This window comes from Bradyrhizobium sp. R2.2-H (assembly GCF_004346455.1).
Classification (GTDB): Bacteria; Pseudomonadota; Alphaproteobacteria; order Rhizobiales; family Xanthobacteraceae; genus Bradyrhizobium; species Bradyrhizobium diversitatis.
In genome coordinates this window covers 1-55,121 of the sequence record NZ_SMBR01000020.1, presented here as the reverse complement: position 1 = coordinate 55,121, position 55,121 = coordinate 1, and the positions used below count along the sequence as shown (strand labels likewise).

54 protein-coding genes and 2 pseudogenes (1 of these 56 running past the window's edge) are annotated in these 55,121 nt (G+C 65.0%); 31 read left to right on the top strand and 25 right to left on the bottom strand.

The features are described from left to right. From trmD to EDE08_RS34765, 4 genes are all read left to right on the top strand, one after another. Window positions 1-735, top strand: the 3' portion of a protein-coding gene (trmD, locus tag EDE08_RS34780; protein WP_131874177.1) for a tRNA (guanosine(37)-N1)-methyltransferase TrmD. Its footprint begins 21 nt before the window's first position; the window shows 735 of its 756 coding nt (coding positions 22-756); the start codon falls outside the window, past its left edge; the stop codon is at window positions 733-735. A 110-nt stretch (window positions 736-845) separates the two neighbouring features. Then, the gene (gene rplS, locus EDE08_RS34775) at window positions 846-1,226 is read left to right on the top strand and encodes a 50S ribosomal protein L19 (RefSeq protein WP_011083318.1); all 381 of its coding nucleotides are present in this window, start codon (window positions 846-848) and stop codon (window positions 1,224-1,226) included. A gap of 460 nt (window positions 1,227-1,686) precedes the next feature. After that, window positions 1,687-3,093, top strand: coding sequence for a 3-isopropylmalate dehydratase large subunit (leuC, locus tag EDE08_RS34770; RefSeq protein WP_131874179.1), 1,407 nt, complete (start codon window positions 1,687-1,689; stop codon window positions 3,091-3,093). A gap of 93 nt (window positions 3,094-3,186) precedes the next feature. Continuing rightward, window positions 3,187-3,396 (top strand): hypothetical protein, encoded by a 210-nt coding sequence (locus EDE08_RS34765; RefSeq protein WP_131874180.1) that lies wholly within the window; start codon window positions 3,187-3,189, stop codon window positions 3,394-3,396. 161 nt (window positions 3,397-3,557) lie between these two features. Here the strand turns inward: EDE08_RS34765 and EDE08_RS34760 are convergent, their stop codons facing one another. Continuing rightward, window positions 3,558-4,154 (bottom strand): hypothetical protein, encoded by a 597-nt coding sequence (locus tag EDE08_RS34760; RefSeq protein ID WP_131874182.1) that lies wholly within the window; start codon window positions 4,152-4,154, stop codon window positions 3,558-3,560. A 177-nt stretch (window positions 4,155-4,331) separates the two neighbouring features. On the opposite strand from EDE08_RS34760, the gene EDE08_RS34755 reads away from it, so the two are divergent. Continuing rightward, window positions 4,332-4,628 carry a DUF1330 domain-containing protein gene (locus EDE08_RS34755; protein WP_165936340.1) on the top strand — a complete coding sequence of 99 codons (297 nt, stop codon included), beginning with the start codon at window positions 4,332-4,334 and terminating at the stop codon, window positions 4,626-4,628. A gap of 9 nt (window positions 4,629-4,637) precedes the next feature. Here EDE08_RS34755 and EDE08_RS34750 read toward each other — a convergent pair whose 3' ends face one another. Further along, on the bottom strand, window positions 4,638-4,901 hold the full coding sequence (locus EDE08_RS34750; protein WP_131874186.1) for a hypothetical protein: 264 nt from the start codon (window positions 4,899-4,901) through the stop codon (window positions 4,638-4,640). 52 nt (window positions 4,902-4,953) lie between these two features. Continuing rightward, window positions 4,954-5,235 (bottom strand): hypothetical protein, encoded by a 282-nt coding sequence (locus tag EDE08_RS34745; RefSeq protein ID WP_165936342.1) that lies wholly within the window; start codon window positions 5,233-5,235, stop codon window positions 4,954-4,956. A 252-nt stretch (window positions 5,236-5,487) separates the two neighbouring features. Here EDE08_RS34745 and EDE08_RS34740 point away from each other — a divergent pair, with 252 nt between their 5' ends. The 5 genes from EDE08_RS34740 (at window position 5,488) to EDE08_RS34720 (ending at window position 9,273) form a co-directional block, all read left to right on the top strand. Further along, on the top strand, window positions 5,488-5,886 hold the full coding sequence (locus EDE08_RS34740) for a metallopeptidase family protein (RefSeq protein ID WP_131874188.1): 399 nt from the start codon (window positions 5,488-5,490) through the stop codon (window positions 5,884-5,886). Between the two features lie 236 nt (window positions 5,887-6,122). Next, window positions 6,123-6,728: a 3-isopropylmalate dehydratase small subunit gene (gene leuD, locus EDE08_RS34735; RefSeq protein WP_061880161.1), complete on the top strand. Its 606-nt coding sequence runs from the start codon at window positions 6,123-6,125 to the stop codon at window positions 6,726-6,728. 141 nt (window positions 6,729-6,869) lie between these two features. After that, the gene (locus EDE08_RS34730; protein ID WP_131874190.1) at window positions 6,870-7,655 is read left to right on the top strand and encodes a glycosyltransferase family 32 protein; all 786 of its coding nucleotides are present in this window, start codon (window positions 6,870-6,872) and stop codon (window positions 7,653-7,655) included. A 228-nt stretch (window positions 7,656-7,883) separates the two neighbouring features. Beyond that, complete coding sequence (locus tag EDE08_RS34725; protein WP_131874192.1) at window positions 7,884-8,303, top strand: DUF6455 family protein; 420 nt, start codon at window positions 7,884-7,886, stop codon at window positions 8,301-8,303. 148 nt (window positions 8,304-8,451) lie between these two features. Then, on the top strand, window positions 8,452-9,273 hold the full coding sequence (locus EDE08_RS34720) for an LssY C-terminal domain-containing protein (RefSeq protein WP_131874194.1): 822 nt from the start codon (window positions 8,452-8,454) through the stop codon (window positions 9,271-9,273). 61 nt (window positions 9,274-9,334) lie between these two features. Here the strand turns inward: EDE08_RS34720 and EDE08_RS34715 are convergent, their stop codons facing one another. Beyond that, entirely contained in the window at window positions 9,335-10,816 is a 1,482-nt protein-coding gene (locus tag EDE08_RS34715; RefSeq protein WP_131874196.1) for a tetratricopeptide repeat protein, read from the bottom strand. A 179-nt stretch (window positions 10,817-10,995) separates the two neighbouring features. Further along, window positions 10,996-11,877: an HpcH/HpaI aldolase/citrate lyase family protein gene (locus tag EDE08_RS34710; protein ID WP_131874198.1), complete on the bottom strand. Its 882-nt coding sequence runs from the start codon at window positions 11,875-11,877 to the stop codon at window positions 10,996-10,998. A gap of 103 nt (window positions 11,878-11,980) precedes the next feature. On the opposite strand from EDE08_RS34710, the gene EDE08_RS34705 reads away from it, so the two are divergent. After that, window positions 11,981-12,625 carry a carbonic anhydrase gene (locus EDE08_RS34705; protein WP_131874200.1) on the top strand — a complete coding sequence of 215 codons (645 nt, stop codon included), beginning with the start codon at window positions 11,981-11,983 and terminating at the stop codon, window positions 12,623-12,625. A 246-nt stretch (window positions 12,626-12,871) separates the two neighbouring features. On the opposite strand, the gene EDE08_RS34700 is transcribed toward EDE08_RS34705, so the two are convergent. After that, window positions 12,872-13,906, bottom strand: a complete 1,035-nt coding sequence (locus EDE08_RS34700) for an aspartate-semialdehyde dehydrogenase (protein WP_131874202.1) — start codon at window positions 13,904-13,906, stop codon at window positions 12,872-12,874. A 116-nt stretch (window positions 13,907-14,022) separates the two neighbouring features. On the opposite strand from EDE08_RS34700, the gene EDE08_RS34695 reads away from it, so the two are divergent. Further along, complete coding sequence (locus EDE08_RS34695; protein WP_131874204.1) at window positions 14,023-14,817, top strand: hypothetical protein; 795 nt, start codon at window positions 14,023-14,025, stop codon at window positions 14,815-14,817. Between the two features lie 157 nt (window positions 14,818-14,974). Further along, window positions 14,975-15,361, top strand: a complete 387-nt coding sequence (locus EDE08_RS34690; RefSeq protein WP_207913182.1) for a hypothetical protein — start codon at window positions 14,975-14,977, stop codon at window positions 15,359-15,361. Window positions 15,362-15,433: 72 nt separating this feature from the next. Here the strand turns inward: EDE08_RS34690 and EDE08_RS34685 are convergent, their stop codons facing one another. Beyond that, window positions 15,434-16,069, bottom strand: coding sequence for a DapH/DapD/GlmU-related protein (locus EDE08_RS34685; RefSeq protein WP_131874208.1), 636 nt, complete (start codon window positions 16,067-16,069; stop codon window positions 15,434-15,436). 156 nt (window positions 16,070-16,225) lie between these two features. After that, window positions 16,226-17,338 (bottom strand): 3-isopropylmalate dehydrogenase, encoded by a 1,113-nt coding sequence (gene leuB / locus EDE08_RS34680; RefSeq protein ID WP_061880152.1) that lies wholly within the window; start codon window positions 17,336-17,338, stop codon window positions 16,226-16,228. A gap of 243 nt (window positions 17,339-17,581) precedes the next feature. On the opposite strand from leuB, the gene EDE08_RS34675 reads away from it, so the two are divergent. Then, on the top strand, window positions 17,582-18,778 hold the full coding sequence (locus EDE08_RS34675) for a YbfB/YjiJ family MFS transporter (protein ID WP_131874210.1): 1,197 nt from the start codon (window positions 17,582-17,584) through the stop codon (window positions 18,776-18,778). A gap of 126 nt (window positions 18,779-18,904) precedes the next feature. On the opposite strand, the gene EDE08_RS34670 is transcribed toward EDE08_RS34675, so the two are convergent. The 4 genes from EDE08_RS34670 to EDE08_RS34655 all read right to left on the bottom strand — a co-directional run bounded on the left by EDE08_RS34670 (window position 18,905) and on the right by EDE08_RS34655 (window position 22,283). Further along, on the bottom strand, window positions 18,905-19,687 hold the full coding sequence (locus EDE08_RS34670) for a molybdopterin-binding protein (protein WP_131874212.1): 783 nt from the start codon (window positions 19,685-19,687) through the stop codon (window positions 18,905-18,907). A 72-nt stretch (window positions 19,688-19,759) separates the two neighbouring features. Then, window positions 19,760-20,389: a cytochrome b/b6 domain-containing protein gene (locus EDE08_RS34665; protein WP_131874214.1), complete on the bottom strand. Its 630-nt coding sequence runs from the start codon at window positions 20,387-20,389 to the stop codon at window positions 19,760-19,762. 180 nt (window positions 20,390-20,569) lie between these two features. Next, window positions 20,570-21,124 (bottom strand): fasciclin domain-containing protein, encoded by a 555-nt coding sequence (locus tag EDE08_RS34660; protein ID WP_028179646.1) that lies wholly within the window; start codon window positions 21,122-21,124, stop codon window positions 20,570-20,572. A 397-nt stretch (window positions 21,125-21,521) separates the two neighbouring features. Beyond that, window positions 21,522-22,283: an SDR family oxidoreductase gene (locus tag EDE08_RS34655; RefSeq protein ID WP_131874216.1), complete on the bottom strand. Its 762-nt coding sequence runs from the start codon at window positions 22,281-22,283 to the stop codon at window positions 21,522-21,524. Window positions 22,284-22,369: 86 nt separating this feature from the next. On the opposite strand from EDE08_RS34655, the gene EDE08_RS34650 reads away from it, so the two are divergent. After that, window positions 22,370-23,899, top strand: coding sequence for a malonate--CoA ligase (locus tag EDE08_RS34650; protein ID WP_131874218.1), 1,530 nt, complete (start codon window positions 22,370-22,372; stop codon window positions 23,897-23,899). Window positions 23,900-24,158: 259 nt separating this feature from the next. Here EDE08_RS34650 and EDE08_RS34645 read toward each other — a convergent pair whose 3' ends face one another. Next, on the bottom strand, window positions 24,159-25,019 hold the full coding sequence (locus EDE08_RS34645) for a sulfite exporter TauE/SafE family protein (RefSeq protein ID WP_165936343.1): 861 nt from the start codon (window positions 25,017-25,019) through the stop codon (window positions 24,159-24,161). Between the two features lie 198 nt (window positions 25,020-25,217). Here EDE08_RS34645 and EDE08_RS34640 point away from each other — a divergent pair, with 198 nt between their 5' ends. The 5 genes from EDE08_RS34640 to EDE08_RS34620 all read left to right on the top strand — a co-directional run bounded on the left by EDE08_RS34640 (window position 25,218) and on the right by EDE08_RS34620 (window position 29,085). After that, on the top strand, window positions 25,218-25,478 hold the full coding sequence (locus EDE08_RS34640; protein ID WP_131874221.1) for a hypothetical protein: 261 nt from the start codon (window positions 25,218-25,220) through the stop codon (window positions 25,476-25,478). 67 nt (window positions 25,479-25,545) lie between these two features. Next, window positions 25,546-25,944: a succinate dehydrogenase, cytochrome b556 subunit gene (sdhC, locus tag EDE08_RS34635; RefSeq protein ID WP_061880145.1), complete on the top strand. Its 399-nt coding sequence runs from the start codon at window positions 25,546-25,548 to the stop codon at window positions 25,942-25,944. A 38-nt stretch (window positions 25,945-25,982) separates the two neighbouring features. Continuing rightward, window positions 25,983-26,357: a succinate dehydrogenase, hydrophobic membrane anchor protein gene (sdhD, locus tag EDE08_RS34630; RefSeq protein ID WP_194393993.1), complete on the top strand. Its 375-nt coding sequence runs from the start codon at window positions 25,983-25,985 to the stop codon at window positions 26,355-26,357. 3 nt (window positions 26,358-26,360) lie between these two features. Continuing rightward, the gene (gene sdhA / locus EDE08_RS34625) at window positions 26,361-28,196 is read left to right on the top strand and encodes a succinate dehydrogenase flavoprotein subunit (RefSeq protein ID WP_131874225.1); all 1,836 of its coding nucleotides are present in this window, start codon (window positions 26,361-26,363) and stop codon (window positions 28,194-28,196) included. A 106-nt stretch (window positions 28,197-28,302) separates the two neighbouring features. Further along, window positions 28,303-29,085, top strand: coding sequence for a succinate dehydrogenase iron-sulfur subunit (locus tag EDE08_RS34620; RefSeq protein ID WP_027573040.1), 783 nt, complete (start codon window positions 28,303-28,305; stop codon window positions 29,083-29,085). 137 nt (window positions 29,086-29,222) lie between these two features. Here the strand turns inward: EDE08_RS34620 and EDE08_RS34615 are convergent, their stop codons facing one another. Next, the gene (locus tag EDE08_RS34615; protein WP_131874226.1) at window positions 29,223-30,386 is read right to left on the bottom strand and encodes a GAF domain-containing protein; all 1,164 of its coding nucleotides are present in this window, start codon (window positions 30,384-30,386) and stop codon (window positions 29,223-29,225) included. A gap of 423 nt (window positions 30,387-30,809) precedes the next feature. Here EDE08_RS34615 and EDE08_RS34610 point away from each other — a divergent pair, with 423 nt between their 5' ends. The 6 genes and pseudogenes from EDE08_RS34610 (at window position 30,810) to EDE08_RS34585 (ending at window position 38,132) form a co-directional block, all read left to right on the top strand. Beyond that, window positions 30,810-32,423, top strand: coding sequence for a GMC family oxidoreductase (locus EDE08_RS34610; RefSeq protein ID WP_131874227.1), 1,614 nt, complete (start codon window positions 30,810-30,812; stop codon window positions 32,421-32,423). Window positions 32,424-32,672: 249 nt separating this feature from the next. Further along, entirely contained in the window at window positions 32,673-34,826 is a 2,154-nt protein-coding gene (locus tag EDE08_RS34605) for a hybrid sensor histidine kinase/response regulator family protein (RefSeq protein ID WP_131874229.1), read from the top strand. A 3-nt stretch (window positions 34,827-34,829) separates the two neighbouring features. Continuing rightward, window positions 34,830-35,042: pseudogene (locus tag EDE08_RS34600) on the top strand (FkbM family methyltransferase); the annotation flags it as partial. Between the two features lie 24 nt (window positions 35,043-35,066). After that, a complete protein-coding gene (locus tag EDE08_RS34595) occupies window positions 35,067-35,453 on the top strand; it encodes a VOC family protein (protein WP_061880138.1) in 387 nt (128 codons plus the stop codon). Window positions 35,454-35,536: 83 nt separating this feature from the next. Further along, the gene (locus EDE08_RS39310) at window positions 35,537-35,776 is read left to right on the top strand and encodes a hypothetical protein (RefSeq protein WP_165936344.1); all 240 of its coding nucleotides are present in this window, start codon (window positions 35,537-35,539) and stop codon (window positions 35,774-35,776) included. Between the two features lie 187 nt (window positions 35,777-35,963). Continuing rightward, complete coding sequence (locus EDE08_RS34585; RefSeq protein WP_131874234.1) at window positions 35,964-38,132, top strand: OmpA family protein; 2,169 nt, start codon at window positions 35,964-35,966, stop codon at window positions 38,130-38,132. A 59-nt stretch (window positions 38,133-38,191) separates the two neighbouring features. Here EDE08_RS34585 and EDE08_RS34580 read toward each other — a convergent pair whose 3' ends face one another. Next, a complete protein-coding gene (locus tag EDE08_RS34580; RefSeq protein ID WP_131874236.1) occupies window positions 38,192-39,148 on the bottom strand; it encodes a homocysteine S-methyltransferase family protein in 957 nt (318 codons plus the stop codon). Between the two features lie 231 nt (window positions 39,149-39,379). Between EDE08_RS34580 and EDE08_RS34575 the strand changes: the two genes are divergently transcribed. Then, entirely contained in the window at window positions 39,380-40,000 is a 621-nt protein-coding gene (locus EDE08_RS34575) for a TetR/AcrR family transcriptional regulator (protein ID WP_131874238.1), read from the top strand. A 9-nt stretch (window positions 40,001-40,009) separates the two neighbouring features. Here the strand turns inward: EDE08_RS34575 and EDE08_RS34570 are convergent, their stop codons facing one another. The 7 genes from EDE08_RS34570 to EDE08_RS34540 all read right to left on the bottom strand — a co-directional run bounded on the left by EDE08_RS34570 (window position 40,010) and on the right by EDE08_RS34540 (window position 48,030). After that, the gene (locus EDE08_RS34570) at window positions 40,010-41,767 is read right to left on the bottom strand and encodes an alkaline phosphatase (protein WP_131874240.1); all 1,758 of its coding nucleotides are present in this window, start codon (window positions 41,765-41,767) and stop codon (window positions 40,010-40,012) included. A gap of 298 nt (window positions 41,768-42,065) precedes the next feature. Then, window positions 42,066-43,403, bottom strand: a complete 1,338-nt coding sequence (argG, locus tag EDE08_RS34565; protein ID WP_131874242.1) for an argininosuccinate synthase — start codon at window positions 43,401-43,403, stop codon at window positions 42,066-42,068. A 94-nt stretch (window positions 43,404-43,497) separates the two neighbouring features. Continuing rightward, the gene (locus tag EDE08_RS34560; RefSeq protein WP_131874243.1) at window positions 43,498-44,274 is read right to left on the bottom strand and encodes a phosphatase PAP2 family protein; all 777 of its coding nucleotides are present in this window, start codon (window positions 44,272-44,274) and stop codon (window positions 43,498-43,500) included. Between the two features lie 83 nt (window positions 44,275-44,357). Beyond that, window positions 44,358-44,852: a hypothetical protein gene (locus EDE08_RS34555; protein ID WP_131874245.1), complete on the bottom strand. Its 495-nt coding sequence runs from the start codon at window positions 44,850-44,852 to the stop codon at window positions 44,358-44,360. A 163-nt stretch (window positions 44,853-45,015) separates the two neighbouring features. Beyond that, window positions 45,016-46,218, bottom strand: a complete 1,203-nt coding sequence (gene rlmN / locus EDE08_RS34550) for a dual-specificity RNA methyltransferase RlmN (protein WP_131874247.1) — start codon at window positions 46,216-46,218, stop codon at window positions 45,016-45,018. A 180-nt stretch (window positions 46,219-46,398) separates the two neighbouring features. Next, the gene (locus tag EDE08_RS34545; protein WP_131874249.1) at window positions 46,399-47,076 is read right to left on the bottom strand and encodes an invasion associated locus B family protein; all 678 of its coding nucleotides are present in this window, start codon (window positions 47,074-47,076) and stop codon (window positions 46,399-46,401) included. A gap of 117 nt (window positions 47,077-47,193) precedes the next feature. Continuing rightward, the gene (locus EDE08_RS34540) at window positions 47,194-48,030 is read right to left on the bottom strand and encodes an SDR family oxidoreductase (RefSeq protein WP_131874251.1); all 837 of its coding nucleotides are present in this window, start codon (window positions 48,028-48,030) and stop codon (window positions 47,194-47,196) included. Window positions 48,031-48,251: 221 nt separating this feature from the next. On the opposite strand from EDE08_RS34540, the gene EDE08_RS34535 reads away from it, so the two are divergent. After that, window positions 48,252-49,226 carry an NADPH:quinone oxidoreductase family protein gene (locus EDE08_RS34535; RefSeq protein ID WP_061880125.1) on the top strand — a complete coding sequence of 325 codons (975 nt, stop codon included), beginning with the start codon at window positions 48,252-48,254 and terminating at the stop codon, window positions 49,224-49,226. Window positions 49,227-49,456: 230 nt separating this feature from the next. Here the strand turns inward: EDE08_RS34535 and EDE08_RS34530 are convergent, their stop codons facing one another. Both EDE08_RS34530 and EDE08_RS34525 read right to left on the bottom strand, forming a co-directional pair. Further along, a complete protein-coding gene (locus EDE08_RS34530; protein ID WP_131874253.1) occupies window positions 49,457-49,840 on the bottom strand; it encodes a YkvA family protein in 384 nt (127 codons plus the stop codon). Window positions 49,841-49,950: 110 nt separating this feature from the next. After that, a complete protein-coding gene (locus tag EDE08_RS34525; protein WP_131874254.1) occupies window positions 49,951-50,241 on the bottom strand; it encodes a 4a-hydroxytetrahydrobiopterin dehydratase in 291 nt (96 codons plus the stop codon). A gap of 155 nt (window positions 50,242-50,396) precedes the next feature. On the opposite strand from EDE08_RS34525, the gene EDE08_RS34520 reads away from it, so the two are divergent. Further along, window positions 50,397-51,842 (top strand): TAXI family TRAP transporter solute-binding subunit, encoded by a 1,446-nt coding sequence (locus tag EDE08_RS34520; RefSeq protein ID WP_131874256.1) that lies wholly within the window; start codon window positions 50,397-50,399, stop codon window positions 51,840-51,842. Between the two features lie 163 nt (window positions 51,843-52,005). Then, a pseudogene (locus EDE08_RS34515) lies at window positions 52,006-53,546 on the top strand (alkaline phosphatase D family protein). A 104-nt stretch (window positions 53,547-53,650) separates the two neighbouring features. Here EDE08_RS34515 and EDE08_RS34510 read toward each other — a convergent pair. Continuing rightward, the gene (locus tag EDE08_RS34510) at window positions 53,651-54,034 is read right to left on the bottom strand and encodes a response regulator (RefSeq protein WP_131874258.1); all 384 of its coding nucleotides are present in this window, start codon (window positions 54,032-54,034) and stop codon (window positions 53,651-53,653) included. A gap of 180 nt (window positions 54,035-54,214) precedes the next feature. Between EDE08_RS34510 and EDE08_RS34505 the strand changes: the two genes are divergently transcribed. Further along, entirely contained in the window at window positions 54,215-54,979 is a 765-nt protein-coding gene (locus tag EDE08_RS34505) for a Crp/Fnr family transcriptional regulator (protein WP_131874260.1), read from the top strand. Window positions 54,980-55,121: the final 142 nt, after the last annotated feature.

Here is a 55,121-nt window from a genome sequence, read left to right as displayed (position 1 = left end):
CGCGCGACCGTGCTGACGCTGTTTCCGGAGATGTTTCCGGGGCCGCTCGGCGTGAGCCTGGCCGGGCGTGCGCTGGCCGCCGGACTCTGGCAGCTCGAGGCGCGCGACATCCGCGCCTCCGCTACCGACCGCCACCGCAGCGTCGACGACACCCCGGCCGGCGGCGGCCCGGGCATGGTGCTGCGCGCGGATGTTCTGGCTGCCGCCATCGACGCGGCCGGGAGCCGCCCTGAGCGACCCCGCCTGCTCATGAGCCCGCGGGGTCGGCCACTGACTCAAGCCCGTGTCGTCGAACTCGCCAAGGGCCCCGGCCCCCTGATCGTCTGCGGGCGGTTCGAGGGGGTGGACCAGCGGGTGATCGACGGACGGAGCCTCGAGGAGATCTCGATCGGCGACTACGTCCTGTCTGGGGGTGAGATCGCGGCCCTGGCCCTGATCGACGCCTGTGTCCGGCTCCTGCCGGGCGTGATGGGCAAGGAGGCCTCGGGAACCGAAGAGAGCTTTTCGGACGGGCTGCTCGAATACCCCCAATACACCCGCCCGCAGCTGTTCGAGGGGGTCCCGATCCCGGAAATCCTGACGTCGGGCGACCATGCCAAGGTTGCAGGCTGGCGGCGGGCGCAATCGGAGGCTCTGACGGCGGACCGGCGGCCGGATTTGTGGGCGCAAGTGCCGACCCCCGTCCCGAATCGGGCCGGGCGCCAAAAAACGCCAAAAAGCACGACAGACGGGTGACAAACGCTCCGGCTTGCCTTATAGGAGCGGCCACATCCGCAATGGCTGGATAGACGAATTTCGCGCAGCCCCCGTTTGAAAAGGCTGGGCGCGCCGATGGAGATTTACCCATGAACCTGATCAAGCAGCTCGAGCAAGAGCAATTCGACAAGCTGTCCGCCGGCAAGGACATTCCGGAATTCGGCCCCGGCGACACCGTGATCGTCAACGTGAAGGTCGTCGAAGGCGACCGCACCCGCGTGCAGGCCTATGAAGGCGTCTGCATCGGCCGTTCCGGCGGTGGCCTCAACGAGAGCTTCACCGTCCGCAAGATCTCCTATGGCGAGGGTGTGGAGCGCGTGTTCCCGGTGATGTCGCCGATGATCGACTCGATCAAGGTGGTGCGCCGCGGCAAGGTGCGTCGCGCCAAGCTCTATTACCTCCGCAATCTCCGCGGCAAGTCGGCCCGCATCGTCGAGAAGCAGGACCGCCAGGCCGCCGTCGGCGAGTAAGCTTCGCCCCACCGGGCAAATTCCAAAGCGCGGGGCCCGGCTCCGCGCTTTTTTGTTTCAGAGCGACGCGCACGCTGTCCCTCACCCTGAGGAGCGCGAAACGCGCGTCTCGAAGGGCGAGGCCACCGGCCGGGCCTGCATCCTTCGAGACGCGCGCAAGGGCGCGCTCCTCAGGATGAAGGGGCATACACGGTGCGCGTGCCATGCACTTGAAACCTCTCGCGCTTCCAATTCGGCCTGCTATATATTCTTGGAATGTTTCCAGATCTGACCAGCTTCGCCCCCGTCCAGCGCATCGTCATCGACGATCGCTCGCGGCTGCCTGGCCGGTTCTTCGGACGCTTCGCGACCTCGGCAACGTCAGAGCTTACGCGCGCAGCCTGAAAGGCTGCGTGACGATTCGTTGCCCGCGCGGCCTGCCGCGCTCATCGCTGACACACATTCTTCGGAGCTCAAGCTCATGTCCAAGCCGACCACCCTGTACGACAAAATCTGGAACGACCACCTGGTGCACGAAGCCGACGACGGCACCTGCCTGCTCTACATCGACCGCCACCTGGTGCACGAGGTGACCTCGCCGCAGGCGTTCGAAGGCCTGCGCGCCACGGGACGCAAGGTGCACGCGCCCGAGAAGACGCTGGCCGTCGTCGATCACAACGTGCCGACCACCGATCGCACCAAGCCGAACCCCGACCCTGAGAGCATCGAGCAGATCAAGGCACTGGCCGAGAACGCCAAGGAATTCGGCGTCGAATATTACAACGAGTTCGACAGGCGCCAGGGCATCGTCCACGTCATCGGCCCCGAGCAGGGATTTACGCTGCCCGGCACCACCATCGTCTGCGGTGACAGCCACACCTCGACGCATGGCGCGTTCGGTGCGCTCGCGCACGGCATCGGCACGAGCGAGGTTGAGCACGTGCTGGCGACGCAGACGCTGATCCAGAAGAAGGCGAAGAACATGCGCGTCACCGTCGACGGCAAATTGCCTGACGGCGTGACCGGCAAGGACATCATCCTCGCCATCATCGGCGAGATCGGCACCGCCGGCGGCACCGGCTACGTGCTGGAATACGCGGGCGAAGCGATCCGTGCGCTCTCGATGGAAGGCCGCATGACGGTCTGCAACATGTCGATCGAAGGCGGCGCACGCGCCGGCCTGGTGGCGCCGGACCAGAAGGCGTTCGACTTCCTGCGCGGCCGGCCGAAGGCCCCGAAGGGCGCGGACTGGGATGCGGCGATGCGCTATTGGGAGACACTGCGTTCCGACGAGGGCGCGCATCTCGACCACGAACTGCGTCTCGATGCCGCCAAGCTGCCGCCGATCGTGACCTGGGGCACCTCGCCTGAAGACGTCATCTCCGTGACCGGCATCGTGCCCGACCCTGATAAGATCGCGGACGAGGCCAAGCGCATCTCCAAGCACCGCGCGCTCAAGTACATGGGCCTGACGGCGGGCACCAAGATCACCGACATCAAGCTCGACCGCGTCTTCATCGGCTCCTGCACCAACGGCCGCATCGAGGACCTGCGCGCGGCGGCGAAGATTGCCGAAGGCAAGACTGTGTCAGCGAACGTCAACGCCATGGTCGTGCCGGGTTCCGGCATCGTGAAGGAGCAGGCGGAAGCTGAGGGCCTGGACAAGATCTTCATCAAGGCCGGCTTCGAATGGCGCGAGCCGGGCTGCTCGATGTGCCTCGCCATGAATCCGGACAAGCTGAAGCCGGAAGAGCGCTGCGCCTCGACCTCGAACCGCAACTTCGAGGGCCGCCAGGGCTTCAAGGGCCGCACGCATCTGGTCTCGCCGGCGATGGCGGCGGCTGCGGCGATCGCCGGTCACTTCGTCGATGTCAGGGACTGGCGGTAAGCTGGTTCCTGCAATTGTAGCGATCGCGGCAAACCGCCGTTAATCCGCCTTGCCCACATTGTGTCCTCGCGACGATTCGCGAGGACACGCCTCATGACCAACAAGCCGGAATATGTCGATCTGATCAGTGAGGCGACGCGCCAGCACCGCCGGCGCGCAACGCCGCTGCGCATCGTCGCCAAGCCCGAGATCGAAGAGACCTCGAAGCTCAGCCGCTGGCCGCCGGCGATGTTCAGGCAGTGGAAGGTCGAGAATTTGATGCGGTGGAAGTCGGCGTCGTGGAAGCTGAAGGATTGGCTTTAACCAGCCTCTCCGTCATGCCCGGGCTCGTCCCGGGCATCCACGAACTCTCTGCGCAAGCCCCAAGAACGTGGATGGCCGGGACATAGGCAAGCGGAAGCGACGCCGTCCTTCGGACGGCTATGCCCGGCCATGACGAATGCAGAGCCAGCAATCCACTCACGTCACCAATAGCGGTACGGATACTGCCAGCGCGGCCAGTGGCAGACGCGGCGCGGGCCGTAATAGGTCCAGATGATCCGGCAGCGGCGCGGATAGTTGTAGTAGGGATAATACCCGCCAACGTAATAGGGCCGGCGGAAGTGTCGATAGCCGTAGTGCGGGCGATGATGGCCCCAGTGACGGTGGTAGCCGCCATATCCGCCATGCCGAAAGCCGCCATAGCGATAGCCGCCGCCGACATGACGGTGATGAAAGGCCGGCCCGGCGCGGAAGCCACCGATATGTCCGCCGCGGAAGCCGCCGACATGGCCGCCGCGGAAACCGCCACCATGGAAACCGCCGATATGTCGCCCGCCGCCATGGAATCCGCCTCCGCGGAAACCGCCGCCGTGAAAACCACGTCCACCGTGCCCGCCGCCGTGGCGAACCTGCGTGACGAGATCGTCGGCTGCGGCCTTCGTTGCGGGTGACGTCGCCGGATTGATCAAGGTGAGCGCTTCAGCGCGACGCGCGGTGCCGGCCGACAGCATCAGCGTCGCGGCGGCCGCAAGCCCGAGCAAGCGCATCGGGCTCGTCCCGAGGCCGAACATTCTCAGCATGGAATCCTCCCTGAATCTGGACAGCAGAGCTGCGGCGCGACGTCTCGGCCGCGCCATGGCTGTTCAATAACGGTCGCTCCCTCGGGTAAACTGAGGAGAGCGAGGTGAACGCGCCATGAATGAACGACGCTGGGTCCCGCGATGCGACGCAGTGCCGCGACGGGAGGGGTTTTGCGGATGACTGTCTACGCCATTGCACAATTGAAGATGACGGACCGCGCGGCCTATGACCGCTATCAGGCGCGATTCTTCGACGTGTTCAAGAAGTACAACGGACGGCTGCTCGCCGCCGACGAACATCCGCGCGTGCTCGAAGGCGCATGGCCGCATGACAAGCTTGTCATGATGTCGTTTCCCGACGAGGCCGCGTTCCTCGCCTTCTCGAACTCGCCCGAGTACGAGGACATCTCGCGTGATCGCAAAGCCGGCGCGCAGGCCACCGTGCTGCTGGTCAGGGGATTTGCGCCCGGCTAGAGCGGCGCCTCACCAGAAGGGCCCGTAGCTGAACACGAAAGGTGCGGGCACGCCGTAAGGATAAGGACGGTAGTAGACGGGCCGCGCGTAATAGCGTGGATCAGGGCGCGCAGCAGGCCGCACGATGTCACGGGTTCGCGCGTGTCGTCGTGCATCGAAAACCGCGATCCCCGCCGAGGCCTCCGGTATCGTCACCCTTTGCGCAGCGGAAGCCGCGCGAGGCAGGCCGGCGGCAAGCGCGACGGCAGCGGCCAATGCGATCCATCTCGCCATCACGACCCTCACGAGGCCACCGCGCTGTCCGCTGGCGCGGGCATTGAACTGGTCAGCCCCGGCGCCAGTAGCAGCTCACACGCGGCACGATCACGGTGCCGCTCGGCCGGTACTCCTGCACATAGGTGGCGTTGCACACCCGGACTGCGTCGGGACCCGGATTGTAGCGGGGATAGACACCGTCCGGGCTGTAATAGGGAGTGACGCGCAACCGCGCCGGGGGCCGCTTGCGTGGCGGAGGAACGTCGTCGGGCGGAGCCGCCTGGGCGAGGCGAATCCCGGGACTGGCGGTCTGGGCTTCCGCGCCGACGCAAACTAGCGAAAACAACCCCATGCACAGTAGAGTCAGCGCTGTTTTCGCTCGCATTTTTCCGCCCACCTGAAACGTCCCATCGACGGCCCCACGCTCCCCGTTTTGGCGGCGCCCGTCAACCTCGCCGCGCTTATAAAGCCAGATGCATCGCCGCGGAACCCGCGCCAGAGCCCGTCCCGATGGAATCGGAACGGGCTCCAGATTCTTACTTTGACGCGTTCTGTTCACGCGAACCGGTATCCACTTCGCTCGAAAACGCTTTAGAACGGACCCATGTGGACGGAATTGAAAGCGCCCTCGCTGGCCGAGATGGAAGCGATGGCTCACGAGGTGTTCGAGCGCCTGCCGGCGGAATTTCGCAAGCTCTGCGAAGGCGTGATCGTCCGCGTCGACGACTTCCCGACCGAGGAGGTCCTGGACGAGATGGAATGCGAGAGCGAGTTCGACCTGCTCGGCCTGTTCCAGGGCGTCGGCCTGCCCCAGCAGAGTTTTGGCGACGTGGCGCGGCTGCCCAACATGGTCTGGCTCTACCGCCGGCCGATCCTGGATTACTGGGCCGAGCACGACGAAAGCCTCGGCCATATCGTCCGCCACGTCCTGATCCACGAGATCGGCCACCATTTCGGTCTCTCCGACGACGATATGGCGGCGATCGAGGCGCGGGCGGAGTGAAGGGTGGTTGCCGCACTGAAGGTGCGTTCCCTCCCCCGCTTGCGGGGGAGGGTTGGGGAGAGGGTGTCGCCGCAACGGGACAATCCCCCAGAGGAGAGAACCCTCACCCGCGCCTTCGGCGCGACCTCTCCCGCAAGCGGGAGAGGTAAGGGCAGCCCTGCCCATTTCGGCCTAGGATTCCCGCCCCGATCGCGATAAATACCCGTTCCTCCAGACCCACCCGGGAAAGCGCAACCATGGACAAGTTCACCACGCTGGAAGGCGTCGCGGCGCCGCTGAAGATCATCAATGTCGACACCGACATGATCATTCCGAAGCAGTACCTCAAGACCATCAAGCGCACCGGCCTTGGCAAGGGGCTCTTCTCCGAGCAGCGCTACAAGGACGACGGCAGCGAGAACCCGGACTTCGTTCTCAACCAGCCCGCCTATCGCAACGCCAAGGTTCTGGTCGCCGGCGACAATTTCGGCTGCGGTTCGAGCCGCGAGCACGCGCCCTGGGCGCTGCTCGACTTCGGCATCCGCTGCGTGATCTCGACCTCGTTCGGCGACATCTTCTACAACAACTGCTTCAAGAACGGCATCCTGCCGATCCGCGTCAGCCAAGAAGACCTCGACAAGCTGTTCGACGATGCCGAGCGCGGCGCCAACGCGACGCTGACGATCGACCTGCCGAACCAGGAGATCCGCGGCCCCGACGGCGGCAAGGTCAAGTTCGAGATCGATCCGTTCCGCAAGCACTGCCTGATCAACGGCCTCGACGACATCGGTCTCACCATGGAGAAGAAGGCCTCGATCGACAGCTACGAGGAGAAGCTCAAGCGCGAACGCGCCTGGGCCTGACTTCATATTCTTTGAGCATGATCTTTCCGGAAAACCGCTGCACACTTTTCCTGATCATGCTCTAGTTCTCGTTCGAGCCCCGGTGCGCCATCCGCGCCGGGGCTTTTTCTTTGCTCCGGATATCCCGTATAGCTTTTCCTCATGCTGCCCGAGATCGTCACCTTCTGGCATGGCCCGATGGATGCGCTGCGCCGGACCTGCCTGCGCTCGCAGCTCGCTGCCGGCCACAAGATCACGGTCTACAGCTTCGACACCATTCCCGGCCTGCCCGCAGGAATCGCCAATGCGGATGCCGAGGCGATCCTGCCGCACGCGTTCTCCGAACGGCTGCGGCCGCCGCAGCCGGACGGCAGCTGGCGCGACTGGACCGCGCTGCAGTTCAGCGACTTCTTCCGCATGAAGCTGATGGCGAAGGGCCTCGGCCTCTGGCTCGATGCCGACGTGCTGCTCTTGAAGCCCATCGAGATCGATCCGGCAAAACCGTACTTCGCCTGGGAGCGGCCGCGCCAGCTCGGCAACTCCGTGATCTATCTTCCGCCCGGGCACGGCATCGTGCGCGCGTTCGAGGAGCTGATGGAGCAGGATGAGCTGACGCCGGACTGGCTGTCGCTGCGCCACCGCATCACCTTCATGATGCGCCGCCTGCGCGGCGGCTCGAACCGCCTTTCGGATATTCGCGTCGCGATCTACGGCCCTGCCGCGCTGACCGCGCTCGCGCGCCGCACCGGAGAGCTGCAGAACGCACTCCCGAAGCACTCGTTCTACGCCGTGCATGCCGAGCCGAAGCGTTTCTTCGACCCTTCGAGCTATCTCGGCCTCGTCACCAGCCCCGAGATCATCGGCCTGCACATCTCGCCCAAGGGCCGCGGCGGCGAAAAGCCGATTCCGGGCAGCCTGTATGCCTGGGCGGCGGAGCGGTTTGCGTAGCTCTCCCCGCGTGTCCCGGACGCGGCGCAGCGTGCAACGTTGCACCGCAGAGCCGGGACCCAGCTACCTGTGGGCCCCGGCTCTGCAGCGCACCGCTGAAGAAGCGCTGCGCTGCGTCCGGAGCACGAGAGCAATTTTCCTCGCTCGATTCTGTTTGATCCAGCGCAACGCGCGCCTGCAGCATTGTGCTTAATTCGCTCCAATTCCGACGCCCGAATGGAGCTTTCCATGAGCACCGCAAGCAAGCCTTATCCCATCGTTCAGGACCTCATCGAGTCCTTTGCGAACTGGCTGAAGCATCGCCGCGAGATGAACGAGATGCGGCAGCTCGATCGCGCCGATTTCGACCGGATCGCCAATGATCTCAGGATCGCGCCCGACGATCTCGAAGAGCTGGTCCGTCACGGCCGGCACGCCGCCGACGAACTCCCGAAGATGCTGGAGCAGCTCGGCATCAGTGCGGAGCGGCTCGGGCAGGCGCAGCCCCTGCTGCTGCGCGACATGGAGCGGACCTGCTCGCTCTGCGGTCACAAGGGTCAGTGCGACCGCGATCTCGCCGAGGGCACCGCCGCGGAGAACTATCACGGCTATTGTGCGAACGCCTCGACGCTGGAGTCGCTCGATCGCGCCGACCTCGCGCCGCGCTGAGTCGCGGGGGCTCGACCGACGAGTGAGATTTTCGGCCAGAACGGGGCCATCGGCCTGGCGCACGCCCCTGCGGGCGCAAACACCGGACGTTGTCACGGACTATGCGGGATAGGTATGCTGTCGCGTATACTGGCTCGAACGATACCGCATGACCAATTCCGCGAAGACCGGGACGAGGAAGCGACGGTGGCCTTTCGTGCTGGCCTTTGTTGTGCTCGTCTATCTAGCCCTCGCATATGTTCTGGTGCCCACCCTGTGGATTCACCACGAACACGAAGCGGGGCTCGCTTCGTTGCCGATGCTCACCAGGACATCGGACGATATCCCTGGTGACCCTCTGAACGTTGGACTTGTTGGCGAGGGCGCAGATGTCGTCCGCGCCATGAACGCGGCGGGATGGTCTGCGGCCGACGCCGTGACGCTGCGATCAAGCATCGAGATCGTCGGGAGCGTGGTACTGGATCGACCGTATCGCGACGCGCCGGTCAGCCCGCTCTACTATCTGGGAAAGAAGGAGCAATACGCGTTCGAGAAGCCTGCGGGGAAAAGTGCAGACCGGCGGAATCACGTTCGGTTCTGGAAGGCCCTCGAAAAGGGTGATGACGGTCGACCAGTCTGGCTCGGTTCGGCAACTTTCGACCGAGGCATCGGGCTGAGCCACGATACGGGACAGGTCACCCATCACATCGCGGCCAACATCGATGCCGAGCGGGATCTCCTGATGGCCGACCTGCGAGCGGCCCGCGTCGTCAGCAGTTTCTTTCAGATCTCCGGCATAGGCCCCACTCTGTTCGGCCGAAACGGTGGCGGCGACCCCTACTATACGGATGGCGAGATCCACGTCGCCGTCCTGGTGCCGGGAGCGGCGAGCGGACCTGCCGATCCGCCGACCATTCCACCGCCCTCATTCATCGCTCTCAAGGATGCCATATGGCACGGCATCGCTCGCCAAGCCGAACCGACGCCCTAGCCCTTGCTCATTCCTGCAGGCACTTCGGTAAAGCTCCGGCTTAATTCTACCAAGGCCGGCATCACTTGCCGGCCACGAAATAAAAATCCTGCCGTCCGGAGATCGAGCCGTAGCTGAACGGCTTTTGCCTGCGGCCGGTCGCTTCCATGACATCGTCGCGAACGAAATCGAACAGCCTGCGGACCTCGAGGCCCGGCGTCGGGAGGTTCTTGACGAAGGCGGTCGCGAACGGACTGTTGATCCCGTCACCGTCGAGTGCGGTCTCGCCGTCCTTGGCGGCATAGACCACCAGCGTTCCAGCTTCCGGCTCGACCGGGGCAAGGCCTCGCGACACCGAACGTGACGCCACCGTCATCGTGCGCTTCATCTGGGCGGCGAACGGATTGTCACGGCACGCATCGAGAATGACGAGGCGCAATTTTCTGGCGCGCTCGGCGGCATTGAGGACCTGATCGACCGGCACCGCTTCGAATCCGATTTCGCGGTCCGCGGCGATCCTCGCATCGGTCGGGATGAGATAATTGACGCCGCCGACCTCCATGCCGTGTCCGGCATAATACACGACCGCCCAATCCGCCGTTTCCGCACGTGCAGCAAACTCGCGCAAGGCATTCACCAGCGCATCCTTGCGCAGATCGGTCAGCAGCGTGACCGCTTCGAACCCGGTGAGCCTCAGCACATCGGCGACGAGGCTCGCATCGCGGACGGGGTTCGGCAGGGCGGCAACGTTTTCATAAGCCGAATTGCCGATGACGAGGGCGATTCGGCGATCACTATTCGCAACTCCGGGCGCCACGACGGACGGGGGGAGGCCGGCTTTCTCGACCAGGACCGTCGCTGGCCGCGGCGGCGGCAGGGCGGAGAGCCGCTCACGCGCCTTATCCAGAGCCCATCTTGTGGCGCTCTGGGTCAGTCCGAGCGTGGCGTTGAAATCGGCTCTTGCCTTGGCGAAATCGCTGCGCTTCTCGTAGGCCAGCCCGCGATTGACATAGGCGTTCGCATAGGTGGGGTCCACGCGTATCGTTTCAGTGTAGTCAGCGATGGCCCGTTCGGTGTCGCCTTTGTTGCCGTGGGCGTTGCCGCGATTGAAATACGCGTTCGCATTCGCCGGCTGCAGGCGCACTGCTTCGGTGTAGTCGGCAATGGCCCGATCGGTGTTGCCCTTGTTGCTGTAGGCGTTGCCTCGGTTGTAGTACGCGTTGGCATAGGCCGGATCGAGCCGGATCGTCGCCGTGTAGTCGGCGATGGCACGGTCCGTGTCGCCTTTGCTGCTGTAACCGTTGCCCCGGTTGTAGTAGGCATTCGCATGCGCCGGATCGAGCCGGATCGTCGCCGTGTAGTCGGCTATGGCGCGGTCCGTATCGCCTCTGGCGGCGTAAGCGTTGCCCCGGTTGTAGTACGCATTCGCGTCCTTGGGATCTCGCCGTATTTGCTCGGAGGCGGCGGCAATGGCGGGGTTCGCGTCGCCTTTGACGCGGTCAATAGCGGCTGCGGGTCCCGCGAGGGCAAGAATGACACAGCAATAGAATAATCTGCGAAGCATGCGAAAGCCCACTCGCCATATCGGGGACGGGAAGCAGTATTCAAACGACGCAAATTTATCGGAGCAATCAGCCGGACTGTGTGATCTAAGTTACAGGAATCCCGGCGCACCAGGCGAGCGGCCTATCGATACTGACGAGAAATCCGCGCCAGGCGGATATCCGGCGCCAGGAGCTCTCTTCAGCCCTTCCCCATCGCCGCGATCGCGTCCGCGATCTCGATGGTGCGGCGGGCCATGTCGGCGTGCAGGCGCTCCACCATGGCGCCGTCGAGGCGGATCGCGCCACGCGAGGCGTTCTCGGGCAGCTCGAACGCGGCGATGATCTTTCGGGCGCGCGCGACTTCCTCTTCGGGCGGCGTGAAGATCGCGTTGCAGGCGTCGATCTGCGAGGGGTGGATCAGCGTCTTGCCGTCGAAGCCGAGATCACGGGCTTGCGCGCATTCGGTGGCGAAACCGTCGGAATTGGCGATGTCGCTGTAGGGGCCGTCGAGGATCTCGAGACCGTGGGCGCGCGTCGCCAGGATGCAGTGGGTGATCATCGGAATCATCGCGGCGCGGCCCGGCAGCATCCTGATGCGGGTTTCGCGCGAGATATCGTTCGGGCCGAACACGAAGCCGGAGAGGCGCCGCGATGGATCGCGCCCGGCGGCGGCCAGTTCCTCGGCGTGCAGCACCGCGCGCGCGGTCTCGATCATGGCCCAGACTTTCGCGGTCGGCGCGGCGCCGAGCTCGGCGAGCTTGCGACCAATCGTATCGAGATCTTCGATGCTTGAAACTTTTGGAACCAGGATGCCGTCGGGCGATGCCTTGGCGGCCATCGCGACGTCATCGGCCCACCACGGCGTGTCGAGACCGTTGGTCCGGATCAAAATCTCGCGCTTGCCAAAACCCTTGGCCGCAATGGCGGCGGCGATGCCGTCACGCGCCGCCGCCTTGGCCTCGGGGGCGACCGAGTCTTCCAGATCGAGGATCAGGCCGTCGGCGGCGAGATTGCGCGCCTTTTCCAGCGCGCGGGGGTTGGAGCCGGGCATGAACAGATGGCTTCGGCGCGGGCGGGTCATGCAAGCGTTCCTTCCTCGTCTTTCGTCCGACATCAGCCGATAGCACTTGGCCTGCCCATTCGAAAGGCTTGTTCACCCCAGCGGTCTATGATTAGGCATAGGTATGATGACATTCCCGAAGCATTTGCTGGAAGGCTACAAGGCCTTCGCCACCCAGCGGCTGCCGACCGAGCAGACCCGCTATCGCGAGCTGTCGGTGAAAGGGCAGTCGCCGGAAGTGATGGTGATCGGTTGCTGCGACAGCCGCGTCTCGCCGGAGGTGATCTTCGACGTCGGCCCCGGCGAATTGTTCGTCGTCCGCAACATCGCCAACCTCGTGCCGGTGTATCAGCCCGACGGCGCCGCCCACGGCGTCTCGGCGGCGCTGGAATATGCCGTGACGGTGCTGAAGGTGAAGCACATCGTGGTGCTTGGCCACGCGCAATGCGGCGGCATCCGCGCCTTCGTCGACAAGATCGAGCCGCTCACGCCCGGCGACTTCATCGGCAAATGGATGCAGATGTTCATCAAGCCGGGCGAAGTGGTCGAGCAGCGCGAGCACGAGAGCATGGCGCAGTTCGTCGAGCGCATCGAGAAGGCCGCCGTGTTCCGCAGCCTGGAAAACCTGATGACCTTCCCGTTCGTGCGCAAGGCGGTGGAGAGCGGCCAGATGCAGACGCACGGCGCCTATTTCGGCGTCTCGGAGGGCTCGCTGTTCGTGCTGGACAAGGCGACGAAGGAATTCAAGAACGCGCGCAGCGCGGCTTGAGCGGTTTGGTATACTGCCGCATCAAACGAGATCGTCGTCCCGGACAAGCGCAGCTCTTGGCAACGCGTAGCGTTGTCCAGGGCGGAGCGCAGATCCGGGACCCATAACCCCAAGCTTACGTTGTCGTGCGAGCTGACAACCACGTTCTTCGCCAAACCACTTCCTGTGGCATGGGTCCCGGAGCTGCGCGTGCTTTTGGCGCGCTTGTCCGGGACGACGAGAGGAGTGTGACCGCCGAGCGGCGGCTTACGCCGCCTTCTTCTTCGCGCTGATCAGCTTGCGGTTGATCAGCACTTCGGCGATCTGGATCGCGTTGAGCGCTGCGCCCTTGCGCAGGTTATCGGACACGCACCAGAGCACGAGGCCGTTCTCCACCGTTGCGTCCTCGCGGATGCGGCTGATGTAAGTCGCGTCCTCGCCGGCCGCCTCGTAGGGCGTGGCGTAGCCGCCGGGCTCCTGCTTGTCGATGACGAGGCAGCCCGGCGCCTTGCGCAGAATCTCGCGCGCTTCGTCCGCGCTGATCGGGTTCTCGAACTCGATGTTGACGGCCTCGGAGTGGCCGACGAACACGGGCACGCGCACGCAGGTCGCGGAGAGCTTGATCTTGGGATCAAGAATCTTCTTGGTCTCCGCCATCATCTTCCACTCTTCCTTGGTGTAGCCGTCCTCCATGAAGACGTCGATGTGGGGGATGACGTTGAAGGCGATGCGCTTGGGGAATTTCTTCGCGACCAGCTCGTCATTGGTGTAGACGGCCTTGGTCTGCGAGAACAGCTCGTCCATCGCGTCCTTGCCGGCGCCCGACACCGATTGATAGGTCGAGACCACGACGCGCCTGATCGTCGCCTTGTCGTGCAGCGGCTTGAGCGCGACCACGAGCTGCGCGGTCGAGCAGTTCGGGTTGGCGATGATGTTCTTCTTCTTGAAGCCTTCGGTCGCGCCTGCGTTCACTTCCGGCACGATCAGCGGCACGTCCGGATCCATGCGCCAGGCCGAGGAATTGTCGATCACGACCGCGCCGGCGGCGCCGATCTTCGGCGACCATTCCTTCGACACCGCACCGCCCGCCGACATCAGGCAGATGTCGACGTCGGAGAAGTCGTAATGCTCCAGCGCTTTGACCTTCAGGGTACGATCGCCATAGGAGACCTCGACGCCGACGCTGCGGCGCGAGGCCAGGGCCACGACCTCGTCCGCGGGAAATTTGCGCTCATCCAGGATGTTGAGCATTTCCCGTCCGACATTGCCGGTCGCGCCGACCACTGCGACTTTGTAACCCATCGTTCACTCTCCGATGAAAAAGCCCGTTCCTGAAGCTGACGCTTAAACAGGAAGAGCAGCGCTTCTATGCGAGAACCGGCCTCAAGACAACGTTGGACCATGCCTTAGGGACGTGGATGCAGTCGCCCGAGGCCAGCATGGCCGTTAGCCCTACCCGGACCGCCATCCAGCTGGCGCTGCTCGCCTTCGCCGACGAGGTCGTCGGCACGCTGGCGCGCCTGTTCGCCTATGTGGGGGCGCTCGCGCTGTTTGCCATCCTCGCCCTCGCAGCGCTGGGCCAGCTGCCCGATCTGCGCGACGACGAGCCGGCCGGGAAACCGGGCTGGAGCGTGGCTGACCGTTCGCACCCGGCCTTCGCCGTCAGCCGACACGATTTCTCCGACAAAACAGCGACTTACACCATCCTGAGGCATCCCGAAGGCGGCCGCAGGGACGTGCTGCGCTGGAGCGATGACGCGGGCAGGCCCGTGGCCGAGCTCGAAATCTACCGCCAAGGCGCCGAATTCGACGTGACACGTCCGGCGACCGCGGATCTCGCCGCCCGGATGGGCTTGGGCGCGGCCACCGCGCTCGAGCAGGCCGGCCTGATCGACACCAAATTCGGCCCGGTTGCCCTGTTCCGGCCAACCGGCACAATGGAGGGCGCGCAGGCCTGTCTCGGCTACCTCAAGCGCAGTGAGGAGCCGGCGCTCCAGATCGCCGGCTTCACCTGCCAGGGCGACGGCCTGCCCAGCCGGCGCGTGGCGATCGGCTGCATGCTGAACCGGCTGACGCTGCTGGCCTCCGGCAACGAGCCAAGGCTGGCGGAATTGTTCGCCCATGCCGAGCTGAAACGCGGCCGCTGTGACCCCGCGGGCCCGGCGGACTGGCTGCTGGGCGCCGCGAACGCGCAATTGCGCGGAGCGCTTTGATCGGCATCAAGCCCAAGTAGCTGGTTTGCATGCAACTTTTGCCGATACGCACGATTATTCCCCGCTGGTGTGACCCAATAGACCTAGTTGCGGTCACCCCGGGCGGGCTAGTATGGCGGTGAAATCGACTGGCGGCGTGCCGCCTGAAGGGGACGTGATGAGCTCGAAATTTTCTGCCGCGAACAAATTGGCGACCTGGCTGGCGGCGGGCGCCGCAATTGCCATCGCGTTCGCGGCTCCGGCCTCGGCCGACACCAAGACCAAGCAGCGCTATGACGATCGCGGCCGGCCCATCTACGGCCCGAGCGGCCCCAACGCGGTCTATCAGCAGGGCCGCACCCGCATTTATGTGAGCAAGCGCTCCTGGCTGGACGGCGGCACCGAGGTCAATCCGGGCGACCGCAAGTTCAGCGACTACGCCTTCCCGCCGGCCGTTGGCTATCCGTCCTTCGCCCGCGAAAACCTGAACCGCCCGATCGACCGGCAGCCGCTCTCGCCGCCAGGCGATGTCGGCGGCTATCCGCAGAACTTCCCGCTGTACTGAGCGGACGGATCTTTCCGAATCAAATGGCCGGGCTCACGCCCGGCCTTTTTCGTTGCGCCAAGTGCGTCCGCCTCACGCGTTCGCTGCCGGGTCGTAGCGCCGGCAAAATTCCTCGATCGCTTCCGAGCGGAAATCGGCCAATCGCTCGAAGATCAGCTCATCCGGCCAATCCCACCAGGCGATGCGGCGCAGGCTCTCGGCGACGGCATCAGAGAAGCGCTTGCGGATGGGACGGGCGGGAACGCCGCCGACGATGGTGTAGGGCGCGACGTCGCGGCTGACGACTGCGCCGGCGGCAATCACCGCGCCGTCGCCGACCGTGACGCCCGGCAGCAGGATGGCGGCGTGGCCGATCCAGACGTCGTTGCCGACGACGACGCGGTCGCCGCGGCGCTCTGCAAAGAAGTCGCGGTCGCGCGTTGCGCTCGCCTCGTAATATTCGGGGCAATAGGTGAAACGATGCTGGGACGGCCGGCCCATCGGATGGTTCGGCGCGCCGATCCGCACCGAATTGGCGATCGCCGTGAACTTGCCGATCACTGCATCGGCGACGTCGCAATTCTCGCCCAGATAGGAGTAGTCGCCCAGCGAAGAATATTCGATGCGTGTGCCCGCGAGCACCTCGCAGCGGCGCCCGATCTGCGCCTCGCGGAGGCGAACCGTCTCATGGACGATGGTTTCCGCGATCTTGGGGCGGGGCGAATCCATGAGGTGGCTCCGAGAACAGGTGCGTAGGGTGGGTTAGCGCAGCGTAACCCACCACTCTGGTTTCCGCGGAGAACAGAAGCGGTGGGTTACGCCAAGCGGTCTGCGCTTCGCGCAGTCCGCATGGCTAACCCACCCTACGATTCTGTGCTTGCCGCCTCACGCGTGCAGCTTCTGCAATTCCTTCAGAATCGCTTCGCCCATCTGCGTGGTGGAAGCGGCCGTGGTGCCTTCCGACTTGATGTCGGCGGTGCGCAGGCCGCTGGCGAGCACCGCGGCGATCGCGGCATCGACCTTGTCGGCGAGATCGCCCATGTCGAAGGAATAGCGCAGCGCCATGCCGAAGGACGAGATCATCGCGATCGGATTGGCGAGGCCCTTGCCGGCGATGTCAGGGGCGGAGCCGTGCACGGGCTCGTACAGCGCCTTGCGCTTCTTGCTCTTGACGTCGATCTCTCCGAGCGAAGCCGAGGGCAGCATGCCGAGCGACCCCGTCAACATCGCCGCGATGTCGGACAGCATGTCGCCGAACAGATTGTCTGTCACGATGACGTCGAACTGCTTCGGCCATTTCACCAGCATCATGCCGCCGGAATCGGCCAGCTGATGCTCGAGCGTGACATCGGGGTATTCGCGCTTGTGGACCGCCGTCATGACCTCGTTCCAGAGCACGCCCGACTTCATGACATTGCGCTTCTCCATCGACGTCACCTTGTTCTTGCGCTTCCTCGCAAGCTCGAAGGCGACGCGGCCGATGCGCTCGATCTCATAGGTGTCGTAGACCTGGGTATCGATGGCGCGCTTCTGGCCGTTGCCGAGATCGGTGATGGTCTTGGGCTCGCCGAAATAGACGCCGCCGGTGAGCTCGCGCACGATCATGATGTCGAGCCCCTCGACCGCCTCGCGCTTCAGGCTGGAGGCATCGGCCAGCGCCGGGTAGCACATTGCGGGACGCAGGTTGGCGAACAGCGCGAGGTCCTTGCGCAGACGCAGCAGGCCGGCTTCGGGGCGCACCTCGTACGGAACCGCATCCCATTTCGGGCCGCCGACCGCGCCGAAGATCACGGCGTCGGCGTCTTTCGCCTTGGCCATGTCGCCCTCGGAGATCGAGACCTTGTGCGCGTCATAGGCGGAGCCGCCGACGAGGCCGGTGTCGGTCTCGAACTTGGCGATCCCGGCCGCATTGAGCCAGTCGATCAGCCGCTTCACCTCGCCCATCACCTCGGGGCCGATACCGTCGCCGGGGAGCAGCAGCAGTTTGTGGGTCGCCATGGTCGTGTCCTTTTCGATCCTCTCTCGTCATTCCGGGGCGCGAGCAAAGCGAGCGAGACCGGAATCCATCAGGCCACGGCGCAAGCGGTGAAATAGATTCCGGGCTCGCGCTGCGCGCGCCCCGGAATGACGGTTCGGCCGGAGTGCTAGAGCGGCGTTGCGCGCTTGGCAAGACACCATTGCCGCCTCGCCGCTGTGCAAGGCGGATGGGTCCTGCCACACTGGGCAGGCCGGAGTACCCCCTTGCACGCCCAAGCCCCGCTCTACGCGCGTCCCGCGCGGCTGATCCTGACCCTGTCGCTGGCTGCCACCGTCGGGCTCGGCATCGGCCGCTTTGCCTATGCGCTGGTGCTGCCCGACATGCGGGAGGACCTCGGCTGGTCCTACTCGGCCGCCGGTTTCATGAACACGATCAACGCCGTCGGCTATCTCGTGGGCGCGCTGGTGGCGTCCCGGCTGATCCAGCGCATCGGCTGGTCCGCGGCGATCCGCGGCGGGACCCTGGCCTGCCTCGCCGCGCTCGCCACCTGCGCGCTATCAGGCAATTTCGTTGCGCTGAGCCTGGCCCGTCTGGTGCTGGGCCTGGGCGCGGCAGTCGGCTTCGTCGCCGGCGGCGCGCTGGCCGCCACCATCGTGCAGTCGCAGCCCGCGCGGGCCAATTTCCTGCTGAGCCTGTTTTATGCCGGGCCCGGCATCGGCATTCTGTCCTCGGGGCTGATCGCCCCATTCACACTGCAATATTTCGGGCCGGGCTCGTGGTGGATCGTCTGGTGGGCGCTGACGCTGCTGTCCGTGGCGATGACGATCCCGCTGTTCCTGATCCGCATCGAGAGCGGCGTCCGCTTCTCGGAGGGCAACCACGCGTCGTTCGCGATCCTCCCGGTGCTGATCTACCTCGCCAGCTATTTCCTGTTCGGCGCCGGCTACATTGCCTACATGACCTTCATGATCGCCTATGTGCGCGACGGCGGCGGCGGGGCCGCGGCGCAGGCCGCGTTCTGGAGTCTGATCGGGCTCAGCGCCTTCGTCACGCCCTGGGCCTGGCGCGGGGTGCTGGCGCTGGACCGTGGCGGGCTCGCCACCGCCATCATCCTCGGCGCCAACGCGTTGGGTGCCGCCTTGCCGATGCTCGGACATTCGCCGGCCTGGCTCTGGGTCTCCGCGGTCGTGTTCGGCGTCGCCTTTTTCGCAGTGGCCGGCTCGACCACCGCCTTCGTGCGCCTCAACTATCCACCCGAGGTGTGGCCGACCGCGATCGCCGCGATGACGATCTCGTTCGGCGTCGGCCAGACGCTGGGGCCGATCGTGGTCGGCGCGATCACGGATGCGCTGGGGAGCCTGAGCTACGCGCTGAATGTGTCGGCGGCACTGCTGGCGCTCGGGGCGGTGCTGTCGCTGTGCCAAAGGAAGGTGGGACCCGCCAAGCAACCGGTGCTGTAGGGTGGATTAGCGAAGCGTAATCCACCAACTTCGTTCGGCGAACGCTGAAGCATGGTGGATTACGCCAAGCGACTGCGCTTCGCACAGCCGCTCGGCTAATCCACCCTACGGCAGCGGAGTTCGAGGTTAGCTTCCACTAAACGAATTGTACCCCTGGTCTTCCCAATAGCCGCCCTTGTAGTCGTTGGTGACTTCCATCGAGACCACGTATTTCGGATTCTTGAAGCCGAGCTTCGTCGGCACGCGGATCTTCATCGGGAAGCCGTAGGCGCGCGGCAAGATCTCGTTCGCGTATTTGAACGTCATCTGGGTCTGGGGATGCAGCGCGGAGCGCATGTCGAGCGGCGAATTGTAGCCGTCCTTGTCGGCGCACTGGAACCAGACATATTTGGCGCGGGTGTCGGCGCCGATCAGCTTGAGGAAGTCGCGCATGGGCGTACCGGTCCAGCTGCCGATCGCGCTCCAGCCCTCGACGCAGATGTGACGGGTGATCTGCGTGACCTGCGGCAGCTTGTAGAGCTCGTCCAGCGTCCAGGACTTCTTGTTGTCGACGAGACCGCGCACCTCGAGCTTCCAGTCTTTGCCGTCGATATCGGGCGCGTCGTCGAGATCGTAATAGGCGTTGAACGGAAACGGCTTGGTGATCGCGCTCTCGGGGAAGGTCGGCGCCAGCGCATCCGGATTGAACATCCAGGCCTGCACGGCGTCGTTGAACTTCGAGACCTTGGCGAGCATGGTTTCGGCCGAGGACGAGTCGACGACGTCGCAGCCGGTAAGCAGCGTCAGCGCCCCGAGACTGGCACCGCCTGCGATGAAGCGGCGGCGGGTGACGTCGGGCATCGTCTTGAGGGAGTCCTTGATCAGGAGCCGCTTGTCGACGCCGGGAATCAGGAATGAGCGCTTTGCCATAGTCTCCTCAAATGTCTGTTTTGGAGCATGATCTTGTCGGAAAACCGGTTCCCACTTTTCCGGATCATGCTCTCAGCGACCGATGATCATGGCGCGCAGGCTCTTCGGCACCAGCAGCGCGAGCAGAACGTGAATGACGAGGAACGCGCAGATCGCGGCCATGCAGAAGAAGTGGACGTAGCGCGCGGTCGGGTAGTCGCCGAACAACATCACGAGGTAATAGAGCTGCACCGGCTTCCACATGCCAAGGCCGGAGAGCACGATCAGCACGCCGACCACGATGATGCCGGCATAGAGCAGGCGTTGCACGTAGTTGTAGACGGTGAGATCGTCATGGCCGAGCTTGAAGGTCAGCGCCGCCCTGACGTCATGGAGCACGCCGGCCGCCGTGATCGGCAGCAGCTTCCTGCGGAAGCGGCCGGTGGCGATGCCGGTGACGAGATAGGCGAGGCCGTTGATCATCAGCAGCCACATCGCCGCAAAGTGCCAGAGCAGGCCGCCGCCGAGCCAGCCGCCGAGTGTATATTCGCGCGGGAAGCTGAAGCCGAACAGCGGCGAGGCATTGTAGATCTGCCAGCCCGACAGGATCATCAGGATCATGGCAAGCGCGTTGACCCAGTGCATGATCCGCACCCAGGCCGGCTGGATCACTTTGGCCGGGGTGGCCCCGACCCGCTCGTCGGTGACTGTGAGACTCGCCATGCTGGTTCCGTCCTGAAGATCGTCTGATGGTAATTATACGCCGAAGTTTCCGCTTTCGTTACGCCCTGTCCGGCATGGAATCGATGCCGCGAGCCTATCGTGGTCACAAAAAAGCGAGCCGGGCACCCCCGGCTCGCCGTCTCAAAGCACCCTGTTCGGGGATGAAACAGGGGCGCGGTGTTACGTCGCCGGCATCAGCACGGTATCGACCACATGGATCACGCCATTCGACTGGTTGACGTTGGAGATGGTCACCATCGAGGTGCCGCCCTTGGCATCGACGATCCAGGTCTTGCCGTCCATCTTCTTCACCGTCAGTTCCTCGCCCTCCGCGGTCTTCATCTTCTTCCCGTCGGTGAGGTCGGAGGCCGCGAGCTTGCCGGGCACGACATGATAGGTGAGAATCTTGGTCAGCGTCGCCTTGTTCTCGGGCTTGACCAGATTGTCGACGGTGCCGGCCGGCAGCTTGCCGAAGGCGGCGTTGGTCGGCGCGAACACCGTGAACGGACCCTTGCTTTCCAGCGTCGGCACCAGGCCCGCCGCCTTCACGGCCGCCACCAGCGTGGTGTGGTCCTTGGAGTTGACCGCGTTCTGCACGATGTTCTTCGACGGGAACATCGCAGCGCCGCCGACCATGACGGTCTTCTCCTCGGCGCTGGCCGGCGCGACGACGGTCGCGGTGATGGCGAGGGCGCTGAAGGCGGCGGCAGCGAGATAGGCAATGCGCTTCGACATGGAAAGTCTCCCGATTGAATGGTGACCGGCACGGCCGGCGCTTGAGTTGGGCAACGACGGAGACTGCGACCCTTTGACGTGAAGCGGCAGCGCCGTCGTTGGACCGAACTACGGGAGGGTTCGCGATGCGGTTTCGGAGAAAAATTCTTTGTGATGGGTGAAACTATCGACGGGGATGTTCGTGCGGGGAGTGCGCGCCACGCTTTCCAGCGTCGTCCCGGACAAGCGCAGCGAAGCGGAGTGCAGATCCGGGATCCATAGCCACAGGAAGAGGCTGTCGCGCGAGACGGTCACTCCGAGTCTTCGCCAAACCACTCCCTGTGGTTATGGGTCCCGGGCTCGCGACTTCGTCGCGCCCCGGGATGACGAGCGGAGAATGTGGCGCGGTCGTCGCGTCTCAATCCCTGTTGTTCGGCGTCTGGATGAAGCCGCGATTATGCGTCGGGCTGATCAGGAGCTCGTTGATGCACACACGCGGCGGCATCGACGCGATGAAGGCGATGGTGCGGCCGAGGTCTTCGGATTGCAGCATCTTCGCCTGCTCCTCCTCGCTCGGCACCACCGGGCGCAGCTTCAGGATCGGGGTCGCCACCTCGCCCGGCATCAGGCAGCAGGCGCGCAGGCCGTTCACGCATTCGTCCATGTTGAAGGAATGGGTCAGCGCCAGCACCGCGTGCTTGGTCGTGGTGTAGGCCGGGCCCGGCATCTTCGAGACGTGGCGACCGGCCCAGGACGAGACGTTGATGATCGCGCCGTCCTGCTGCTTGCGCATCGTCGGCAGCACGGCGCGCATGCAATAGAGCACGCCGTTGAGATTGACCTGGACCAGCTTGTCCCAGCCCTCCAGTTCCATGTCCTTCCAGCTGCGCTTGGGAAGATTGATGCCGGCATTGTTGACCAGCAGGTCGATGCGGCCGTGCTTTGCGACGATCTGATCGGCCGCCTCCTGGGCCTCGGCCGCGTTCGAGACGTCGAGCGCAATGGCCTCGGCCGCCCCGCCCGTCCCGATGATCCTGGCAACCACGGTATCCAGGGCATCCTTGCGGCGGCCCGAGACCACCACCGTCCAGCCGTCGGCAGCCAACGCCTCAGCGCCGGCTTCCCCGATCCCGCTGCCGCCGCCCGTCACCCAGGCCACGCGTTTCCCGTTTTTTGACATGCAAACTGTCTCCGTTGCTTCTGCGGGGCGGTTTTTGCTAATCCAGCCCTCGGTTTTGACCGGCCTCTGCCGGCGAGGAATGTTGCATGAACCAAGCTGCCAACGCCAACCTGTTTTCCCGCCTGTTCGATGGCCTGGACGATCCGAAGCGGCTTGCGATCGAGACGCATGACGGCGTCCATATCAGCTATGGCGATCTGATCGCGCGCGCGGGGCAGATGGCAAACGTGCTGGTCGCCCGCGGCGTGAAGCCGGGCGACCGCGTCGCGGTGCAGGTGGAAAAGTCGGTCGCCAATATCGTGCTGTATCTCGGCACCGTGCGCGCCGGCGCGGTCTATCTGCCGCTGAACACCGCCTATACGCTGAACGAGCTCGACTACTTCATCGGCGATGCCGAGCCGGCGCTCGTGGTCTGCGATCCCTCCAAAGCAGAAGGCCTCGCCCCCATTGCCGCCAAGGTGAAGGCCAAGGTCGAGACACTCGGGCCCGACGGCAAGGGCTCGCTGACGGAGGCCGCCGACAAGGCGAGCGGCGAATTCGCGACAGTGGCGCGCGAAAACGACGATCTCGCCGCGATCCTCTACACCTCGGGGACCACCGGCCGCTCCAAGGGCGCGATGCTCACGCACGACAATCTCGCGTCGAACTCGCTGAGCCTCGTCGACTATTGGCGCTTCACCGACAAGGACGTGCTGATCCACGCGCTGCCGATCTATCATACGCACGGCCTGTTCGTAGCGACCAACGTGACGCTGTTTGCGCGGGCGTCGATGATCTTCCTGCCGAAGCTCGACCCGGATCTGATCATCAAGCTGATGGCGCGCGCGACGGTGCTGATGGGCGTGCCCACCTTCTACACGCGGCTTTTGCAGAACCCGGCACTGTCGCACGAGACCACGAAGCACATGCGGCTGTTCGTGTCGGGCTCGGCGCCGCTGCTCGCCGACACCCACCGCGAATGGTCGGCACGGACGGGACATGCGGTGCTCGAGCGCTACGGCATGACCGAAACCAACATGAACACATCGAACCCCTACGATGGCGAGCGCGTACCCGGCGCGGTCGGCTTCCCGCTTCCCGGCGTTTCGGTGCGCGTCACCGATCCCGAGACCGGCAAGGAATTGCCGCGCGAAGAAATCGGCATGATCGAGGTGAAGGGGCCAAACGTCTTCAAGGGCTATTGGCGCATGCCGGAGAAGACCAAGGCCGAGTTCCGGCCCGACGGCTTCTTCATCACCGGCGATCTCGGCAAGATCGACGCCAAGGGTTACGTCCACATCCTCGGCCGCGGCAAGGATCTCGTGATCTCCGGCGGCTTCAATGTGTACCCGAAGGAGATCGAGAGCGAGATCGACGCCATGCCCGGTGTGGTCGAGTCGGCCGTGATCGGCGTGCCGCACGCCGATTTCGGCGAGGGTGTCACGGCGGTGCTGGTCTGCAACAATGGCGCCGATGTCAGCGAAGCCTCGGTGCTCAAGGCGCTCGACGGCCGGCTCGCCAAGTTCAAGATGCCCAAGCGCGTCTTCGTCGTCGACGAGCTGCCGCGCAACACCATGGGCAAGGTGCAGAAGAACGTGCTGCGCGATACGTACAGGGACATTTACGCGAAGAAGTGAGACGCCGCCCCGTCGCGGTTGTTGCGGCGAGGAGCTTCCACATAGCGCGCTGTCATGCCCCGGCTTGCCGCCTTCGCTGACGCTTCGGCACGCCGAGCAACTCCGTGGGCCTCGGCGTAGCCTTGGCGGAGCCGGGACCGGGGCATCCAGTACGCCGCGGCCTCTCGGCCCAATCAATGCTGTCTCTGGAATACTGGATCGCCCGATCAAGTCGGGCGATGACAGCGGAGTGTTCGATGTGGGGTTTGGCCTAAGCCGGCTACAGCCCGCCCACCAGACTCAGCACAAACCTGCTGCCGACGATAAACAGATAGCACCCGAAAGCCATCTCCAGCGTCCGCTTCGACATCGCATGTGCAGCCCTCACGCCCAGCGGCGCGGTGACGAGACTCATCGGCATCACCAGCACGGCACCAATCAGCGAGACGTATCCGAGCGCGAAGGGAGCCTGCAGGGCCGCGACGGCCGGATATTTCGCCGCCGCCGGCCAGCCGGCATAGATGTAGCCGAGCGCGCCGGGAATCGAGATCAGCACCGCGAGCGCCGACGAGGTCGCGACGGCCTGATGGATCGGACGGCTATAGAAGGTCATCAGCAGGTTCGAGAACAGGCCGCCTCCGATACCCATCAAGGTCGACAAGATGCCGACGCAGAAGCCGTAGACGCGCATCAAAGGGCCCTTCGGCAGATCGTTGCCGAGCTTCCAGGTCTCGCGCGCGAAGATCAGCCGGACCGCGGCCGACCAGGCGACGACCACGAACACGATCTTGAACAGCCGCTCCGGCGCGTAACGCGCGATCACACTGCCGGCGAGGACGCCGATCACGATCGGCAGCCACCAGACGCGCAGGATCGTCATGTCGACCGCCCCGCGCTTGAAATGCGCCTGGAACGAGCGGATCGAGGTCGGGATGATCACGGCGAGCGAGGTGCCGACGCACAGCGGCATCCGCACCTCGAGCGGCACGCCGGCGATGCGGAAGCACTCATAGAACACCGGCACGAGGATCGCGCCGCCGCCGATGCCGAACACGCCGGCCAGAAATCCCGAGAGCGCGCCGGTTGCGATCAGCAGCAGCGCGAGCTCGACGATTTCCCTGATATCGAGACCCGCAATCACCCCGACCTGCCCCGCCGACTGGCGCAGCCTCCTCCGAAGCATCGGCTCGGATCTGGCTGCGGGCAAAGCTGTAGGCGATCCGCCTGGTCTGGTCGACACGCCGGGACAGCCCGGCTGGGGTGGGATGCGGGCTGCGCATATCGGCTGTCAGCGCGCCAAGGCGCCGTTGAACTGCGTTCCGGGATTCCGCCGCAGGGAATGAGCGGCTGGCTGCGCCGATGCGCTGGCCGGCACGAACCGCCGATGGCAAATGGGTGGATTAGAGGCGTTCCAATAGCGATTTCAACGCGCCTTGCGTTGTCGGCTGAAAATATGAATTTATATTCCTATCTTGGCTGGTGGACCGCCGGTCTGGTATACCAAGCGCCGGATTGGCCTTGGTTCATCAAGACCATAGAGCTGAACCCAAGTTCGATTTATGGCGATTTGGTGATTGCGCCGGCCAAATCGACTCCGTAAATAGAGCCGACCTTTCGCGATCCCCGCGCGCCCCATGCTGGGCCGCAACAAACATCAAAAGCCGCCCATGACCGCACGGATCGAACGACCGCTTTCGCCGCACATCCAAACCTATCGCTGGACCCTGACGATGGCGCTGTCCATCGTTCACCGTGCCACCGGCATCGCTCTTTACGTCGGAACGCTGCTGCTGGCCTGGTGGCTGATCGCGGCAGCTTCCGGCCCGACCGCCTACGCCCACGTCCAGGCCTTTACCGGCAGCATCATCGGCCGCCTGATCGTGTTCGGCTACACTTGGGCGCTGATGCACCATATGCTGAGCGGCATCCGGCATTTCGTGTGGGACCTCGGCTACGGCTTCAAGGCCAACGAGCGCGAAGCCCTGACCTGGGGCGCGCTGATCGGCGGCATCGTGCTGACGGTGCTGATCTGGATCATCGCCTATGCGATCGGAGGCGGACGATGAGCTACAGCGAATCCCACGGCTCTCCGAAGCCGCCGTCCATGCGCACCCCGCTCGGCCGCGTCCGCAATCTCGGCGCGGCGCATTCCGGCACCTCCGACTTCTGGCGCCAGCGCATCACCGGCGTCGCCATGACACTGCTGATGATTCCGGTCGTGGTCATCGTGATGATGCTGCTCGGCCGCAACCAGGCCGGCGCTGCGCAGATCCTCGGCTCGCTGCCGATCGCGGTGATCCTGCTGCTCTTCATCTTCGCCAGCGCCTGGCACATGAAGATCGGGATGCAGGTGGTGATCGAGGACTACGTCCATAACGAGAAGCTGAAGCTCACCGCGATCATGCTCAACAACTTCTTCTCGATCGCCGTCGCACTCGCCTCGACCTATGCGATCCTGAAACTTTCTTCCGGAGTGTAACCCATGGCCGCCACAACGAATGGCACGGGCAACGGCGCTCCCGCCACCAACGGCAAAGCCTATCCGATCGAAGACCACACCTACGACGTCGTCGTGGTCGGCGCCGGCGGCGCCGGCCTGCGCGCGGTGGTCGGCTGCAGCGAGGCCGGACTTCGCACCGCCTGCATCACGAAGGTGTTTCCGACCCGCTCGCACACGGTCGCGGCGCAGGGCGGCATCTCCGCCTCGCTCGGCAACATGCACAAGGACGACTGGCGCTGGCACATGTACGACACCGTGAAGGGGTCGGACTGGCTGGGCGACCAGGACGCGATCGAATACATGGTGCGCAACGCGCCCGAGGCGGTCTACGAGCTCGAGCATTGGGGCGTGCCGTTCTCGCGCACCGAGGACGGCAAGATCTACCAGCGCCCGTTCGGCGGCATGACCCTGGACTACGGCAAGGGCCAGGCGCAGCGCACCTGCGCCGCCGCCGACCGCACCGGCCACGCGATGCTGCACACCATGTACGGCCAGTCGCTGCGCCATGCGGCCGAGTTCTTCATCGAATTCTTCGCCATCGACCTGATCATGGACGATCAGGGCACCTGCCGCGGCGTCATCGCGATCAAGCTCGACGACGGCACGCTGCACCGCTTCCGCGCCCAGACCGTGATCCTCGCCACCGGCGGCTATGGCCGCGCCTACGCCTCCTGCACCTCGGCGCACACCTGCACCGGCGACGGCGGCGGCATGGTGCTGCGCGCCGGCCTGCCGCTGCAGGACATGGAGTTCGTGCAGTTCCATCCGACCGGCATCTACGGCTCGGGCTGCCTCGTCACCGAAGGCGCGCGCGGCGAAGGCGGCTATCTCGTCAACTCCGAGGGCGAGCGCTTCATGGAGCGCTATGCGCCGTCGGCGAAGGACCTTGCCTCGCGCGACGTGGTCTCGCGCGCGATGACGATCGAGATCCGCGAGGGACGCGGCGTCGGCAAGAAGAAGGATCACATCTTCCTGCATCTCGACCATCTCGATCCCGCCGTGCTGGCCGAGCGCCTGCCGGGCATCTCGGAATCCGCAAAGATCTTCGCCAATGTCGACGTGACGCGCGAGCCGATCCCGATCGTGCCGACGGTGCACTACAACATGGGCGGCATTCCCACGAATTTTCACGGCGAAGTCCTGACCAAGAAGGACGGCGACGACAACGCTGTCATCCCCGGCCTGATGGCGATCGGCGAAGCCGCCTGCGTCTCCGTGCACGGCGCCAACCGCCTCGGCTCCAACTCGCTGATCGACCTCGTCGTGTTCGGCCGCGCCGCAGCGCTCCGCCTCGCCGAGAAGCTGACGCCGAATGGCAAGCAGCCCGAGCTGCCGGCGAACTCGGCCGAGATGGCGCTCGGCCGTCTCGACCATTTCCGCTACGCCTCAGGCGGCACGCCCACCGCGAAGCTTCGCGAGGGCATGCAGCACGTGATGCAGAGCAATTGCGCGGTGTTCCGCACCGGCGAAGTCTTGAGCGAGGGCCAGAACCTGATCGCGAAGGTCCACAGCGGCATCACCGACATCGCCGTGTCCGACCGCTCGCTGGTGTGGAATTCGGACCTCGTCGAGACGCTGGAGTTCGACAACCTGATCTCGCAGGCGGTGGTGACGATGAACTCGGCCGCCAACCGCACCGAGAGCCGCGGCGCCCATGCGCGCGAAGACTTCTCCGAGCGCGACGACAAGAACTGGATGAAGCACACGCTGGCCTGGCTGGACGATGCCGGCAAGGTCAGGATCGAGTACCGCCCGGTTCACGACTACACCATGACCAACGACGTGCAGTACATCCCGCCGAAGGCGCGCGTGTATTGATCGAATAGTAGCCGTCATTCCGGGGCGATGCGCAGCATCGAACCCGGAATCTCGAGATTCCGGGTCGGTCCGTCGGACCATCCCGGAATGACGAAAGGTTAGAGCAATGGTTGAATTCGCACTTCCGAAGAATTCCAAGATCACCGGTGGCAAGACCTGGCCGAAGCCTGCGGGCGCGACCGAGCTCCGCGAGTTCAAGGTCTATCGCTGGAATCCCGACGACGGCAAGAATCCGAGCGTCGACACCTATTACGTCGACACCAATGATTGCGGTCCGATGGTGCTGGACGGCCTGATCTGGATCAAGAACCACATCGACCCGTCGCTGACCTTCCGCCGCTCCTGCCGCGAAGGCGTCTGCGGCTCCTGCGCCATGAACATCGACGGCCAGAACACGCTGGCCTGCACCCGCTCGATGCACGACGTCAAGGACGGCGCGGTGAAGATCAATCCGCTGCCGCACCAACCGGTGGTGAAGGACCTCGTCCCCGACCTCACCAACTTCTACGCCCAGTATGCGTCGATCGAGCCCTGGCTGAAGACGACCTCGCCGACGCCGCAGAAGGAATGGCGCCAGAGCCACGAGGACCGCGAGAAGCTCGACGGCCTCTACGAGTGCATCCTGTGCGCCTGCTGCTCGACCTCGTGCCCGAGCTATTGGTGGAACAGCGAGCGCTATCTCGGACCTGCCGCGCTGCTCCAGGCCAACCGCTGGGTCTCCGATTCCCGCGACGAGGCGACCGGCGAGCGGCTCGACAATCTCGAGGACCCGTTCCGCCTCTACCGCTGCCACACCATCATGAACTGCGCCAAGGCGTGCCCGAAGGGACTGAACCCGGCGGAAGCCATCGCCGAGCTCAAGCTCAAGATGGTCGAACGCCAGATCTGATTGGCCCTGTGTGAGCGACGACGCGTCTCAGTGCGGCCCGGAGCGTTGTCGGTTCTGATCGAATCAGAACCGAAGCTTAAGATCATTCTCAAACGATGATCCAAGCGCGACGTCGATCACCCGATCCCCATCGCGCTTTATTGATGCTCCACGACGCGCTTGGTGCCAGGCAGGGGCGACGCTGCCGCCGCGCCAGGTTTTGAGTTCCCGCGTTCGATTGCCCAGCGCAGTTGGCGGTCCGTGGCGCGCAACTTGATCTCGTCCGAGGCGAGCGCGGCGAGATTGGCAAGGATCTGCTTCTGCGTTTCGTCTAGCGCGCGTGGCCGAGTGTCGATCACGCAGAGCGACCCCAGGGTAAAGCCGTCGGGATCGCTTACTGGGCAGCCAGCGTAGAACCGAAACCCCAGATCGCCCTTCACCGCCGGATTCTCCGCAAAACGCGAGTCGGTCGCGAGGTTCTCGGCGACCATGATCCCCTTCTGCAGAATGGTGTAATTGCAGAACGCCCAGCCGCGCGGCGTATCGACCATATCGAGCCCATAGCGCGACTTGAACCATTGCCGGGTCGGGGTCAGCATCGTCAGCAGTGCCACGGGAGCATCAAGGCTGCGCGCCGCCAGCCAGGTCAGGCGATCGAAGGAATCTTCAGGCGGCGTATCGACGAGGCCAGAGCGTTCGAGTGCGAGAAGCCGCTGGCCCTCATTGTCCGGGAAGGGAAAGGAAGGCGGCGTCTCGAACGGAAAGGGATGTCCGGCGGCGGCCTTGAAAACGGTTTCGATGGCTGCAGGCAACGCCGGCAATTCGTCGACGAACACCGTCGTTCTGGAGCCGGGCTCGCGCCCGCCCGATCGCCGGGTTGCAGCCGAGCGCCCGACGACAAGGATCTCGGTACTGCCGAGTGATGGATCGGCGCGCAGGCTCTCCAGCATGGCGAGTCTGCTGGCGTCCGATGTTTCGGCTTCGATCACAACGGCAGCCGGCAACCGCGTGCCGATCGCAAGCAGCGCGGTGTAGATGTCGGAGTAACTCTCGACGACACAGAAATCGACCTTCGCCAAGGCCGCCTTGTAATCGGCCATGCGTTCTTGCCGCGCAATGAGGATCACCCGGGCGGAAGCCAGCATCGGCGGCTCGCCGGAGCCGGCGATCAGCCCGAGAACGTCGCGGCGGTAGACACGGCGATGGCCCCCCGGGGTTTTCCAGGACGGGATCGAGCCGCCTTCGATCAGCAGCTGAGCCGTCCGGACCGAGACGCCCAGAATCCTGGCAGCCTCCGCCGTCGTCAGAATGTCCTTGGCCATACCATCCATCTTTGCCCCCCGACCGCGCGCCGGCCGGCCTCGTCCCAGGCCTCACAATGTCGTGCTCCCACTTGTGTTGACAAGAGCAGGCGGCTGCTATTTTGATAAATTTGATGATAACGATAGATTTGATAAATCTGATAGGATGGCTCCGCACTGCATGGCAGATGCGAGCGGAGGGGCACGTCTTCCTCTGGAAGAAGCCGGGCTCTGGCCCTGGGCCGCACTGCGAATCGTCTGCGCGCAAGCCGAACCGCCGCGCGGCTGGCCACCCCACACATTCCCAACCACGGGAATGTCGCGATCCGTGACGCGCCGCCCGACCGAGCTTCGTCCCAGCGACGCCCCTCTTCATCTCCCTTACCGCCGTCTTCCCTGGCGCGTTGCATCCCCCTGCACCGTCGATTTGTCTGGAGCATCCTTATGAGTGACTTTCTGCCTTCCGATCTTCCGGAGTTTGCTGACCGCGTTGAGGCCAATCAGCGTCGCCTTCACGAAAATTCCAGCGGCCGTTACGACTTCGTCGTTTGCGGCGCTGGCAGCTCCGGGTCGGTCGTCGCGCGCCGCCTCGCCGAAAATCCCTCCGTCACCGTTCTGCTGATCGAAGCAGGGGGAAGCGACGAGGTGCCGACCGTCATGGAGCCGGCGGCATGGCCGGGCAACCTCGGCAGCGCGACCGATTGGGGTTTTGTCGCAGAGCCCAATCCGCATTTGAACGGCCGTGCGCTTCCGATGTCGATGGGCAAGGTTCTCGGCGGCGGCTCCAGCATCAATGTGATGCTGTGGGCGCGGGGTCACCGCAGTGATTGGGATTTCTTCGCCGAGGAAACCGGCGATCAATCCTGGGGTTACGACGCAGTCTCGAAGATCTTCCGGCAGGTCGAGAACTGGCAAGGCAAGCCCGATCCGCGTCATCGCGGCACCGGGGGCCCCGTCTTCGTGCAGCCGTCGCCGAATCCCGGTCCCGCCGCCCTGGCCATGCTCGATGCAGCGGAGGAGATCGGTATTCCGACTTTCGAAAGCCCTAATGGTGAGATGATGGAGAGCGAAGGCGGTTGCGCCGTTACAGATATCCTGGTCCGCAACGGCAGACGCCATTCCATCTTCCGCGCCTATACCTATCCCTATCTCGATCGGCCCAATCTCACCCTGCTGACCGGCACGCAGGTCTCCCGCGTCCTGCTCGAATGCGGGAGGGCCGTCGGCGTCGAAGCGGTGCGTGACGGCAGGATATTGCGGATCAACGCGTCCAGGGAGGTCGTGCTCGCGCTCGGTGCAATACAGACACCGTCCGTGCTGATGCGCTCCGGCATCGGCGATGAGAACGAGCTTCGAACGCTTGGTATACCCGTGGTCCAGCATCTGCCCGGTGTCGGGCAGAACCTGCAGGATCACGTATCGTTCGGATGCATCTGGGAATATCGCGAGCCGATCGCGCCGCGCAACACCGGCAACGGGGCGACACTCTATTGGAAATCCGATTCCGCGCTCAAGTCTCCCGACCTGCTGTTCTGTCAGGTCGAGTTTCCGGTGCCGAGCCCCGAGACGGCCGTCCGGGCGCCTGCCCATGGCTGGACGATGTTCGCCGGCCTTGCCTTGCCGAAGAGCCGAGGCAGGGTGAGGCTCCGAAACGCCAAGCCGCTTGCGACGCCGCGGATCGAAGCCAACATGCTGTCGCATCCCGACGATGTGAAGACGGCGATCGCCTGCGTCGATGTTTGCCGTGCGCTCGGCAATACCCGCGCCTTCGAGCCGCTGGTGGCGCGCGAGTCGATGCCCGGACCTCTCGGCGCCGCCGAGATGGAACGCTTCGTGCGCGACTCCGCGGTGACCTACTGGCACCAGACATGCTCGGCGAAGATGGGACGTGATGCGATGTCCGTGGTCGATGGCAAACTCAAGGTCTACGGCATCGACCGGCTTCGCATCGCCGACGGTTCGGTGCTGCCGCGGATCACCACCGGGAACACGATGGCGCCGTGCGTCATCATCGGCGAGAAGGCGGCCCACGCGCTGCGCGACGAGCACGATATCTGACGCCGCCCTCCGGTAGCGCGTTGGAGAGCGGATGCGCCGGCCTCCGCTCCGTCGCTCTGCATGCCACGAACTTGCCGCCCCTTGGCCGATCATCCGTGACATTCCAAGACCTGCCCCCATTTGAGTAGAATCGTTCTTGACCCGCACGGCGGGCGAATCCATAAAATTGCAACCAATGGTTACGATCGCAACCGACTTCCTTCCCGGCGCGAAATTCAGTTAAGCTTACGATCAGGGACCGGAGCGACTGTGCAGAGGGCGCAACGCAACTCGCTGAGGCTGTTGCAGTGGATGATGGCGGCATCCCTGGCGCTGCCGATTGCGCTCTTCGCCGTTGCCGCCACGATCTCCTACACGTCCACCAGAGATATCGCCGACCGGGAGATCGAGCGGACGGTCGATGTCGCTCATGAGCACGCGCTCAAGGTGTTCGAAACCATCGACCGCAGCCTCGCCGAGCTCAACGAGGTCGTGCGCGGCTTGCCGGACGACATCATCCGCGCGCGGGAACCCGCACTGCATCGGCGCCTCAAGCGACTGACCGATGCGCTGCCGCAGCTGAAATCGGCCTGGATCTTCGATGCCAACGGAAAAGCGCTGGTCAACAGCCTCGTCTCGCCGCCGCCGGACCTCAGCTTTGCCGATCGCGATTACTTCTACGCCCACATCGACCATGGCATCGGCACTTTCATCGGCACGGCCCTGACGCCACGGCCACCCTATCAGGGCGCGCGCTTCTTCGGGGTCAGCCGCCGCCGCGACTCCGACGACGGCAGTTTCATCGGCGTGATCCAAGCCTCGGTCCTGCCGGAATATTTCGAAAGTTTCTACGCCAGAATTGGATCGGATCCCGGCAGCTTCTTCGCGATGGGCCGCACCGACGGCGCGATGCTCACGCATTTTCCCCGGCTCGACCGCGAGTTTCGGCTCGATCCGGCCGGGCCGGTGGGCCGAAAGATCGCGGCTCAACCCGAGCATGGCCTCATCACCGTCGACTGGCCCTCGGACGGCATCGAGCGGCGCATCGCCTACCGGCGTGTCGCCGAATATCCGATCTATGTCAGCGCCGGGCTTGAGACCTCGGCGATCCGCGCGCGCTGGTTCGCCACCATGGGCCAGCATCTGGTGTTCGGCGTTCCCGCCACCGCGCTGCTGTTCCTGTTGTTGGCGCTCGCGTTGCGGCGAACGCGGCACCTTCAGGCGGAAGCTGCAAGGCGGCGCGAGGCCGAGGAGGCGCTCAAGCACAGCCAGCGCCTGGAGGCGCTCGGCCAGCTCACCGGCGGAGTCGCGCACGACTTCAACAACCTCCTGACCGTGATCCGCGCGTCGGTCGACCTCCTGAACCGGCCGCAACTGACGGAGGAGCGCCGGCAGCGCTACATCACGGCCATCGCGGATTCGGTGGCGCGCGCGGCCAAGCTGACCTCGCAGCTGCTCGCCTTTGCGCGGCGCCAGACCCTGAAGCCGGAGGTGTTCGACGTCAGTGCGCGGGTGCAGTCGCTGCACGACATGCTCGCCACGCTGCTCGGCCCCGCGATCGAGATCGTCATGCGGTTGCCGGCGGAGCCGTACCTCGTCAATGCCGATGCCAGCCAGTTCGAGACGGCGCTGATCAACATGGCCACCAACGCGCGCGATGCCATGCGGGGCAAAGGCACGATCGTTATCAGCGTCGAGGACGCAACGACAGTTCCGGACACGCTGGCGAAGCTCTCGGCCAGCCAGACCTTGGCAAACCATGGCTTCGTCCGCGTCAACGTCAGCGACACCGGTGTCGGCATTCCCGCCGCACGGCTCGGGCGCATCTTCGAGCCGTTCTTCACCACCAAGCAGATCGGCCACGGCACCGGTCTCGGCCTGTCCCAGGTGTTCGGTTTCGCCCGGCAGTCCGGCGGCGAAGTGACTGTCACGAGCGAGGTAGGACACGGCAGCACCTTCTCGCTCTATCTGCCGCGCGTGCCGCCGGAGCTGCTGCCGCAGCGCCAGGCGCCCAACACTGCGCCGGCAATGGCCGGTACCGGCATGTCGGTGCTGGTGGTCGAGGACAATATCGAGCTTGCCAATTTCGCCGCCGATGGCCTCACCGAGCTCGGCTACGGCATCACGCTGATCGACAATGCCGCCGATGCGCTTGCCGAGCTCGCCGTGGACGCGGATCGCTTCGACGTCGTGCTCTCGGACGTGGTGATGCCCGGGATGACCGGGCTCGATTTGGTACGGGCGATCCGCGAGCGCGGCATCGCCGTGCCGGTCGTATTGACCACCGGCTACAGCCAGGCCCTGTCACAGGAGGGCGCGGCCGGCTGCGATCTCGTGCAAAAGCCCTATTCGATCGAGGAATTGTCGCGCGTTCTGCACCAAGCCGCGCGGCTGCGGCACGTCAGCAACGGCGCCGCCGAGTGAATGCAGGTCGATTCGCTCAAGATCGACGTCGAGGGTTTTGAGAACCGCGTGCTGATCGGCTTCTTCCGCGATGCGATGCGCTCGCTATCGCCGCGCGCCGTCGTCATCGAGCGTCTGTCACAAAACGAATGGCAGCAGGATTGTATTTCCGACATGGTCGCGCGCGGTTTCGCGATGACACGCAGGCGCCGAAACAATACGTTCCCGTCACGCTGACAGGGGCGGACAAGGGAGGTTGCCATGATCGACCATCTGGGTATCTCGGTCTCCGACTATGAACGCGCGAAAGCGTTCTACACGACGGCGCTGGCGCCGCTCGGCTACAGCCTTATCATGGAGGTCACGGCAGAGCAGACCGGCCACGCTTCCGCCGCAGGCTTCGGCGCCGAAGGCAAGCCCGATTTCTGGATCGGCGGCGAAGGCGCCATGAACAAGCCGGTGCATGTCGCCATTCGCGCCAAGGACCGTGCCACGGTCGACGCCTTCTACAAGGCCGCAATCGCGGCCGGCGGCCGCGACAACGGTTCGCCTGGCATCCGCCCGCATTACCATCCGAACTATTACGGCGCGTTCGTGCTCGACCCTGACGGCCACAATATCGAGGCCGTCTGCCACGCGCCGGAATAAGGCGCGCTCTGAGGCGATATGACGAGGAACATCAGCGCCGCGTCGTCGTTGTCGTGCTCTGGACAACGATCTCGATGATGCCGATGCCGATCGAACCACCCGAGATTCCACCGGCAACACCGGGGACTCCCGCTGAACCACCGCCGGGAATTCCCCCCGGCAATCCGCAACCTGACATCACACCGCCGATGCGCGAACCGGGCTCGCCACCGCGGCCCGACGAATTGCCTGGCCGCGTGCCTGAAGAGATTCCATCGCGCGGACCGAATGGGCCGCTCACTCCGAATCCTGCGACAGATGCAATGTCGCGGGATCACGCATGAACTCTCCAATCACATGCAAGGCGATTGCAGCCAGCATCTGAATGCGCAATGAACGTCGCCATCGTGAGATGATTTGCGTGCAGAAATAAATCGGGCTGCGGCTGCATCGCCTGCCACAATGCGGCCTAACGCGTAGCTGTTCATCCCGACACTTCGTCAAAAGAACCTTCCGGGGAAGTTCAACACCATGACCAACCTTCGTTTCGTGCTGCTTGCGACGACGGCTCTGACCGCGATGCAATTGGCAAACACCGCATCGCATGCGCAGGACGCTTCGCCGCTCGTGGTCGCGCAGGCCCAGCCTCAAGAGACCGGCCCTGACGGAAAACCGAAGCAGCCGCCGAAGGGACCGCCGACAGCGGCTCCGCCTGCAGCACCCGCGCGCCCGGCAGCACCACCGCCCGCGGCTGCACCGCCCCATCCGCCCGCCGCGCCCCCGTCGGCAGCCGCACCGCCGCGTCCGACAGCGCCGCCACCGCCTCCGCCTCCACCTGTGGCCCGTCCGGCGCCTCCGCCGCCCCCGGCCGCTCCGAAGCAACCGTCGCCGCCGCCCGCCCAGAAGCAGCCTTCGCCGCCGCCGGCTGCGGCGCCGCAGCAGCGCGCCCCGACACCACCGCCTCCGGCACCGCCCGCCCCGCGCGCGGCTCCCACGCCGTCGGCACCGCCTCCCGCGGCGGCTCCGCAGCCACGCGCGCCGACCACGCCGCCACCCGCAGCACAGCCGCACACGGCGCCGCCTCCGGCACCGTCCGGCGCACGCCCGGCTCCGACGCCGCCGGCGCCGCCTCCCGCAGCAGCTCCTCAAGGTCGCCCGACGCCGGCTCCCACCGCGACACCGACGCCTGCGCCCGCAGCGCCGGCACGACCGGGTGCGCCTGCTCCGACGGCCGCACCTGCGCCGACCGCGACCCCCGCACCGACAGCAACGCCGGCTCCGGGCAGCACGTCTGGCGCGCCGCCGGCCGGCCGCCCCGGTACACCGCCGCCCGCGCCAACCGCGACGCCAACTCCCGGCAGCACCCCGACGCCGCCGCCTGGACGCCCGGGGGCGGCGACGCCGGCACCTGGCGCGACCCCAGCGCCGACGGCATCCCCAGCTCCGACGGCGGCGCCAACCCCGGGTCAGCAGGGTGCCACGCCACCCGCCGGAGCACCGGCAGCCGGAGCTCCGACTGCACCCCCGCAGGCTGGTGCCCCGGCCCGGCCGCCGGCGCCTCCGGCCGGCGCCGCGGCTCCGACCGTGGTGCCTGGCACGCCGGCCGCAGCGCCGCCCCCCGACAGGGCACAATATCGGCCGCCGACGGTGGCACCGGCCTTCCGCGCCGCTCCCACGGTTGCTGCACCGCTGCCGCCGCCGCCGCGTCCGCCGCAGCGTGACCTCACGCCACTCGCGATCGGTGCGGGCGTCGTGGCCGGCGCCGTGATCGGTGCCACCATCGCCGATCTCCATAACCAGCGCCGCGAGACCATCGAAGGCGGCCGCACCGTCTACACCGAGCCGGACCGCATCATCGTCCGCGATCCCGGCGGGCAGGCCTATGTCCGCGGCAACGATCTCTATCGCTTCCGCTACGGGGCCCGTGACATCCGCACCGACACCGTCGGCGGCGAAACCCGCACCGTCGTGATCCGTCCCGACGGCAGCGAGATCATCACCGTGGTCGGCACCGACGGCCGGCTGATGCGGCGCATCCGCAGGGACCCCGCCGGGCGCGAGGTCATCATCATCGACAACACCTATCGCGATCCGCGGTCGGTCGGCGGCTTCTATGTCGACGTGCCGCCACCGGTGGTCAACATGCCCTATGATCGCTACATCGTCGATGCCCAGGAGGCGTCGCCGGACTTGATCTACGAGACCATGGAGGCACCGCCGGTGCAACGGATCGATCGGCGTTACTCGCTCGACGAGATCCGCTACAGCCCCAATGTTCGCATGCAGATGCCGAGCATCGACGTCAACACGATCAACTTCGAGACGGGATCGTGGACCATCCCACCGGACCAGGCGGCCCGGTTGCAAGCGATCGCCGACGGCCTCAACCGTGCGATCCAGCGCAACCCTCGCGAGGTGTTCCTGATCGAGGGGCACACCGACGCGGTCGGCAACGAGGTCGACAATCTGTCATTGTCGGACCGCCGTGCGCAGTCCGCGGCCGAACTGTTGACGCAGCAGTTCGGTGTCCCGGCGGAGAACCTGACGTCGCAAGGCTACGGCGAGCAGTATTTGAAGGAGCAGACGCAAGGACCGAGCGTGATCAACCGGCGCGTCACCGTCCGCCGCATCACGCCGCTGCTCAACGGCGGCCAGGCCTCGCTGCCGCCGCCCCCGCCCGGCACGGCGCCGCCGCGCTGAGGCACAAGCCACACACGCAAATGGCCGGGAGCGATCCCGGCCATTTCATTTTGCATGTATTACGCACTCATCGCCTCTGGCGGCAGGCAGGCCTCGCAAACGGCCGCAACGTGCCGGTGATCGGTACCGCAGCAGCCGCCGAGAATCCGCATCTGCGGAAACGCGCGCCTGAGCGAGAGGTAACGGCGGCCGAGATCGACGGGATCGCCGCTGTCGAGCGTCTCCGATTCGTCGAGCTCGGCATGGCTCTTGATCGACGCGTTGGCCCGGATGCCGCGGATGCGCTGGACCCACGATTCGCCGGCCGCGAGCGCGCCGTCAAAATGGGCCGGATGCGCGCAGTTGATCAGGAAATATTCGCAAGCACGGTCCGTTGCGTCGTCCACCGCTTCGATCGCCTCGCGCAACGACTCACCCCTGACGAGGCGGCCATCGGTCTCGACCGTGAAGGAGATCGCGACCGGAATGTCCTGCCTCTTGGCTGCACGCACCACGCCGACGGCTTCGTTGATGCTGTTCAGCGTGAATGCAGTCACCATGTCGGCGCCCGCCTCGGCGAAGGCTGCGATCTGGGCCGAGTGGTAGACCTCCGCCTCCGCCGCGTCCATGCTGCCGGCCTTGTAGCCGTCGCCACGTGGACCGATCGCACCGTTGATCACGCATGGGGTGCGAGGCGATTCCCATGTGCTGCGCAATTCGTCGAGAAAGCGAATGGCGTCCATGTTGACGGCCTTGAGCCCGGCCGCATCGTAGCCGAGCCTGGCGCCCCAATCAGGGTTGGCGCGCCAGGTCGGACTGTCGAGCACGAAGCCGAGTCCATGCTGCCGCGCGATGCGAAGATAGGCTTCGTAGTACCGCTTCAGATGCGCGCGACCATCCGCGCTGTCCAGCAGCACGAATGCCGCGAAGTGCGGCAGCTCCAGCCCTTGGTGAAAGATCAGGGTGGTTTCCATGCCGCCGTCGGTCAAGAAGATGCCGCCGCGGTGCTGCGGCAGATCGTGTCTGTATTTGGCCATTGATCGCTCCATCATTTGCACGGGCCCGCTCTCTTCATTCGGTCGCGCCATGCCCGTCTTCGGTCTTGGCATTTGGTGCCGCATAATGTCGCGTCGCTCTAGAAGCCCCGTGGTGCGGCTGAACTTCCGCCCGCAAACGGATACAAATCAAAGACTTGCGTGAGGCAATCGGACTGCCGCGCTTGCCTGCGCGGCAAATTCCGCACCGTTGGTACGGTTTTGGAGGCATCGATGGGAAAGGGCGAAGCGACGCGCGAGCGCATTCTCGAGATCGCGGAAGCGGCGGTGCTCGCGAAGGGCTTCGGCGCGACCTCGATCGACGAGGTCATCGCCGAGGCCGGACTGACCAAGAGCGGATTCTTCTATCACTTCAGGGACAAGAACGCGCTCGCACGGGAGATGCTGCGCCGCTATGTGGAGACGAACGATCGCCTGTTCGAGGAGATCTTCCAGCGAGGGCGTGAGCTCTCGGACGATCCGCTGCAATCGTTCCTAATCTCGCTGAAGCTGCTGGCCGAGATCATGGCCGATCTACCCAACGGCCATCCCGGATGCCTGATCGCCAGCATCTGCTATCAGGAGCGCCTGTTCGACCGTGAGGTTCGCGACCTGACCGCGCAATCCGTCCGGGCCTGGAATGCGCACTTCCGCGCGATCCTCGACGGCATCGCCGCGGTCTATCCGCCGCGCGAGCCGATCGACCTCGACGATCTCGCAGAGATGATCTCGTGCGTGGTCGACGGCGCGATCATCATGTCGAAGACGCTCAACGATCCGAAGCGGCTGGAGCGGCAGATCCTGCTCTTCCGCAGCTGCGTGAAGCTGGTCTTCGCGCCGCCGCCTTCCTCGTGAAGCGATGCGTCATTGCTGCGCGGCCAATCCCAACGCGTCGGCCATGACGCGGAACACTTCGGTATTGTCCATCGAGCCATGCACGCGCTCGCTGCCTGGTCCGGTCGCCGTCAGGATGACATCCTCGCCGGAATGCACGCTGGCGCCGATCATCGCCGAAAGATTGCCGGGGCGCAGCACCGCACCCGGAACGTCCTTGTATTTGTCGTTGGCCTTGAAGGTCCCGTCGGCGCCGGCCTTGACGGTCGGCTCGTTGGGATTGTCCAGCTTCGGACGGAACGTCTCGTAGTGATCCGGCAGACTGGCGGAGAAAATGGCCAGTCGGCGGCTCACGTCGATGCGCGCCGGATAACCTTCTGCGTCAGGAGCCGGATAGTTGGGAAATCCAGCCCGATCGTAGACGCCGACGCGCTCGCGCAAGGGAACGTTGGGCACGGTGGCCATGTCGTCGTTCACCGTGCCGACGAGACTGTTGGGATGATTGTGGTCTGCCAGCACCAGGATGAGGGTGTCGTCGCCGCGCGCCCGCGCCCATTCACGCGTCTGGCGCACCGCATTGTCGAGCATGATCGTGTCGTAGACGGCCCGCTCCATGTCGAGCAGATGCGCATATTTGTCGATCATTCCGGATTCGACCATCAGGAAGAAGCCGGCCTCATTCCGCGACAGCAATTGCAGCGCTGCCTGCACCTGCTCGGTCAGGTCGGGCTGCTCAGGAAATTTCTTGACGCCGCCACCCTTCAGGAATTTGCGGTCGAGCACACCGTCCATGTTGCCGGTGGCGAACAGGCCGAGCAGCCTGGCCGTCTCGGGCTTTGCCGAGAGAGCGCCAAGCTCGCTCGCGGTGGTCGCCACCTGATAGCCTGCATCGCGGAATTTGGCGATGTAGTCGGTCTCGTCCTTGCGTTTCGAGCCGGTGGCCGACTTCGGCAGAAAATTCGCGCTGCCGCCGCCCATCAGGACATCCGGCTTCGCCGCGAAGAACTGCTCGACGATCTCGTCGTAGGCGGCACGGCGGCGCGTGTGCGCAACCATCGCCGCCGGCGTCGCGTCTTCGATCTCGGTGTTGGTGACGACGCCGATCGCCATGCCGAGCCGCCTCCTGGCAAGGCTGGTGATGGTTTCGACCCTGGGATCGTCGAACGGGCTCGCGGTGCGGTCCGCATAGACGCCGAGGGCGTTGACGGCGCTCTTGTGCCCGGTCGCATAGGCGCTGGCCGAGTTCGCGGAATCCGTGATGATCGAGTCCGAGCCGGCCGTTGCCACCAGCGCCATGTGAGGCATGTCGTCGATGGCGAGCTTGCCGCGGCTCTTGCCCTCCGAGATCCCCTTGGACAGGATTCGCGCGGCAACCCGATGGGCGGGCGACATGCCGTCGCCGATGAACAGGATGACGTTCTTCGCCTTGCGCGGCCCCGTGTCGTAGACCGTCCATGTGATGCTGCGCTGGCCCATGCCGTCGCTCACGTCGACGACGACGTTGCCCGGCCTGGTCAGCGTGACGTCGCGCAGGATCAGGGCCGACTGATCCTTGCCGTCCTCGCGCTCGATGAAGCTGCCGGCACGGCCGAACGCGCTCGCATAGTCCGCGCCGTTCACCGTCACCTTCAACTTGGCGGGATCGACCGGCCCGGGAAGCTCGACCTTGAAGTCGAATTTGGCTCCGGCCAGGATCTCGGCACGATCGATCGGATAGATCGTCTGCGCCGACAGTGACGATGTCCAACAGAGGACGATGAGAGAGGCGAGTGCCGATTTCCTGATCATTTGCGATGCTCCGCAATCCCATTCCGAAACAGGAGCGTAGCGATCGAGAATGACACCGTCATTAAGCGCGTGGCCATCCGGGCTGCGCGCAATCGTAGGCTGGGCAAAGGTGCAAGGCGCAGTGCCCACCACTATCTCGGTCGCAGAAGATGGTGGGTACGCTTTCGCTTCGCCCACCGTACGGCAGGCATGGCAACGCAACGCATATGGGAGCGATATCGCCTGTGGCCATCCTTCGAGACGCGCGCTCAGCTCGCGCAAAGCACCATATGCGATTGCCCTGCTACGACAGGGGAGCTCAGCCCTTGTCGCTCTCCAGGCGGAAGATCTGCGAGCCTTCGCTGCCCGAGAGCAGGCCGGTGTCGCTGTAGAGCTTCAGCTTGGTGCGGGTGTCGGCGATGTCGAGGTTGCGCATGGTGAGCTGCCCGATGCGATCGGCCGGCGTGAAGGCGGCGTCCTCCACCTTCTCCATGCTGAGCCGCTCCGGCGCATAGGTGAGGTTGGGGCTCTCGGTGTTGAGGATCGAATAATCGTTGCCCCGGCGCAGCTCGAGCGTGACTTCGCCGGTGACGGCGCGCGCGACCCAGCGCTGCGCGGTCTCGCGCAGCATCAGCGCCTGCGAATCGAACCAGCGACCCTGATAGAGCAGCCGGCCGAGGCGCATGCCGCTGATGCGGTACTGCTCGATGGTGTCCTCGTTGTGGATGCCGGTGACGAGGCGCTCGTAGGCGATGTGCAACAGCGCCATGCCGGGCGCCTCGTAGATGCCGCGGCTCTTGGCCTCGATGATGCGGTTCTCGATCTGGTCGCTCATGCCGAGGCCGTGGCGGCCGCCGATGGCGTTGGCTTCGAGGAACAGCGCGACGGGATCGGAGAAGGTCTGGCCGTTCAGCGCCGTGGGCTGGCCTTCCTCGAAACGCACCACGACCTTCTCGGCCTTCACGGCGCAATCGTCGCGCCAGAACGGCACGCCCATGATCGGGTTGACGATCTTGATGCCGCTGTCGAGGCTTTCGAGATCCTTGGCCTCATGCGTGGCGCCGAGCAAATTGCTGTCGGTCGAATACGCCTTCTCGGCGCTCATCTTGTAGGCGAAGCCTTGCGCGGTCATGAAGGCCGACATCTCGGCGCGGCCGCCGAGCTCGTCGATGAACTGCTGGTCGAGCCAGGGCTTGTAGATCTTCAGGCCGGGATTGGTGAGCAGGCCGTAGCGGTAGAAGCGTTCGATGTCGTTGCCCTTGAAGGTCGAGCCGTCGCCCCAGATGTTGACGCCGTCCTCCTTCATGGCCGCGACCAGCATCGTGCCGGTCACGGCGCGGCCGAGCGGCGTGGTGTTGAAATAGGTGATGCCGCCGGTCGAGATATGGAAGGCGCCGGACTGGATCGCGGCAATGCCCTCGTGCACCAGCTGCGTGCGGCAATCGACCAGGCGCGCCTTCTCGGCGCCGAACTCCATCGCCTTGCGCGGGATCTCGTTGTAGTCGGCCTCGTCGGGCTGACCGAGATTGGCGGTGTAGGCGTAGCAGCGCGCGCCCTTCTGCTTCATCCAGAGCAGCGCCGCAGAGGTGTCGAGACCGCCCGAAAAAGCGATGCCGACTTTCTCACCCTTGGGCAGGCTTTTCAGGATCGTGGTCATGGGGCGTCCAATCGGGTCTCAAGGGCTGATGTCAGAGGTGAACTCGACCGCGCGAATATCAAATTTCGCGGGGCTCGGCACCCATTTAATGGACTCAAACCGAGGGTTCGGGATCGGTCCTGCGGCCGAACAGGCGCTGGCGTAGCCGGTAGCCCGGCATGGCCAGCCGGGTCAGGGCGGCATCGACCGCCTCGTCCGAAAACCGCGTCCGCGGCCAGCGGTAGATCAGCGCGTAGGCGAACCAGATCACGACGAAGGTGACGAGGCCGGCGATGGCCACGTCGGTGAAAAAGTGCCCGCCGAAGGCCATGCGCAGCCCGCTGGTCAAGGCGCCGAATACCACGGCGGCGGCATAGGCGAGCGGGCGCCACGGCGGCGGCGCCAGCGCGGCCGGCGCGAGCGTCCAGAACGCGGTCGCACCCTCGCCCGAGAAGAACGAGCAGTTGCGCGCACAGCCGCCGCGGGGATCCCACCACGGCACGAATTGCTGGTCGCCGGCAAACTCGGTCACCACCACCGGCCGTGGCCGGCCCCAATAGGTCTTGAAGGTCAGGTTGGTGAGAATGCCGGCCGACATCGCCATCGTCACCAGCAGGAAGATGATCGTGCGCCCCCGCACCATCAGCGGCCGGTCGGGCCGGATCATCTTGACCACGAGCGCGACGATCGAGGGCAGCGCGAAGGCCCAGGCGATCCACATCGCCGCATCGCGCGCAAAGCCGGCCCAGCCGTTCAGCTTGAGCGGAAACGTCTTGGTCTCGGCATCGAAGAACAGCGAAGCGAGCTTGAGGTCGAGCTCGGGATAGAGGCCGAAGACGACGCCGATCACGAGCCACAGCGCCAGGGCGATGAAGAGTCCGGTCCGGTTCATGGCGCGCGGTTTAGCGGAGTGGGACGGGGATGGAAACCCCGGAGAAAGCGCCCATCCTCCCCTGGAGGGGGAGGATAAAAAACTCACCGCGCATCCGGCCGCGAATTCGCCGGCAATGGCGGAGGCGGCTTGCGCGGGGGTGGCGGATCGCGCCAGGCGCCGGCGTTGCGGCCGGCGATCAGCCAATAGACCACGCCGGCAACGATGCCGGCGCCGGTCATGATCTCCAGATGGCGCCGCACGATACCTTCGAACTGAAACGTATCAGGATGGAAGGGAACGAGACCGAGGTAGCAGGCGAGCCCGACAAGGCCCCCGCCGACGGCATAGGCCAACGCACTGCGGATGTAGAGCGCCTCCGTAATCGCGACGATCACCGCCGCCGGCACCAGCGCGAAACCGGAGACGAAGATGAAGCCGAAGCCGAGCAGGATGTCGATCGCGCCCTGATCGGCGGGACCGGCGCCAAGATCGGAGAATTCCGGAAACAGCAGCGCGAAGACGATGATGATGCCGCCGGCGAAGCAGGCAGCAAGGAAGCCGATGAAGATGACGATGAGGCGGCCGATCAGGGACATGACGTCAAAACCACCTCGCCGTCATTGCGAGGAGCTCGCGACAAAATTGCGCAGCAATTTTGCGCTGATGCGACGAAGCAATCCAGACTGCTTCCGCGGCGACATTCTGGATTGCTTCGCTTCGCTCGCAATGACGAGGAGGCGAGGGCGCGGGCATGAGAAACTAATCCGTCATCGCCATGGCGCGCAGCGCCTGCCGTTCCCTCGCCGAAAGCTTTTCCGTCTCCGACTTGAGCTGGCCGCAGGCGGCGAGGATGTCGCGGCCGCGCGGGGTGCGCACCGGCGAGGAATAGCCGGCGTTGAAGATGTATTCGGAGAATTTTTCGATCTGGTCCCAGTCCGAGCATTCATAGGCGGTGCCGGGCCAGGGATTGAACGGGATCAGGTTGATCTTGGCCGGAATGCCCTTGAGCATCTTCACCAGCAGCTTCGCATCGTCGAGCGAATCGTTGACGCCCTTGAGCATCACGTATTCGAAGGTGATGCGCCGCGCGTTGGAGGCGCCGGGATAGTCGCGGCAGGCCTGCAAGAGCTCCTTGATCGGATATTTGCGGTTGAGCGGCACCAGCTCGTTGCGCAATTCGTCGCGCACCGCATGCAGCGAGATCGCGAGCATGACGCCGATCTCCTCGCCGGCGCGCACGATGTTCGGCACCACGCCCGAGGTCGACAGGGTGATGCGGCGGCGGGAGATGCCGATGCCCTCGTTGTCGCCGACGATCAGGAGCGCATCGCGTACCGCGTCGAAATTGTAGAGCGGCTCGCCCATGCCCATCATCACGATGTTGGTGACGCGGCGGGTGCCGTCCTCGCGGTCGGCCCAATCGTTGAGGCGATCGCGCGCGACCATGACCTGGCCGACGATCTCGCCGGCGGTGAGGTTGCGCACCAGGCGCTGCGTGCCGGTGTGGCAGAATGCGCAGTTCAGCGTGCAGCCGACCTGCGAGGAGACGCAGAGCGTGCCGCGATCGGTCTCGGGGATGTAGACGCATTCGACTTCATGCGCCTTCTGGACGCTATCGCCGCTCGGCAGCCGCAGCAGCCATTTGCGGGTGCCGTCGTTGGAGATCTGCTCGGCCACGACTTCGGGCCGGTCGACCGTGAAATGCTGCACGAGCTCGGCGCGGATGCCCTTCGAGATCGAAGTCATCTCGTCAAAGCTCTGGGCGCCCCGGAAATAGATCCAGTGCCACAGCTGCTGCACGCGCATCTTGCGCTGGGCCGGAGCGACACCGATCTCGCCGAGGCGATCGGCAAGCTCGGTGCGCGACAGGCCGATCAGCGACGGTTTTGCCGGCGGCACATAGGTTTCGAGCGGAGTCTTCTCCACCAGGGTTGCGTTGTGCGGCTCGGTCGTCGGTTGCATTGGTTGCCTGAATAGTTGCTGTCTCGTCATGCCCGGGCTTGTCCCGGGCATCCACGTTCTCTTCGCCTGTGGCTAGCGCATGGATGGCCGGGACAAGCCCGGCCATGACGACCGAAATTGTGGAACCGGCCTTATATAGCAACCGGGACTGCCAATTGCGACCGTGACCGTTGCCTAGCCTTATCGCTTGCAGTCGTGGGCGATCTTGTCGAGCGCCTGGGTAAGGCCCTTCAGCGAGAAGGTGTCGGTCGTCTCCGTGCCCTTGGCCGAGACGCCCTTGACCACGAGATCGGCGGATTTGCGCATGGCTTCGACCATCCGCTCCTCCTCGGCCGCGTTCTTGATCCAGAGGCCGTCTCCCTGCGTGTACATCGCAAAAGAGGCGCCGCCGACCTCGACAGTCGATTCCGAGCCCGGCTTCAGCGCGTAGCCGATCATGACCGAGACTTCGTTGTTGACCTTCTCCGCCGGCCGGGTCGAGACGAACGCATAGGCGGGATCACGCGGCCGGTTCGGCGGATTGGTTTTCGACGATGAAGGCTTGGCCAGCGCGAAACAGACCTTCTTGCCATTGGGCGTCGCCGCATAGGCCCCCCAGGTGCCGAACTGCCCGATCAAGGTCGGCTCGGCGCCACCCGCAACTCCCGCGGGCGAAGCCGCCGATTTACTCTCGGGCTTCGGAGCCCCCTTTGCGGTCGTATGAGCAGGCGGCGCAGCCGGCTTCGGTGTCGCCTCCTTTGGAGCAGACTCTTTTGGAACGGACTTGGGCGCCGGTTGCGCCGTCTGCGCCCGCGCGGAATCGACGATTCCCCCGGCCATGACGCCAGTCATCAAAGCTAGAATCAGCACCCGCCACATGCTCGGAGTGGTTCCCTCAATATTGTGACTGGAAGATGGCCCGACCGCGCTTTGTCCCCGGGCAGGGATAGCCGGGAAAGTCCAATTTGGGAAGGCAGTTAGCGACAGCGGCGGCAGCTAGGCCCTGGATCGCGCGGCGCGTTGCTCGGCCCATTGCGCCTCGGTCCAGCCGAGCAAATCCTCGGCGCCGGAACTGCGCAGATGCGCGCCGCCGTCGATCACCACCATCTCGCCATTGATGTAGCCGGCGCGGTCGGAGACCAGGAAGCTGGCGAGATCGGCAAGCTCGCTATGCTCGCCCGCGCGGCCGAGCGGATTGCGCGAGGCCCATCCTTCATCGCGGCCCTCGGGGCGTAGCTGCCCGGACGCCCCGGCGGTCGGAAACGGACCCGGCGCGATCGCGACGGTGCGGATGCCCTTCGGGCCCCACTCCACCGCAAGGCTCCTGGTCATCGCCAGCAGGGCGGACTTCGCCATCGCCGACGGAACGGTGAAGGCGCGGCCGGTGATGGTGGAGGTCGAGAGGATCGACAGCACGACGCCGCCATGCGTGCCCGCGATCCAGCGCCTGCCGGCGGCGAGCGTGCAATACATCGCGCCATGCAGCGTCGGCGCCAGGATCGCATCCGCGGCGCGGAAGGAGAGATGCTCGCTCTGTGCGATGAAGGTCGCGGCGGCATTGTTGACCAGGATGTCGAGCGGCGCCTCGCGCCAGATCCGTTCCATCATGCTGTCGACGGCCGCACCGTCGCGAATATCGCAGCTGATCGTCGTGACCTTGCCATCCGTCTGCTCGCGCATCTCGCGCGCGGCTGCTTCCAGCCGGTCGAGCTTGCGGCCGCAAATCACGATCTCTGCGAGCGCGAGGAAGCGACGGCCGATCGCCGCGCCAAGGCCCGAGCCGCCGCCGGTGACGAGGATGCGCTTGTTCTTGAGCAGGCTTGTTTCAAACATCGTTTGAATCCTCGTTATTTCCACACACTCGGTCATCGCGAGCGCAGCGCGCCATCAAGAATCCGTACCGCGGAAATAGCCTGGATTTGCCTTCGCTGCGCTCGCGATGACGAGGATAGGCCGAACATTGCGTCCAGCAAAGAATCCGGATTGTCGGGCCTCACTAATTCCGGCAGAAACAGCTCAACTATAATTCCACTCGAAACGCCTCAGGTGCCGCCATGAAAGCCATCCTCTGCTCGCAATATTGCCAGCCCGACGATCTCGTTCTGGCCGAGGTGCCGGATCCGGTGGCCGGTCCCGGCGAAGCCGTGATTGCGATCAAGGCGGCGGCGCTGAACTTCTTCGACATCCTGATGATCCAGGGCAAGTACCAGATCAAGCCGCCGTTCCCGTTCTCGCCGGCTGCGGAAGTCGCCGGCGTGATCGAGAGCATCGGCCCCGGCGTAACCGATCTGAAGGTCGGCGACCGCGTCGTGGCGTCCTGCGGCCACAACGGCGCGCGCGAGAAGATCGCGCTGCCAGCGGCATCGATCGTGAAGATCCCCGACAATCTCGACTACGACCGCGCGGCCGGCATCATCATCATCTACGGAACCGCGCTGCATGCGCTGGAGGACCGCGCGAGCCCGAAGCCCGGCGAGACGCTCGCGGTGCTTGGCGCGGCCGGCGGCACCGGCCTCGCCGCCTGCGAGCTCGGCAAGCTGATGGGCCTGAAGGTGATCGCCTGCGCCTCGTCGGACGAGAAGCTCGAATTCGCGAAGGCGCATGGCGCCGAGCTGACGTTGAACTACGGCAAGGAAGATCTGAAGGAAGGGCTGCGCAAGCTCACCGGCGGCAAAGGCGTCGACATCATCTTCGATCCCGTTGGCGGCGCTTACGCCGAGCAGGCGCTGCGCTCGATCGCCTGGGAGGGCCGCTTCCTCGTCATCGGCTTTGCCGCCGGCGACATTCCGAAGATGCCGCTGAACCTCGCGCTGCTGAAGGGCTGCGACATCCGCGGCGTGTTCTGGGGCGCCTGGACGAGACTCAACCCGGCCAAGAACCGCGCCAATCTGGAAAAGCTGGTGAAGTGGACGGCGGAGGGGAAGATCTCATCGCATGTCGACCGCACCTTCCCACTGGCCCAGACCGCGGACGCGCTGAAGGTGCTGGCGGGACGTCAGGCCATGGGCAAGGTGATCTTGCATCCGTGATCGCGATGTCATCGCGACGCTGTTTCAGCACACACAACTGTCATCGCCCGGCTTGACCGGGCGATCCAGTACTCCGTGACGGCAGTGATTGAATCGAGAGGCCGCGGCGTACTGGATTCCCCGCTTGCCGCCTACGCTAAAGCTTCGGCGCACCTGGACCTCAACCCCGGCGAAGCCTTGGCGTAGCCGGGTCGCGGGGAATGACAGCGGTGGGTGTGGTTGAATTGCCCCTACCGCGCAGCCTCGCCCTCCTCCACCCCGCGCTTCAGTGCGGCGCGGGCGGCCTCGCGATGCTCGTTCGTGATGTGGCCGGCGACCATGCGGATGGCCGTGGCGAGCACGGCAGCGTCATCGGCGAAGCCGAGCATCGGCATCACGTCCGTGACGAAGTCGAACGGCAGGATGAAGTAGGCGATCGCCCCGAGCAGCGAGGCCTGGACGTGGCGCGGCGTCTGCCGGTCGAACGCACAGTAATAGGCGGCAAGCAGGTCTTCCGCGAACGGCAGGTGCGCGGCGACACGCTTCAGCTTGCGCCAGAAACGGCGGCGCACGCTCTCGCGATCTTCCGCGAGCCGATCGGCCGGCTCGAAGCCGACGCTGTGCTCGGCAGCCATGCTCGAAAACTCCCGTTCTGCCGGAGGCGGAGGTCGTCCCGGTCCCGGCTGATCACAAGATGGGGATGCGGCCGATCCCTGCAAGACGTCAGCCACGTATCCGTCAAGTGTCAGCCTGCGATGGCGTTCATCGCCTTGGCCAGCGCGATGTCGCGCGTGGTGAGGCCGCCGGCTTCGTGGGTCGACAACACCACCTCCACCGTCTTGTAGACGTTGCGCCATTCGGGGTGGTGATCCATCTTTTCGGCCACCAGCGCGGCGCGGGTCATGAAGCCGAACGCCTCGTTGAAATCCCTGAAGACGAAGATCTTCCCGATGGCGTCGCGGCCTTGGATCTCACTCCAGCCCGGTAGTCCGCCCAGCGCCTGCCTGCGCTCCTCCGCCGAGAGCCGTTCTGCCATGATCGTCTCCTTGCCTTTTGGGGGGAACTTTACTCTAACACCGCGCCGCCGCCCGGGTTCATACGGGATTTCCTGCGTCCGCTAACCATGACGGAGATGTAACCCCGCCGGACAAGGAAATTTGCTACAATTGCAACGGTAGATCGCCGGCCAAGATGAAACTGAGCCTGAAGCGCCTGTTTGGGAGATCGATGACCGGGGGATTGGACCTGGCCGAAGCGCCCCCTCCGCCTTCGCCGCGATCGGCGGCGCGGAAGACGGCGCTTGTGTCTCTGGCACTCGTGCTTGCGATCGTGGGCGCGCTCGCCGGCGGCTATTATTTCGCGATGCGTCCGGTGACGCTCAAGATCGCGGTCGGCCCTGCCAACAGCGATGACATCAAGATCGTGCAGGCGCTGACGCAGGCCTTCACCCAGACCAAGGGTCAGGTAAGGCTGCGGCCGTTCCAGACCGACGGCGCCACGGCAAGCGCCGACGCGCTCGCGGAAGGCAAGGTCGATCTCGCCATCGTGCGCGGCGACGTCGACGTGCCCAAGAACGCGCAAGCGGTCGCGACCCTGCGCAAGAACGTCGTGGTGCTGTGGTCCGTGCCGGCCAAAGGCAAGAAACGGGGCCCGAAGATCACCAAGATCGCACAGCTCGCCGGCCATCGCGTCGGCGTGGTCGGCCGCACCCAAGCCAACGTCAATCTGCTCAAGGTGATCCTCCAGCAGTACGGCATCGATCCCGCCAAGGTCGAGATCGTGCAGTTCCCGGCGAACGAAGCCGCCGAGGCGATCAAGGCGCAGAAGGCCGACGTCTATCTCGCGGCCGGCCCCGTCAACAGCAAGATCACGTCGGATGCGATCGCCGCCTCCACCAAGGATTTCGGCGCGCCCACCTTCCTCGCGATCGATTCGGCGGATGCGATCGCGCAAAACCATCCGGTCTACGAAGCGTCCGAGATTCCCGCCGGCACCTATGGCGGCTCTCCCGCCCGCCCGGAGGACGAGGTCAAGACCATCAGCTTCTCGCACCACATCGTGGCGCGCAAAGGCGTGTCCGAAACCACCATCGCGGCGTTCACGCGTCAGCTGTTTGCCGTGCGCCAGCAATTGGTGACCGAATTTCCGCTCGCGGCGAAGATCGAAACGCCCGATACCGATAAGGATGCGGTGATTCCGGTGCACCCGGGTGCGGCCGCCTTCGTCGACGGCGAGGAAAAGACCTTCCTCGACAAATACAGCGACTACATCTGGTGGAGCCTGATGGCGCTTTCGGCCATGGGCTCGATCGGCGCCTGGTTCGCCGGATACCTGAAGAAGGACGAGCGCGACAGCAACAATCATCAGCGCGAACGCCTGCTCGACATGATCGCCGCCGCGCGCAAGTGCGAGACGGCCGAAGAGCTCGACCAGATGCAGACCGAGGCTGACGACATCCTGCGCGATACGCTGCGCTGCTACGATCACGGCGCGATCGAGGAAGGCGCGCTCACCGCCTTCAACATCGCGCTCGACCAGTTCCACTCTGCGGTCGCCGACCGCAAGGCGTTGCTGATGAGCCTGCCGCAGAACCTGCAGCGCGCCGGCGCGCAGTTCAGGGCCGCCGGCAACGCGTAGGCGCTTGCCGGCGTAATGGCTGCGTCACATTGTCTCAATATAGCTCCTACTGTCGTTCTGGAGCGCGCGCAACGCGAATCCGGAATCTCGAGATTCCGGGTCTGGTGCTGGCGCACCATCCCGGAATGACAGCGAAAGCTGCGCCAGTCAGCGAGCCATCTTCATGAAGATCAAATTCTCCCGCCGCCGCTTCCTCGCCACCAGCGCCGGTGCGCTCGGCACGATCGCAATGCCCTATCTCTCGCGCGCGGCCGATCGGCCGGCAGTCACTCATGGCGTGCAGTCTGGCGACGTCACCGTCGATGGCGGTGTGGTGTGGGCGCGTACCGATCGGCCGGCACAGATGCTGGTCGAGGTGGCGACGACTGATACGTTCAGGAATGCCCGTGCGCTGCCGCCGATCGCCGCGCTGCCCGAGAGCGACTTCACGGCAAAAATGCTGCTGGAGAATCTGCCGGGCGGCCAGGACATCTTTTACCGCGTCCGCTTCCGCGATCTCTCACACAGCGCGGTCGAGGGCGAGGCGGTCGTCGGCCGCTTCCGCACCGCGCCGGCCGACCGCCGCGACGTCAGCTTCGTTTGGGGCGGCGATGTCGCCGGCCAGGGCTGGGCATCAATCCCGATGACGGCGGCATGTTCACCTTTTCGGCGATGCGCAAGCACCGGCCCGATTTCTTCCTGCATTCCGGCGACACGATCTATGCCGACGGTCCGATCCAGTCCGAGGTGAAGCTCGCCGATGGCAAGGTCTGGAAGAACGTCACGATCCCGGAGAAGGCCAAGGTCGCGGAGACGCTGGACGAGTACCGCGCCGCGCACAAATACAATCTCACCGACGAGAACCTCCGAGCCTTCAATGCCGAAGTACCGATCTTCGTGCAGTGGGACGACCACGAGGTGACCAACAACTGGTCGCTGTCGAAGGAGCTGCCGGCCGCCTACAAGGTGCGAGACATCTCGCTGCTCGCGGCCCGCGCGGGGCGCGCCTTCCACGAGATGTACCCGATGCGGGAAAGCATCGTGGAGCCCGGCCGGGTCTATCGACAGATCGCCTACGGCCCGCATCTCGACGTGTTCATGCTCGACGAGCGCAGCTATCGCGGCCCGAACAGCGCCAATCTCGAGACCGCCTACGGTCCCGCCAGCTCCTTCCTCGGGCCGGACCAGATCGCCTGGCTCAAGCGCGGCCTCCTCAATTCGCGCGCGACATGGAAGGTGATCGCCTCCGACATGCCGATCAGCCTGATCGTCTCGGACACGCCGAAGGGTGGATCGGAAGCCATTGCGCAGGGCGACGGCCCGGTGCGTGGTCGCGAGTTCGAGATCGCCGACATCCTCCGCTTCATCAAGATGGCGCCGATCACGAACACGGTGTGGCTGACCGCGGATGTGCATTACGCCGCCGCGCATTATTACGATCCGAACAAGGCGCAATTCCAGGAGTTCGAGCCGTTCTGGGAATTCGTGTCGGGTCCGCTGCACGCCGGTACGTTCGGTCCGAACGCGCTCGACAACACCTTTGGCCCCGAGGTTCGCTTCGTCAAGGCACCGGGCAAGGACAGCCAGAACCTGCCGCCGTCAGCGGGCATGCAGTTCTTCGGTCACGTCAAGATCGACGGCGCCTCCGGTCAAATGACCGTGACCCTGCGCGACCGCGCCGACGTGGCGCTGTGGTCGACCACGCTCGATCCGAAGCAAAGCTGACCGCTAAAGCATGATCCGGAAAAGTGCGGAGCGGTTTTCCGAAAAGATCATGCTCAAACAACAACCCGAAGCGCGATGACGATTCACCCTAATCGCATTGCGCTTTAGTTGGCGGCGCGTAGCTTGAGCGCCGCTTCCAGCGCATCGCTCGAACACGGTTTCTGCAACCGTGGCCGGCCCGCCAGTTCGGGCGGAATGCGCGCCTCGGCGCCATAGCCGGTGACGAAAACGAACGGAACCTCCAGCGCGGTCAGCCGCTCGGCGACAGCAAAGCTGGTCTCGCGGATCAGCTCGACATCGAGCAGCGCGAAGTCGGGCGTCCGCTTCGCAATGGCGTCCAGCGCCTGCGTCACCGAACCGACGGTCCGCACGCCGGTCACACCAAATCCGAGCAGACGATCCTCGAAATCGATCGCGATGATCGGATCGTCCTCGACGATCAGAACATCGGCCGGCCAGCCTGAGCCGTTGGAAAGTGCGGGTGCCATGATCGCATCTTGCGCTGGGGGTTTTCGGATCAGGACTGCCGCGACACGATGCCTGCGCGTAGCGCATCGGGGGGTTCCCGGAACGAAACTCACCACATCATCGTTGTCCAGTCTGTCCACTTGTGCACACAGGGGAGGCGCGGAACTCGGTAAGGTGGGGGAAGGGACGGGAGTTTCACGATGGATGCGCGTATCGGCAAGGTCACCGAGGTCGAGAGCCGGCCGGCCAACAATCTGCTGCGGCGTTTGAGCCAGGCCGACTACGCTCTCCTTGCCCCGCACGTGACTTTCGAAGACTCCGCCGCGGGCCAATTGCTCTACAATCCCGGCGACGACGTGCAGGTCGTCCACTTCCCCTGCGGGCCGTCGCTCGCGACCTTCCTCGTCCCCAATGAGGACGGTCGCGACGTCGAAACCATTCTGGTCGGCCGTGAGGGCGCGGTGGGCGGCATCGTCAGCGAGGGATTTCTGCCGGCCTATACGCGGATCTGCGTGAAGTTCGGCGGGCCGTTTGCGCGTATTCACGTTGCCAAGCTGGAAGCGGCCAAGCTGCGCTCGGCGTCGCTGCGCAACATCTTCGCCCGCTATGCCGATTGCATGCTGGCCCAGATCTTCCAGTCGACCGCCTGCAACGCGATCCACTCGATAGAGCAGCGCACCGCCAAATGGATCCTGGCGGCGATGGAGCGGACCGGCGACGAGAGCAGCGTGCCACTGACCCACGAACAACTCGCGACGCTGCTCGGGGTCGGTCGCAGCTATGCCAGCCGCGTGCTTCAGTCGTTCAGGGCGGAACGGATTCTCGACACACGGCGCGGCTCGATCCTGGTTCGCAACCGCGATGGCCTGAAGCTTCGCGCCTGCCTGTGCAACGATGCCGTGAAGATGCATTTCGAGGAGGTGCTGCGCGGCGTCTATCCAACCGAGGAGCGGGAGGCGGGGTAGAGGCACTTGCTTTCTTCCTTCTCCCCTTGTGGGAGAAGGTGCATAGGTGTCCAGACCGGATAGATAGGTAACACAGTAGACCGGATGGATGGGTGACAGTTCTCTGTCGGCTGGGAGGATCAGCCGATGCCTTGGCGGGAGA

Bases quoted from the DNA above. Each gene is read 5' to 3' on its own strand.
- EDE08_RS34520 (WP_131874256.1), top strand. From the start codon at position 50,397: ATGAAACTGAGCCTGAAGCGCCTGTTTGGGAGATCGATGACCGGGGGA.
- EDE08_RS34685 (WP_131874208.1), bottom strand. From the start codon at position 16,069: ATGGATTCGCCCCGCCCCAAGATCGCGGAAACCATCGTCCATGAGACG.
- EDE08_RS34585 (WP_131874234.1), top strand. From the start codon at position 35,964: ATGACCAACCTTCGTTTCGTGCTGCTTGCGACGACGGCTCTGACCGCG.
- EDE08_RS34745 (WP_165936342.1), bottom strand. From the start codon at position 5,235: ATGGGGTTGTTTTCGCTAGTTTGCGTCGGCGCGGAAGCCCAGACCGCC.
- EDE08_RS34620 (WP_027573040.1), top strand. From the start codon at position 28,303: ATGGTTGAATTCGCACTTCCGAAGAATTCCAAGATCACCGGTGGCAAG.
- EDE08_RS34760 (WP_131874182.1), bottom strand. From the start codon at position 4,154: ATGCTGAGAATGTTCGGCCTCGGGACGAGCCCGATGCGCTTGCTCGGG.
- leuB (WP_061880152.1), bottom strand. From the start codon at position 17,338: ATGGCGACCCACAAACTGCTGCTGCTCCCCGGCGACGGTATCGGCCCC.
- EDE08_RS34615 (WP_131874226.1), bottom strand. From the start codon at position 30,386: ATGGCCAAGGACATTCTGACGACGGCGGAGGCTGCCAGGATTCTGGGC.
- EDE08_RS34525 (WP_131874254.1), bottom strand. From the start codon at position 50,241: ATGGCAGAACGGCTCTCGGCGGAGGAGCGCAGGCAGGCGCTGGGCGGA.
- leuC (WP_131874179.1), top strand. From the start codon at position 1,687: ATGTCCAAGCCGACCACCCTGTACGACAAAATCTGGAACGACCACCTG.
- EDE08_RS34545 (WP_131874249.1), bottom strand. From the start codon at position 47,076: ATGTGGCGGGTGCTGATTCTAGCTTTGATGACTGGCGTCATGGCCGGG.
- EDE08_RS34610 (WP_131874227.1), top strand. From the start codon at position 30,810: ATGAGTGACTTTCTGCCTTCCGATCTTCCGGAGTTTGCTGACCGCGTT.
- EDE08_RS34505 (WP_131874260.1), top strand. From the start codon at position 54,215: ATGGATGCGCGTATCGGCAAGGTCACCGAGGTCGAGAGCCGGCCGGCC.
- leuD (WP_061880161.1), top strand. From the start codon at position 6,123: ATGGACAAGTTCACCACGCTGGAAGGCGTCGCGGCGCCGCTGAAGATC.
- EDE08_RS34710 (WP_131874198.1), bottom strand. From the start codon at position 11,877: ATGACCCGCCCGCGCCGAAGCCATCTGTTCATGCCCGGCTCCAACCCC.
- EDE08_RS34650 (WP_131874218.1), top strand. From the start codon at position 22,370: ATGAACCAAGCTGCCAACGCCAACCTGTTTTCCCGCCTGTTCGATGGC.
- argG (WP_131874242.1), bottom strand. From the start codon at position 43,403: ATGACCACGATCCTGAAAAGCCTGCCCAAGGGTGAGAAAGTCGGCATC.
- EDE08_RS34765 (WP_131874180.1), top strand. From the start codon at position 3,187: ATGACCAACAAGCCGGAATATGTCGATCTGATCAGTGAGGCGACGCGC.
- EDE08_RS34560 (WP_131874243.1), bottom strand. From the start codon at position 44,274: ATGAACCGGACCGGACTCTTCATCGCCCTGGCGCTGTGGCTCGTGATC.
- EDE08_RS34700 (WP_131874202.1), bottom strand. From the start codon at position 13,906: ATGGGTTACAAAGTCGCAGTGGTCGGCGCGACCGGCAATGTCGGACGG.
- EDE08_RS34665 (WP_131874214.1), bottom strand. From the start codon at position 20,389: ATGGCGAGTCTCACAGTCACCGACGAGCGGGTCGGGGCCACCCCGGCC.
- EDE08_RS34750 (WP_131874186.1), bottom strand. From the start codon at position 4,901: ATGGCGAGATGGATCGCATTGGCCGCTGCCGTCGCGCTTGCCGCCGGC.
- EDE08_RS34540 (WP_131874251.1), bottom strand. From the start codon at position 48,030: ATGTTTGAAACAAGCCTGCTCAAGAACAAGCGCATCCTCGTCACCGGC.
- EDE08_RS34670 (WP_131874212.1), bottom strand. From the start codon at position 19,687: ATGGCAAAGCGCTCATTCCTGATTCCCGGCGTCGACAAGCGGCTCCTG.
- EDE08_RS34580 (WP_131874236.1), bottom strand. From the start codon at position 39,148: ATGGCCAAATACAGACACGATCTGCCGCAGCACCGCGGCGGCATCTTC.
- EDE08_RS34755 (WP_165936340.1), top strand. From the start codon at position 4,332: ATGACTGTCTACGCCATTGCACAATTGAAGATGACGGACCGCGCGGCC.
- EDE08_RS34640 (WP_131874221.1), top strand. From the start codon at position 25,218: ATGAGCGGCTGGCTGCGCCGATGCGCTGGCCGGCACGAACCGCCGATG.
- EDE08_RS34555 (WP_131874245.1), bottom strand. From the start codon at position 44,852: ATGTCCCTGATCGGCCGCCTCATCGTCATCTTCATCGGCTTCCTTGCT.
- EDE08_RS34575 (WP_131874238.1), top strand. From the start codon at position 39,380: ATGGGAAAGGGCGAAGCGACGCGCGAGCGCATTCTCGAGATCGCGGAA.
- rplS (WP_011083318.1), top strand. From the start codon at position 846: ATGAACCTGATCAAGCAGCTCGAGCAAGAGCAATTCGACAAGCTGTCC.
- EDE08_RS34725 (WP_131874192.1), top strand. From the start codon at position 7,884: ATGAGCACCGCAAGCAAGCCTTATCCCATCGTTCAGGACCTCATCGAG.
- EDE08_RS34730 (WP_131874190.1), top strand. From the start codon at position 6,870: ATGCTGCCCGAGATCGTCACCTTCTGGCATGGCCCGATGGATGCGCTG.
- sdhD (WP_194393993.1), top strand. From the start codon at position 25,983: ATGCGCACCCCGCTCGGCCGCGTCCGCAATCTCGGCGCGGCGCATTCC.
- EDE08_RS34740 (WP_131874188.1), top strand. From the start codon at position 5,488: ATGTGGACGGAATTGAAAGCGCCCTCGCTGGCCGAGATGGAAGCGATG.
- EDE08_RS34660 (WP_028179646.1), bottom strand. From the start codon at position 21,124: ATGTCGAAGCGCATTGCCTATCTCGCTGCCGCCGCCTTCAGCGCCCTC.
- EDE08_RS34655 (WP_131874216.1), bottom strand. From the start codon at position 22,283: ATGTCAAAAAACGGGAAACGCGTGGCCTGGGTGACGGGCGGCGGCAGC.
- EDE08_RS34510 (WP_131874258.1), bottom strand. From the start codon at position 54,034: ATGGCACCCGCACTTTCCAACGGCTCAGGCTGGCCGGCCGATGTTCTG.
- EDE08_RS34720 (WP_131874194.1), top strand. From the start codon at position 8,452: ATGACCAATTCCGCGAAGACCGGGACGAGGAAGCGACGGTGGCCTTTC.
- EDE08_RS39310 (WP_165936344.1), top strand. From the start codon at position 35,537: ATGCCGATCGAACCACCCGAGATTCCACCGGCAACACCGGGGACTCCC.
- EDE08_RS34715 (WP_131874196.1), bottom strand. From the start codon at position 10,816: ATGCTTCGCAGATTATTCTATTGCTGTGTCATTCTTGCCCTCGCGGGA.
- EDE08_RS34570 (WP_131874240.1), bottom strand. From the start codon at position 41,767: ATGATCAGGAAATCGGCACTCGCCTCTCTCATCGTCCTCTGTTGGACA.
- EDE08_RS34705 (WP_131874200.1), top strand. From the start codon at position 11,981: ATGATGACATTCCCGAAGCATTTGCTGGAAGGCTACAAGGCCTTCGCC.
- EDE08_RS34595 (WP_061880138.1), top strand. From the start codon at position 35,067: ATGATCGACCATCTGGGTATCTCGGTCTCCGACTATGAACGCGCGAAA.
- sdhC (WP_061880145.1), top strand. From the start codon at position 25,546: ATGACCGCACGGATCGAACGACCGCTTTCGCCGCACATCCAAACCTAT.
- rlmN (WP_131874247.1), bottom strand. From the start codon at position 46,218: ATGCAACCGACGACCGAGCCGCACAACGCAACCCTGGTGGAGAAGACT.
- EDE08_RS34695 (WP_131874204.1), top strand. From the start codon at position 14,023: ATGCAGTCGCCCGAGGCCAGCATGGCCGTTAGCCCTACCCGGACCGCC.
- sdhA (WP_131874225.1), top strand. From the start codon at position 26,361: ATGGCCGCCACAACGAATGGCACGGGCAACGGCGCTCCCGCCACCAAC.
- EDE08_RS34530 (WP_131874253.1), bottom strand. From the start codon at position 49,840: ATGGCTGCCGAGCACAGCGTCGGCTTCGAGCCGGCCGATCGGCTCGCG.
- EDE08_RS34690 (WP_207913182.1), top strand. From the start codon at position 14,975: ATGAGCTCGAAATTTTCTGCCGCGAACAAATTGGCGACCTGGCTGGCG.
- EDE08_RS34535 (WP_061880125.1), top strand. From the start codon at position 48,252: ATGAAAGCCATCCTCTGCTCGCAATATTGCCAGCCCGACGATCTCGTT.